A 56,240-nucleotide genomic window follows, 5' to 3' on the forward strand; every position below is an offset into this window, starting at 1 on the left:
CCATTGGCGAGGGTGAAGGCGAGCTGGCTGATCGGGTTCGCCCCGGCTTCGGCGATGTGATAGCCGCTGATCGAGACCGAGTAGAAGCCCTGGACCTGCTGCTCGATGAACCACTCCTGGATGTCGGCCATCATCCGCAGTGAGAACTCCGTGGAGAACAGGCAGGTGTTTTGGCCCTGGTCCTCCTTCAAGATGTCCGCCTGGACGGTGCCGCGCACGGTCGCGAGGGCGTTCGCGCGGACCTCATCGGCTTCGGCGCCGCTCGGTTCACGCCCTTCGCGCTCGCGGAAGGCGTCGAGGGCCTGGTCGATCGCGGTGTTGAGGAAGAAGGCGAGCACCGTCGGCGCAGGGCCGTTGATCGTCATGGACACGCTCGTCGTCGGCGCGAGCAGGTCAAAACCGTCGTAGAGCGCCTTCATGTCATCGAGCGTCGCGACCGAGACCCCGGAGGTGCCGACCTTGCCGTAGATGTCCGGGCGCTCGCCGGGGTCGCGGCCGTAAAGGGTGACCGAGTCGAAGGCGGTCGACAGGCGAGTGGCGGACTGCCCCTTCGAGAGCAGCCGGAAGCGCCGGTTGGTCCGGAAGGGGTCGCCCTCGCCGGCGAACATGCGCGCCGGGTCTTCGCCCTCGCGCTTGAAGGGGAAGACCCCAGCGGTGAAGGGGTAGAAGCCGGGCAGGTTCTCCCGCCGCCAGAAGGAGACGAGGTCTCCGTGGTCGCTGTAGCGGGGGAGCGCCACACGCGGAATCGCGTTGCCCGACAGCGACTCTCGCGTGAGGCGTGTGCGGATCTCCTTGCCGCGCACGGTGCTGATCTGCTCCTCACCGGAGTAGGCCTCGACGACCGAGGGCCAGGCCTCGATCTGCTCAGCGATCTCGGTGGGGAGGTCGGCGCGGGCGGCGTCGAGGAGTTGGTCGACACCGTGGTCGGTGTGTCCCGCCGCGGCGAGTTCGTCATCGACCAGGGTGAGCCGTTGGATCCGGCGAGCTGTCTCGGCGAGCTCCGCGGTCTGCGCGTGGTAACCGCGCACGGTCTCGGCGATTTCGGCGAGGTAGCGAACCCGAGCGGGCGGGACGACCTGGCTGATCCGGGTGGAGCGCTTGGTGTCGACGCGCGGGAGACTGCCCTCGACCACCGGGAGCCCGCGTTCGGCGAGCAGATCCCGCAGGTGCTGGTAGAGCGCCGTCACGCCGTCATCGGCGAAGGTCGCTGCTGAGGTCCCGAAGACCGGCATGTCCTCGGGCTTTTGGCCGAATGCCTCGCGATTGCGGACCAACTGCCGTCCGACATCGCGCATCGCGTCCGCGGCGCCGCGCCGCTCGAACTTGTTGATCGCGACGACCTCGGCGAAGTCGAGCATGTCGATCTTCTCGAGTTGGCTCGCGGCCCCGAAGTCTGGAGTCATCACGTACATCGGGATGTCCACGTAAGGCACGATCGCGGCGTCGCCCTGACCGATGCCGGGGGTCTCGACAATGACCAGGTCGTACCCGGCGGCCTTGACGAGATCGATGACTGTCGTGAGGGCAGCCGGCACTTCGTGGTTGCCGCGGGTCGCGAGCGAGCGGAAGTACACCGGGAGCGTGCCGTCGGCCTTCTCTTGCAGGGCGTTCATCCGGATACGGTCACCGAGGAGCGCGCCTCCCCCCTTCCGCCGAGTGGGGTCGACGGCGATCACCGCGATGCGAAGGGAGTCACCCTGGTCGACGCGGAAACGGCGCACGATCTCATCGGTCAGCGAGGATTTGCCGGACCCGCCGGTGCCGGTCAGACCGAGCACCGGGGCATGCGACCCGGCGGCGGCCGTCGCGATCCGCTCGCGGAAGTCATCGTCGAGATGTCCGAGTTCGGCACCGGTGATGGCCCGAGCGAGGGCGGTGCGATCGCCGCCGAGCACATCGTCGACGGTGACCGGGTGGGTGGCCCAGAGGTCGACGTCGCACTCGCGGATGAGGGAGTTGATCATGCCCGGAAGGCCGAGTCGCTGCCCGTCCTCGGGGGAGAAGATGTGCACGCCAGACTCACGCAGGCGCTCGATCTCGGCCGGGACGATCACGCCGCCGCCACCGCCGTAGACCTTGATATGCGAGGCCCCGCGCTCTTTCAGCAACTCCACGAGGTACTCGAAGTACTCGACGTGACCGCCCTGATACGAGCTCACCGCGATGCCCTGCGCGTCCTCATCAATCGCCGCGTCCACCACTTCGGAGACCGCGCGGTTGTGCCCCAGGTGGACCACTTCGGCACCCTGGCTCTGCAGGATGCGCCGCATGATGTTGATCGAGGCGTCATGGCCATCGAAGAGGGAGGACGCCGTCACGAAACGCACCGGGTGCTCCGCGCGATAGAGCTCCGGCCGACCGGTCGACTGCGGGGCCTTCGCCGGGCTCTCCGCGCTCGCGGGCTGGTCGCCGGCAGCGGCGGTCGTCGGGGCGGTCGAGGTCGAGGTCATGGGTGGGGTCCTCCTCTTGGCGGTGCCGCGAGATGCCAAGAAGGGGCCCCGCGACGCTGCGGTGGGTGCGCCTTGTGAGCGCGATCACACACCACTATGACGGATGAGGCGGCGCGAGGACCAACCGGCGACCGCCTTCCCCCTTCCGGCAGGTGAGCGACACCCTGGGGCCCTCCCCGATCCGCCGCTTTCGCAAATGCCCGGGCATTTGCCGCAAAAAATGCCCGGGCATTTGCGAAAGGAGGGGGAGGAAGGGGTGGGGGGCGTTCGTACGGCAGCGCGCCGTACCTCTTACCAGCGCTGGGCGACGTCCTCGGCCCAGCCGTAGAGGTCGTCGATTCGCTGGTCGCCTACTCGTCCGCTCCACGTGCCGAAGCACTGCGACGTGCGCGAGGCGAGGACACCGAGTTGGGTGCTCGCCTCGCGGAGGTGTTCGGGGCGGAAAGTCAGGTCGACGTCGCCCCCTTCGACTCGCCATGGTTCCTGCCAGTTGCCGAGGTCGTAGGTCCAGCGCACATCGTCGGAGATCTTGGTGAGCGAGCCATCAATCACCAGGGCGTTTTCGGTCGATCCGGTCCCGTCGGTCCACCGGCCGCCGATCTGGAGCCCGATGACCTGGCCGTCGATTCGGCCACTGCCCGCACCCCAGTTCCAGGCGATTCGGTACGGCCAGCGGCCGCGTCCGTGATCGAGAGTGGCCCAGGTCCTGCCTTCGCGAAGGGGGTATTGCGTGCCGTCCACCCAAAGCGTCCCGGTCGCGGGGCGGGCGACGTCTTTGATCGTGTATTGGAAGCGCGTCGGGCTCCAGGGGACGACGACCCCCAAGCGCTCATGGCCTGGCGGGAGGGGGACCTCGGCGTCGAGGCGCACGCGGGGCGACTGGGCGCGCAGGCGAGTGCCTTCGAGAGAATCGGTGGCCTCCAGAGACAGGTTCCGGCCGGTGAACCGTGCGTGACCTCCGCTGGATCCGGTGGGGAGGGTTACCCCGCGACCGAATGGGGTGATCGCTTCGGCGCTGATCTGCTCCCCGGTCCGCCGATCGAGGACGAAGAGCGCGTTGACCCCGGCGTAGTCGATGTCGGAGATCGTCAGCGCCACGACGTGGGTGTCCGTGGTGATTGCCCAGTACTCCCATCGTTTGGTCCGTCCCCAGCGAGGGGGCAGGTGCTCGAGCACCGCTCGTGGGTGCTGCCGCCAACCGGGCCTGGTGAGGGAGGTGGTGTCATGCAGCGGTCTGCGAGTCCACCCGATCGCGTCGGGGTTGAGACGTCCGTCCGCTGTGGTCAGCGCGATCGGCTGGGTGATCTCTCGCTCTCGCGGCATGAGCTCATCGTGCCGCACACCCTGGCGACGACGGGTGCGATGGTGGAGTGGTCAGCTCGATGGGTCGAACCGGGTTGGGGGCGCGGAAACGGTCATCGGACGAGGACATGTCCCCGTCCGATGACCGTTTCCGCGTCATGAATCGTGAAGGGGGTGTGCTCCCTTCACGATTCCCAGGTGCGTCAGGCGCCCTTTGCCTCTTCGAGACGGCGCGAGACGTCATTCCAGTTCACGAGATCCCAAAGCTTTTCGACGTAGTCCGGGCGCACGTTGCGGTACTGGAGGTAGTACGCGTGCTCCCACGCGTCGAACGCGAGCAGCGGGGTCATGCCGGTCGCGACGTTGCCGTGGTGGTCGTAGACCTGGGTCACGAGGAGGCGCTGACCGAGCGGCTCCCACGCGAGCACGCCCCAGCCGGAGCCCTGCACGCCCTGGGTCGCCGTGGTCAGCTGGGACCGGAAGGCGTCGAAGGAGCCGAAGTGCTCATCGAGAGCGGTGGCGAGGGCGCCGTCGGGGCGGTCGCCGCCGTCCGGGGAGAGGTTCTCCCAGAAGATCGAGTGCAGCACGTGACCGGAGACGTTGAAGGCGAGGGTCTTTTCGAGGCCGACGAGGCCACCGAGCTGCCCCTTGTCGCGGGCCTCGGCGAGCTGCTCGAGGGTGTCGTTCGCTCCCTTGACGTAGGCGGCGTGGTGCTTGTCGTGGTGCAGTTCGAGGATCTCGCCGCTCATCGCGGGCTCGAGCGCCCCGTAGTCGTACGGGAGGTCGGGCAGGGTGTACATGGAAGCTCCGTTCGTAGATGCGAACTCGTTGCAACAACGTATCGCGCCTGGTGAGCGGGGTGGGGGTGAGGGTTGCCTTCATGGCGGGGTTAGGGGCAGGGGGCGGGGTTATCACTGCGCCCGGTGACCGTTTCCCCGTCACCGGCAGGAAGGGGGCGGCCAGCCTCCGCTGTGTGGCGGGGATAGGGGCAGGGGGCGGGGTTATTACCGCGCCCGGTGACCGTTTCCCGTCACGGGCGGGAAGGGGGCGGCCAGCCGAGGCCATCGCGCTTAAGCCGCGAGGGCCCACCCGATGTAAACGGCCAATAGCGGAAGGGCGATGCTCATCCCCGTTATCCCCGCGACGGCACTCCACGCGCGGGCGCGAAGGGCGTTCGCCACCTCGAGCGCGAACGCCGAGAAGGTCGTGAAAGACCCGCAAAACCCGATCCCGAGGAACGGGAGCACCCAGCCCGGCGCGCCCCGACTCGCCCAGCCCGCAACGAGTCCGAGCATGAGGGAGCCGACGATGTTCACGGCGAGAGTTCCGCCCGCAGGGGTCGCCCCCTTCGCCCTCAGCTGGGTCGTTACGAGATAGCGAAGGGGCGCTCCGATCGCTGCGCCCATGGCCACGAGGACGAGGGTCATCAGGCGCGGTCCTTGGCGATGGCAGCCCGTCCCGAGAGGCGCTCACCGAGGACGAGCCCGGCGAGGCACGCTGCGACTCCAGCGATCAGGGTGGTGGCGAGGTAGGTGACCCCCGCGGGGGAGCCGAGGGTGTGGACGTCGAGCGCGAGCGCCGAGTAGGTAGTCCAGCCACCCAGCAGGCCCGTCATGGCGAAGGGGCGCACCCACCACGGCTCGACGTGAGCGGGATCGACCCGCGAAGCCGGGATCTCACGGTCGGCAAGCACGCCATCTTCATCGGCCTCCGAAGCCGCGTCTCCGTCGCTCAACCATCCGACGAGCAGGCCCATCGCAAGGGCGCCGGTGAGGTTGACCGCGAGCGTCCCCCACGCGAACCCCGATCCCGCGCCTGGGAGGCCCAACCCCACGAGCCAGCGTCCGAGCGAACCGATCACTCCGCCGAGTGCGACGACACCGAGCACAACCGACACCGGCTCCCCCTTCCCATGAGAGGGGGAGCGATGCGGTCTCCGGTCGGCAGCGGCGCCGAGCATCGGCGGGGTCCTAGGCGCGGCGGGTTTCGAGGAAGTCCGCGATCCGGCCGATCGCCTCGGTCAACACCTCGGTGTCGGGCAGGCACACCACGCGGAAGTGGTCCGGCTCAAACCAGTTAAAGCCGGTCCCGTGCGTCACCAGGATCTTCTTCGCGCGCAGCAGGTCGATCACGAAGGCTTCGTCGTCCTCGATCGGGTACACCTCCGGGTCCAGGCGCGGGAAGCAGTACAGGGCCCCCTTCGGCTCGACACAGCTGACGCCGGGGATCTCGTTCAGCAGCCGAGCGGCCAGCTTGGCTTGCTCGTAGAAGCGACCGCCGGGCGCGATCAGTTCGTCGACCGACTGGTATCCGCCGAGCGCGGTCTGGATCGCGTGTTGCGCCGGGACGTTCGCGCACATCCGCATGTTGGAGAGAAGGGTGAGTCCCTCTAGGAAGTCCTCGGCCCGGTCCTTCGGCCCCGAGACCATCACCCACCCCGCGCGGTAGCCGCAGACGCGGTAGGCCTTGGACAGGCCCGAGAAGGTCAAGCAGAAGACGTCGTCGCCGGCGTAGGTCGCCGCATGATGGTGCACCGCGCCGTCGAAGAGGATCTTTTCGTAGATCTCATCGGCCATCACCACGAGGTCGTGACGGCGAGCGATATCAATGAGGCCCTTGACGGTCTCCTCGCTATAGACCGCGCCCGTGGGGTTGTTGGGGTTGATGATGACGATCGCCTGGGTGTTATCGGTGATCTTGGCTTCGATATCCGCGAGGTCGGGATCCCAGCCGTTTTGCTCATCGCAGCGGTAGTGGATCGGGGTGCCGCCCGCGAGGCTCACCGCGCCGGTCCACAGGGGGTAGTCGGGCGCTGGGACGAGGATCTCGTTGCCGTCGTCGACGAAGGCCTGGAGGACCATGGAGATCAACTCGCTGACGCCATTGCCGATGTAGACATCCTCGACGGTGGTCTCTCGCAACCCCTTCGACTGGTAGTACTGCGCCACCGCAGTGCGCGCCGAGTAGATCCCCTTGGAGTCGACGTAGCCCTGCGCGTCGGGCAGGTGCCGGGTCATGTCCGCGACGATGGCTTCGGGTGCCTTGAAGCCGAAGGGGGCGGTGTTGCCGATGTTGAGCTTCAAGATCTTGTGGCCCTCGGCCTCGAGGCGCTGCGCCTCGACGAGGATCGGCCCGCGCACGTCGTAGCGGACGTCTTGCAGCTTGCGGCTCTGGGTGATTCGGCGCATGCGGCCAAGTCTCGCAGGCGGTGCCGTCGAGTTGTGTCCCGGATCGTTTCGAGGGCAAAGAGGATGATGAGGCTATGGCCCGACGCGATCTGGACACCCCGGACGCCTGGCGCCGGGCGGGCGCGAGCGACCCGATCGAACGGGCGGGTCGAGGCGCGGCGGCCCTCCACGCGGTTGAACGGCGGAATCAGGTGAAGACGTCGCCTCGGCGCATTGGGGTGGTTGTGGTCCTCGCGGGAGTGGTCGCGTTGAAAGCGACGGTGGGGACACCCTTCCAGCCGCAAGCGTCGCTGGCGGTCATCGTCACCGTGGTACTTATCGGTTTGTCGCTGATGTTCGTCATGGACCTTCGTTGGGAGACCCATGAACTCGGACGCTCAGCGCGCCTCCAGCGGAAGGTCGCCGGGCAACTCGCGAAGGCTCTGCCGGCCCGCGCGATCACGCTGCACGACCGCGGCACTCCGCGTGGGCGCGTGGCACACCATGTGGTTCTCCTGGACCGCACGTGTTATGTCATCGAGGACCTCCCGACCTTGCGCTGGATGCCATGGCGCTCCTTCCAGCCGCCGCCGCCTTCGGGTCGCCAGCGAATCTTGCATGCACTCGCCGAGCTATACGAGATCGCGGCCGAGGCGGGCAGTGCGGCCCCTTGGGAGATCGTCCCCGTTCTCGTCACTGCGGCAGCTGTCGACGGACCTAGGCCGAGCGGCCATGCGCTGATCCTCCCGTTCAGCGAGATAGAGGTGTGGGCCGAGTCGCTGGGCCGGTGACGACGCCGTTCGCTCTTGGTCGCTTCAGACATCGCGGCCAGGACGGACCTACTACGCTCGCCCGCATGAGTGCGATGCCGCAGCCCGCCGAAGTGGGGGCACCAAGGCTGCCCGCATGAGTGCAACCCTGGGTGAGGCGCTGCTCACGGCCGTCTTTGGTCGGATGAGCCGATGAGCGAGCTCCAGCAACCCTCCGGCGTGCCGCCCTTCGGGCCCTCAGCGCCCGTGCGTGCTGAGGGCCCGAACATCATCGTCCTCGCCCTCGTTGCGCTGATGATCGCCGGTGCTATGGCGCTTGTGGGTGCCCTGGTCGCGCTCTATGTGACCGCCGTGGCCACGAGGTGGATGGAGCCAGATGCCAACGCGATGTGTGAGCGCTTCGGCTGCGGACTGATGGCCGGAGTGTTCAACATCGCCACCGCCGTGGTGGCGCTATTGGTCGGCCTGGTCTTCGGCGGCATCGCCGCACCGTTCTACATCCGCAGAGCGCCGACCTGGCGGCGGGCGGTGATCGCCGGGATCATCTCCGGGGTCATGGTTGCGCTGTTGGTCATCGTGGTCACTGTGGCGGTCGTCCTCGGTGGCGCGTTCGGCGGCGTCGGCACCTTGAGGCCCTAAGGGTTCCGGTTGGTTTCACTGCAAGTCGGCTGGTCCGTCTAAGCGTTGATGTGGCTGGGAAGTGTCGGTGAGTGCAAGGTGGGGGGCCTTATCGCGGGGTTGGGGGCCGGGAAGTGTCGGTGAGTGCAAGGTCGGTGGCCTTACCGCGGGGTTGGGAGCTGGGAAGTGTCGGTGAGTGCAAGGTCGGTGGCCTTACCGCGGGGTTGGGGGCGGGGAAGTGTCGGTGAGTGCAAGGTCGGTGGCCTTACCGCGGGGTTGGGGGCGGGGAAGTGTCGGTAAGTGCAAGGTCGGTGGCCTTACCGCGGGGTTGGGGGCGGGGAAGTGTCGGTAAGTGCAAGGTCGGTGGCCTTACCGCGGGGTTGGGGGCGGGGAAGTGTCGGTGAGTGCAAGGTCGGTGGCCTTACCGCGGGGTTGGGGGCTGGGAAGTGTCGGTGAGTGCAAGGTGGGGGGCCTTATCGCGGGGTTGGGGGCTGGGAAGTGTCGGTGAGTGCAAGGTGGGGGGCCTTATCGCGGGGTTGGGGGCCGGGAAGTGTCGGTGAGTGCAAGGTCGGGTGCCTCGCCGACGTTTCGCGGACTCGCCGATCACAGCGGGCGACGCGGTGATTCGCCCTCATCGATAGCGGACCTTCGGTGAGTACCGTGGACTTCCTGCGAAGGTTCGTTCACCTCTTCGCGGCGGATCTGTAGCCGACAGATGGGGAGGGTGACGGTGGCTGGTGGTGACGGGAATCGGTCGCTGATACCGAAGGGCGATCCGGTCGTCTTGCTCCTGATGATCGCCGCGATCGTGCCGTCTGCGCTGCTCGGAGCGGCACTCGGTGCGGGCGGCGTCACCGTCGTCGGAGCGCTGGTCGCCCTTTTCGCGCTCATTGCCTTCCTCGGCGGACCCCTGCGCTCGGACATCCGTCTGGCCGCGGTGCTCGCCCCCTTCCTCCTTGCCGCAGGGGTGGTCCCCCGGCTACTGAGCGAGGTATCGCAGCCAGCAGGGATCGCGGCGGTCGTCGCGATTGTCTTCGTCGGTGCATTGCTGCCGATCCTCGGGCCGCGTTTCGACAGCGTGGCCCAGGGCATCGGGATGGTCACCCTTTTCGCCTACGGAGCCGCGGTGACGGGTTCCTTCGAACCACACCAACTCGTCCTCGCCGTCATCGCTGGGCTCATCGTTGCCTTCGCGCTCCGGGTCCTCTTCGGCCTTGGCGACCCTCGCAAGGAAACTCGTGCCGCGATCGCGGGCGTGCTCGATCGCCAGAGCCCCATGACGGCTGGAGCCTTCGATACCTGGGTGAACGACGGTGCGCCAGTCTGGCTCGGTGAGGCGCTGGAGGGCGCCGTGCGCTATCGCGTCGCGGCTCAAGAGGCAGCCTCAGTCGCTCGGGTGCGCGGTGATGCCGGTGCGCTTGCCACCCTCGACGTCCTGAGCGAACGAGCCGAGTCTCTCGCCGAGCAGATGCGGGCGAAGGGGGAGGCCGCGCGCGAAGGGGCGCCAGCGCCCGAGCTGGAGGCCGATACGCCCGCGTCGATCCGGTCGGCCGAAGCAGGACTGGATATGGTCGCGGCCGCCCTTGATCACCGCGACGGTCAGAGCGCGCACCTCACTCGCGCCCAGCGGGCCGCCATCAGGGTCGCGCGCCGACCTGCGGTTCGCCCCCGATCGATTCAGTTGCGGCACGCCGTCCGAACCGCGATCGGCATCCTCGTGATGCTGGTGCTCGCCGCGATGCTGCGGCCCGGGGACCCACTCGTCGCGACCGTGCTGCTCGCGGCGTTTGGGATCCTGCAGGCGAGTTGGAAGCAGTCGCTCGCCAAGGCGTGGCCCCGACTCGTCGGTGTTCTGGTGGGTGCGGCACTGGTCTACGTCGTCTTCCTCACCGTGCCACCGGGCTGGCTGCTTCCGCTCAGCCTGGTGGCCTTGGTGGTCGGCCTGTGGTACATGACTGCGGCGCCAGCGATCGGGTACGGCTGCATGGTCCTCGTGACCGTCGGCCTCAACGTCTCGACCCGGCATCTCGACCCGACGGGCACGCTGCTCGAGTACACCGCCTTGATGATGGCGGCGGTCCTGGTGGCGACCGTCGTGGGCTTCGCGGTCGTGCCGGCCCTTCGCCCCCTTCCCCTCACCGCGCGGGTCGAACGCGCCTGGGAGGCAACGGGCGCCGCCCTCGACGCGATGCGTGCAGGGGACGAGCCGATGGAGGCGACACCTGCGCGAGCGATCAGAGAGGCAGCAGCGGCCCGGGCCGAACTCGTCCTCGACGATGCCGACGAGCAGCCGGCCAAGAGCGCGGCGTTGGAGCAGTATCGGACCGCGCTCGCCGACCTGATGATCATCGGGATCCGATCAGCGACGAAGGAGCCGATCATGACGGTGCTCGCTCGCGACTTCCGCCAGGGCCCCTACCGCGCCTCGGAGGTCCGAAGCGACGTCCCCGCCCGAGACCACTCCGGAGAGCTCGACCCCGAATCGCTGGATCACCAAGCGCTCATCGCGGAGTTGCTGCGCGAAGCTCGCGAGGCAGCCTCCGCCCTTCGCTCGAATCAATAAGTTGGTGCCGGCGAACGGCGCGCGAAGTGGGAGAGGCGCTCCGAGCCGCCGTCCTTACGCGGATGCCTCATCGCGCCGACTTCGGTGCCATACAAAGAGCGCCGCTGAACTCAGCGCTAAAAGGGCAGACATGACGTAGGCCCCCGATGCGACGGGGGCCCGCGTCATCAGCAGGACGAAGCCTGCGAGACAAATGACGGAGCCGATGATGACGAACCCGCGGTTGCCGTACAAGTGCGTGAAGGGGAGGTAGTGCGCCCCCACCACGATCATTGCCAAGGGGAAGAAAGCAGACTCGATCCGCGGCGCCATGAGGCACAGGGGGAGAAGGATCAACGCCATCCCCATGGCCAGCTGCATCGCAAGTCCACGCATCGGGTGCCCGGGAGGCAGGTCGGACTGCCCGGACTGCACGCGGTTGATCAACAGGCCGATCGGGAAGATCAAGAATCCTCCGACGAAGAGGACGACAGCGGCCACACCGATCCCGACGCGCGCGGCTGACAGTCCCGATGCCAGCCACACCAGCGCCGAGACGGCTGGGCCGCCCCAGCCGCCGGAGTAGATAGCGCGGACATCGGCTTGCGCTCGATCGAGGTACATCACGAGATCCCTTTCAGTCTTCGGCTTCCTCGTGAGACCTGGGGAGCCACGTTGGGCGCCGAGATCGCTACAGCCCGGTCGTGCTGCGGGGGTAGGGGATCGAGGTGTCGGTCACGATATTGACGAGATAGGGAACCCCGGAGGCAAATGCTCGATCGAGGGCCGGACCGATCTCGGTGGGATCGGTGACGAGTTCGCCAGCACCGCCCAGGGCCGAAACCACCTCGTCGTAGCGGGTCTGCGGGGCGAGGTCCGCCGCGACGTCGTAGCCGTAAACCATCTGCATCGGCTGCTTCTCTAACCCCCAGGCGCTGTTGTTGCCCATCACCATCACGACCGGGAGACGGTGACGGACCAGCGTGTCGACATCCATCAGCGACATCCCCGCTGCACCGTCACCAAGGAGCAGGACCACTTGTGACGAAGGGCGGGCGATCCGGGCCGCGATCGCTGCCCCGAGACCGGCGCCGAGGCACCCGAAGGGCCCGGGGTCGAGCCAGCATCCGGGCTGAGCGGGTTCGACGAACTTGCCGGCCCATGAGACGAAGTCTCCGCCGTCCCCAATCACGACCGCGTCCTCGGCGAGGCGCGGCAGCAGCTCTCCATAGATCCGTGCCGGGTGGATCGGGTCGGCGGCGCTCGTCAGGAGTTCGGACGCGGATTCGCCCTTCGCGCGAGACTCCTCGGCCAGCGCGTTCGCCCAGTCCGCCCAGCCGCCAACCGAGCGCCGGAGGCTCTCTTCGAGCAGGTTGTCGCAGGCGAGGGTGAGGTCACCGTGGACACTCGCCGCAAGGTCGACATGCGAACTGATCTGCTCCGCGGAATCGGCGATGTGCACGACCTTGGCAGCGGGCTGGTCGTCGCGGCCACCAAAGGCGCCATACCCCAATCGGAAGTCCAGTCGCGTGCCGATGACGATCGCGAGGTCGCACCCGCCGAGCGCGGATCCGCGAGCCTTGGTGACCAGAAGGAGGTCGCCGCTCGGGATGATCCCGCGCCCCATGCCATTGGTGATCGTCGGAATGGCGAGTTCGCTCACGAGGCGACGGGCGGCCTCTTCGGCGCCATCGGCCCAGACATCGGTCCCGAGGATCACGACGGGCCGCTTGGCAGCGGCGATGAGATCTGCGATCCGCGCGATGGCGTCGCTGTCTGGCACCTCTTTGCTCCGCGGTCTGACCTCGAGGTGTGGTTCGGCCGCTGGGGTGAAGAGGTGGTCAATCGCCGCGTCGAAGAAGACCGGTCCACGGTGCGAGCCCCCCGCGACCGAGAAGGCAGCATCCATCTCGACCGCCACGGCGTCGGGCGAATCCGCGGTCGTCGACCGTTTGGCAACCGGGGCGAACAGTGGCGGGTGGTCGAGCTCTTGGAGCGCCCCCTTCCCCCAACTAAAGGACGGTGCTCGACCCCCGACGACCACGAGCGGGGAGCCGTTGAAGCACGCCTGGGCGACCGGGCTCATTCCGTTCGTGACCCCGGGTCCGGCAGTGAGCACGGCGAGTCCGGGGACGCGCGTGAGCTTGCCGGTGGCCTCGGCCGCGAAGACGGCGGTCTGCTCGTGGCGGACATCGACCAGACGCATCTTCGCCGGGCCCCTCGCCGCGCCGTCGAGGAGCGGGAAGACGTGCGCTCCAGAGAGCGTAAACATCGTCTCGGCCCCATGCGCCACGGCGATTTCGACCGCCCGTGCGCCAGCGCTGACATCCACCGAGGCCCCATCGTCCGACATGCGCCCGAGGTTACTGTGCGGTAAGGAACTTGGGGAGAGGTCGACAGGTATCTGACCGATCACGATTGGTGAGAGGTGCACCGAAGGATTGGCTCGACCGGTCACCGAATGGTCCTCGGCCACCCCGCGAGTGTCGTCGTCCTCGCCGATCTGCGCCGATAGGCTGGAGGGACTAAGGACCCTCGGGGTATCCACCGGCGTCAGATCGGCGGTGGGCCCCATCGACGTGGGGCGGCCTACGCCCCAATCCAGGTGGAGGCAAGAGATGACGAACGGGAACACGGTCGTACTGGTCATCGCGGTCGTGGCGGTCATCGTCCTCCTGCTGGTCATCGGGCTCATCGTGTGGGCGGTGCGTCGCGGCAAGGCCGAGCCCGCCGGTCAGCACGCGGCCGTTCCTCATGACCGAGGCTCTGCCGAAGGGGGAGCCGACCGGGTCGCTGCTGCCGCGGTCCCGGCTCCGCCCCACCTGCCGGACCGCGACGTCGCGCACGATGCGCCGGCGGAACTGATGCAGACCGAGAAGGTCGAGCCGGTCGCGGTCGACGATCCCGCCGATGAGATCCCCGGACCGCCGGCGCCGCCGCAGGTGCCCGAGGTCATCGATGCGGTCGACGCGCCGGTCGTCGAGTGGGTTGAGGCGCGTGGTGACGTGGTCGAGAACTCCCCCGAGGCCGAGGTTGTCGGCGAACCCGATACGGCTGAGGGGCCCGAGTCGGAGGTCGAAGAGGAGCTGGTGGCCACCGACGTCGAAGAGCCCCAGCCGGTGGTCGACGAGGAGCCGGTGGCTGCCGAGGTTGAGGTGCCCGAGTCGGAGGTCGTAGAGGAGCCGGTGCCTGCCGAGGTTGACGCGCCGGAGCCTGCCGAGGTCGAAGAGCCGGAGCCGGTGGTTGACGAGGAGCCGGTGCCTGCCGAGGTCGAAGAACCAGTGGCCGCTGAGGTCGAGGAGCCCGAGCCGAGCGACGACGCCATCGAGGCCGGGGCCGTGACCGAGGTCGTCGAAGCCGAGGCCATCGTGCCGATCGCCGAGCCGGAAGCTGCGGAAGACCCGAGCGAGGACGTTGCCGAGTCGGCAGCGGAGTCTCGCCCGGTCACCCCGGTCCCCGCGTGGTCTGCTGCCATCCCGCTCGGCGACCCCGAGCCGGTGGTGGTCGAGAGCGCCCGCGCCGCCCAAGAGCGTGATGACGAGACCGTGTGGGACGCCGAGGGCGCTGCGCGAGATGAGCTCGTCGAGCGCGATGACGACGGCGACGGCGTCCCCGATGTGCTCCAGGATGAGGACGACGCCGCGGCCGCCGAGCCCACGCCGGAGCAGGCGGAGCGGCCGCTGGTCGAACGTCACACCGCGCCGGCTTATCGACCTGCCTGGACGCCGACCACCCGTCCGCCCGAGCCGCCTACCGCGACGGACCTCGAAACGCCCGAGCCGCAGGACGCACCCGAGCCGCCTAGCGCGACGGACTTCGAAACGCCCGAGCCACAGGACGCACCCGAGCAGGAGGTCGACGCTGAGGCCGAAGAGGTCTCGGAGGAGCCTCAGATCGTGGACGAGGACCCGGCGCCCAACGCCCTTGAGGCGGCCGATGACGTTACGCCAGATACCGCAGAGGTGGCGGCCCCCGAGGCCGAAGAGCCTAGTGACGAGGACTCTGAGGAGTCGCCGGAGGTGCGCGATGGCGGTTACGGGTGGGGCTCGGCCGCACCCACGTCGGACGGACGCCAGCCCAAGGGGCACCCGGTCAAGGGTCATGAGGAGTGGAAGCAGTATCACGAGCCCGGCAGCCAGTGGTACGACCAAACGACCGTCGATGTGTGGTTCACCGACGCAGAGGCCGCAGAGCGAGCGGGCTTCCACCGCGCCTGATTCGCTGCGTGATCGTCCGGCGAATCCGTTGCGGCGGTAGCGGATTCACCCCCTTCGGCCACAGACGTCTCGGCGCGAGCCGAGATGCATGCGGCGGTTGTTGCGGTCACCACAAAGTGCACCGCAGCACCCGCGGAAGGACATAGGTTCGGCAGTAAGGGAGGCGTCGACGTCGTCTCGCCTGCCCGTTAGTCAAGGAGCGATGCTGATGAGACTCGGTGTGCCGAGGGAGTCGCGCGCGGGAGAAACCCGAGCGGCCGCCACCCCGAAGACCGTAGAACAGCTGATCAAGCTGGGCTACGACGTGGTGATCGAGAAGGGGGCCGGTGCGGCCTCTTCGTACACCGACGCCGCCTACGAAGCGGCCGGTGCTCAGGTTGCCGACGGGGATGAGGTGTGGTCGAGCGACATCGTCGCGAAGGTCAACGCCCCCGACGACGCCGAGGTCGCGCGGCTAAGGGAGGGGATGGTCCTCGCGAGCCTGATGTCCCCGGCGCTCAACCCCGACCTCGTCCAGCGGCTGGCCGAGCGCGGCGTCACCGCCCTCGCGATGGATGCGGTTCCGCGCATCTCTCGCGCGCAGTCCCTTGACGTGCTCTCCTCGATGGCCAATATCGCTGGCTACCGCGCGGTCATCGAAGCCGCTAACGAGTTCGGCAGCCTCTTCACCGGGCAGGTCACCGCGGCGGGCAAGGTCCCGCCCGCGAAGGTCCTCGTCTGTGGCGCTGGAGTCGCCGGGCTCGCCGCGATCGGGACCGCGGGCAGTCTCGGCGCGATCGTGCGCGCCTTCGACGTGCGTCCCGAGGTCGCCGAGCAGGTCGAATCGATGGGCGCCGAGTTCCTCACGATCGACATGGAGCTCGAGAAGTCCTCCGACGGTTACGCGAAGGAGGCCGGCGAGGAATTCAACCGCAAGTCGGCCGAGCTCTACGCCGAGCAGGCCAAGGACGTCGACATCATCATCACGACGGCGTTGATCCCGGGCCGTCCGGCACCGCGCCTGATCACCGAGGAGATGGTCGCCTCGATGAAGCCCGGCTCGGTGCTGGTCGACATGGCGGCCGCCAGCGGTGGCAATGTCGCCGGCTCCGTCCCCGACGCCATGGTCGTCACCGATAACGGCGTGAAGATCATCGGCTACACCGACCTCCCCGGCCGCCTGCCGACTCAGGCCAGTCAGCTCTACGGCACCAACATCGTCAACCTGATGAAGCTGCTCACCCCCGGCAAGGACGGCGAGCTCGTCCTCGACCTCGACGATGTCGTGCAGCGCGGGATGACCGTGACGAAGGGGGGAGAGACGCTCTGGCCCCCACCGCCGGTCCAAGTGAGCGCCGCGCCGGCCGCGGCCGCGCCCGAACCGGTCGAGCCCAAGCCGGCGAAGAAGCCCATGTCGAAGGAGGCCAAGCTCGCCCTCTTCGCGATCGCGGCCCTGTCCTTCCTCGGCCTCTCGGCGGTCTCGCCCGAGCCCTTCCTTGGCCACTTCATGGTCTTCATGCTGAGCGTCGTCATCGGCTTCTACGTGATCGGCAACGTGCACCACGCCCTTCACACGCCGCTGATGTCGGTCACCAACGCGATCAGCGGCATCATCCTCGTCGGCGCGCTCCTCCAAGTCGGCCGACCTGACACGAACGTGTGGATCTCGGTCCTCGCGTTCATCGGCATCCTCGTGGCGAGCATCAACGTCTTCGGTGGATTTACCGTCACCGGCCGCATGCTCCAGATGTTCAAGCGAGAGGACGCCACCCGATGATGCCGCTCACCCTGGTCCAAGGCTCGTACATCGTCGCTGGCCTGTTCTTCATCCTCGCCCTCGCGGGCCTGTCCAAGCACGAAAGTGCCCCCGCGGGGAACCGCTACGGCATCATCGGCATGACGATTGCCCTGGTCGTGACGATCCTCGCCGCCACCGGTGGCGTCCGCTTCACCGGCGGTGAGACGAAGGGGTCGGGCCTGATCGGTCTGCTCCTGATCGCCGCCGCGATGGCGATCGGCGCCGTCATCGGCATCGCCAAGGCGCGCAAGGTCGAGATGACCGGCATGCCCGAGCTCATCGCGATGCTGCACTCCTTCGTTGGTCTGGCCGCGGTGCTCGTCGGGTGGAACTCCTCCTACGAGGCGGCCCCCTTCGCCAAGGTCCACGACGTCGAGGTCTTCGTCGGTGTCTTCATCGGTGCGGTCACCTTCACCGGCTCGATCGTCGCGTACTTGAAACTCTCGGCGAAGATCAAGAGCGCCTCGATGATGTTGCCCGGGCGGCACTTCATCAATCTCGGGATCATCGTCGCGTTCTTCGTGATGACGGCGGTCTACACCGCGATCCCGCACGAGCAGCTCTTCGCGCGGCAACTGCTGCTCGGCATCATGACGGCGCTCGCCCTCTTCCTCGGGTGGCACCTCGTCGCCTCGATCGGTGGCGGCGACATGCCGGTCGTCGTCTCGATGCTCAACAGCTACTCCGGGTGGGCCGCGGCCGCGGCAGGCTTCCTGCTCAACAACGACCTGCTGATCATCACCGGTGCGCTCGTCGGTTCGTCCGGTGCCTTCCTCAGCTACATCATGTGCAAGGCGATGAACCGCTCCTTCATCTCGGTGATCGCCGGCGGATTCGGTTCCGACGGCGGGGTCGTCGGGGAGGCCAAGGATTACGGCGAGCACCGCGAGATCGACGCGGCCGGCGTCGCCGAGATGCTGAAGGGGGCGTCATCGGTGATCATCACGCCGGGTTACGGCATGGCCGTCGCCCAGGCGCAGTACCCGGTCGCCGAGCTCACCAAGCGGCTGCGCGAGCGCGGGGTCAACGTGCGCTTCGGCATCCACCCGGTCGCCGGGCGTCTGCCCGGGCACATGAACGTGCTGCTCGCCGAGGCCAAGGTGCCCTACGACATCGTGCTCGAACTCGATGAGATCAATGACGACTTCGCCGACACCGACGTCGTCCTCGTGATCGGCGCCAACGACACCGTCAACCCGTCTGCCGCCGAAGACCCGTCGAGCCCCATCGCGGGCATGCCGGTGCTCGAGGTGTGGAACGCCCACGACGTGATCGTCTTCAAGCGCTCCATGGCGACCGGGTACGCGGGTGTGCAGAACCCGCTCTTCTTCCGGGACAACAGCCAGATGCTCTTCGGCGACGCCAAGGAGCGCGTCGACGACATCATCGCCGCCCTCTGACGGTCCCGGACGGACTAGTCGTCCGGGTGCCAGGTGGGGTCGTAGGGCGGGAGTTCGCCGGTCGGGTAGTCGTCGTCGCTGCGATAGATCGACTCCGAAGGGGGGAGCGGCGGTGGCGTCGTGCGCTGCTGCGGGACCTCGGGGCGGGTGCCGCGGAGGCTGCGGTGTGGGTTTAACACGTGGGGCGCCGGGCTCTGCCTCGACGGCCACCACCGATCATCATCGGGATCCACGCGCTCACCGTCGTGCCAGCGCTCGGGCTCTTCCCATTCGTCGTAGCGCTGCTCCGGGCGGCGCCACCGGGAGAGCCAGCGGCCTCGCCCTTCGCGCTCCTCGGGCTCCTCGTCGCCGTCCTCGTCGGGGTCGCCGCCGGCATTGAAGATGGTGCTCACGATCGCGCGGTAGTTCGCGTCCGGGTCGGGGATGAAGTTGATATCGGACAGGGCCTGGTCCTGGCCCGCGCTTTCGAGGACGAAGCGCCCGTAGCGAAAGATCCGGCCCGGGATCGTGCGGTGATAACTCATGTCCGTCACCTTCTTCAGCGGCATCATCGCGACCTTGCGGATGATGAAGCCGTAGAAGAGCATGATCCGCTTATCGGTGACGATGAGTCGCTCGCGGCGCCACTCCAAGACCTTGTAGAGGGCCCAGGCCGCCACCGCCATCCAGCCGTACCAGAGGACGCGCATGAGGCCGTCGCTATCCGATCCGGCCCGGGCATCGATCCACAGGATCGAGGCGGTCACTGCCGCCAGGATCGCCAGGGGTTTGGCCAGCACGATCCAGTGCATGCGGATCTCGGCGACGACCTCTTCGCGCGCAACGAGGTACTTGCCCGCTTCCCGGAGCGGATACCGGCGAGCAGGCCGGGCCATGGGTTTAGCCGCGAATCAGGGAGTCGAAGAAGCGGAAGATGTTCTGCACGCCGTTTTCGATGATGTCCCAGGCGCTCCCGACCATGTTGGCGGCGGAGTCCGGGTTGGTGAAGATGGCGTAGAGCAAGAAGATCACGAGCAGCCACAAGACGATCTTCTTGATCGGCGGGGTCGACATGGCGGCTGGCTCCCAGGGGTGGACGAAGATGCTGAGCGCCTGACGGCACCCAAAGGTCGTGCCTAGTGTCACAGATGTGACGCGTGGTACTGCCGCGACGCGCCGAACCGAGCGCGGTTGAGGGCGGGTGCCGGTACGATCCAGCGCATGGTTACTGGCGAGTCACCACCGCTGTCTGGGGCGCCCGCAACGGCCCCCGAGGTCTTCGGATATGACGACGGGCGTCCGCAGAAGTCCTCCGGGTGGATTGCGCGGTTTGGCCTGCTCTACCTCGGGCAAAACGTCGCCTGGGCGGCCCCATCGCAATTGCTCGTCGCGAGTCAGATCGCGATCTGGCACCCGGCCAGCAAGGAGGACCACCTCGCCTGGATCATGGCGGCCGGAGGCATCGTCTCGCTGATCGCGACGCCACTCGCGGGCTATATCTCCGACCGGACCCGCTCGCGGTTCGGGCGCCGCCGTCCCTGGATCCTCATCGGCGCGATCCTCGGTGCGATGGCCCTGGTCGCTATGGGGTTCGCGACCGGATACGCGATGCTCGTCGCGGCCTGGATGGTGTTCCAGTTCGGCATTGCCCTCTCGATCAACTCGGCCCAATCCGTCCCGCCAGATCAGGTCTCGAGGGGCCAGTACGGGACGGTCTCGGGCGTCATGGGCCTGACGTACACGCTCGCCATCGTCGTCGGCACGGTGATCGCGGCCCTCTTCGGGATCCAGGTCGCGTACCTCATGACCGCGGCGGTCCTCGTGGCGTTGGTCCTGCAGTACGTCCTTACGACCGACGACCCCCTTCCGCCACCGCGCGAGGCGGCCGCAGCGGAAGGCGATCTCCTCCCGTCGGGGTTCCCGAGCTGGCGGTCGGCGCGCGACTACTGGTGGGTCTTCATCACTCGTCTGCTCGTCACCCTCGGGAACACGATCGCGCTCTTCTACCTCTTCTACTTCCTGCGTGACCGGATCGGGATGACCGGCGACGGGGAGGCGGACACGGGCGTGCTGATCCTGACCGCGATCTACGCCGTCACCGTTGTCCCCTCGGCGCTGATCTCCGGACGGCTTTCCGATCGATGGCGCCGGCGTAAGCCCTTCGTCGCAGCCGCGTCCTACGGGGTGGCGCTGGCGACTGGGCTGATGGCGATCGTGACCCAGTTCACCGGGATCATGCTCGGCGCGGCGATCCTCGGGGTGGCCTGGGGCGTCTACACCGCGGTCGACCAGGCCCTGATCAACGAGGTCCTCCCGAGCGCCGATGACCGCGGGCGCGACATGGGGATCATGAATATCGCCGTCGCCGTGCCCAACACCTGCGCCCCGGTCGTCGCCGCGCTCGCCCTGAAACTCCTCGGCGGTTACCCCGGCCTCTACCTCCTCGCGGCTCTGCTCGCCATCGTCGGCGGGGTTCTGCTGCGCCAGGTCAAGGCCTTCGACTAGCCGATGACCCTCGCCGAGCAACTCACCCCGGCTCTCGGGTGGAACTCCTGGAATGCCTTCCGCTGCTACGACCTCACCGAAGAGGCCATCCTCGGCGTCGCCGATGCTCTCGTCTCGAGTGGCCTGCGGGCGGCGGGGTACCGATATGTCGTGGTCGACGATTGCTGGCAGGCCGAAGGGCGCGAGCAAGGACGCCTTCGTGCTCACCCGACGCGCTTCCCCTCCGGCATGCGTGCCCTTGGTGAAGAGTTGCGTCGAAGGGGGTTGCGCCTCGGTCTTTACCTCGCCCCAGGCCCTCGGACCTGCGCGGAGATCTACGACCGCTACGGGCAGCGCCGGGGGCTTGGCAGTTACGGTCGTCTTGCGCAGGACCTCGACGACCTCGCGGACTGGGGCGTCGACTACGTCAAGCTCGACTGGTGCCGGGCCGGATGCGGGACCGACCTGACGCAGCGCCGGACCTTCTTGCGCGCCTCGTCACTGGTCGAGGCCCTCCCACGGCCGATGATCCTCAGCATCAGCGAGTACGGGCGCAGCCGACCATGGACGTGGGCGCCCGGCCGGATTCACTCGTGGCGCACGACGCCGGACATCGCACCGCGATGGAGTTCGGTGCTGCGGGTGGCGCGACGCACGGCACCGCTCGCCCCCTTCGCGCGTCCTGGCTCGGTCAACGACCCGGACATGCTCGAGGTCGGCAATCGCCAACTGGTCGATGCCGCCGGGTGGGCGCATCAGGCGATGTGGGCGTTCCTCGCGGCGCCACTCATGATCGGCACCGACCTGCGCCGAGCCTCGGACTCAACGATCGACACGCTTGGTGATCCCCACTTGCTCGCGATCAATCAGGATCCGCTCGTACGAGCCGGCCGGATCGTCGCGCAACGGCCGGGCTTCGATGTGTGGCAGCGCCATCTCGAAGGGGGGATCGCCCACCTCATCGTGCGCACCCGGCGCTCGAGCGGGCGAATCGACCTGGCCGAAGTCGCGGCGCTCCCTGGCCGCGCCCGGCAGGTCCCGAAGGGGGAGTCCGCCAGTGCCCTCGCGGCCCTAGCCGATGAGCGCAGCGTCTTGGTGACCGGCGACGGGGCGGGGAGTTGGCAGCGGCGGATCTCCCTTCCGGGGCGAAGCGCACTGCTGGTGCTGCCGCCCCCTGCTGTCGAGCCTGACAGGGGAGCGCGAGCGGACCTGCGTCAGACGACGCCGTAGAGGCGGTCTCCGGCGTCCCCGAGACCCGGGACGATGTAGCCGTGTTCATTGAGCCGCTCGTCAATTGCGCCGGTTACGAGCGTGATGGGGACATCGAGGGAGCCGAGTTCGGCTTGGAGCGCGTCGATGCCCTCGGGGGCGGCAAGCAGGGTGACGGCGGTGATGTCATCGGCGCCGCGCTCGACGAGGTACTGGATCGACATCGCGAGGGTCCCGCCCGTCGCGAGCATCGGGTCGAGGACATAGCACTGCCGACCCGACAGATCGTCGGGGAGGCGGTTGGCGTAGGTGACGGCTTCGAGCGTCTCCTCGTTGCGCAGCATGCCGAGGAAGCCGACCTCGGCGGTCGGAAGCAAGCGGACCATGCCTTCGAGCATCCCGAGACCCGCACGCAGGATCGGTACGACGAGCGGCTTGGGGGTCGAGAGCTTCACCCCGCAGGTCTGCGAGACCGGGGTCATGATGTCGAATGGCTCGGTGCGCACCTCGCGGGTCGCTTCGTACGCGAGCAGCGTCACGAGCTCATCGGCGAGCCGCCGGAAGGTCGGGCTATCGGTCTCCCGCTTGCGGAGGTACGTCAACTTGTGGGCGATGAGCGGGTGATCGGCTACGTGCACGCGCATAGTGATGAACCTACAGGGTCGAGGTGGGAGCGCCGTCGCGGGCGAAGCCCTTGAAGCGGGTCCCCTGGTGGGTGAGTTGTCCGCGATCGCCATCGGCGAGCATCGCGTAGTCGTGCGCGCGAAGGGGGAGCTCAATCCGAGATCCGTCGGCCATCTCGAAGGTCGCGAAGTAGAAGGTGGAAGCGCTCCTCGACATGGTGCTCGCGCTGGTGGTGCTCGACGAGGACATCCCCTGCTCCGTGCGCTTGGTGACCACGGTCGCGGGGACGGTTTCGAGCGGCGAGGCATTGTTGCGCGTCCACTGGGTCAGGCCTCGGATGATGACGTAGGCGAAGACGCACGCAACGAGCAACCCGATCACCACGAAGGCTCCGATCATCACCGTGGTCCCGGTGTCGGAGGCGAGGTCATCGAGCATGGAGGACTCCTGTCATACGGGGCATTGAAGGGGGCCCGCTCGCAACCTACTCCGGCCGCTCAGGGAGAGCACGGCGAAGGGCCTCGCGCTCGCCCGGGTCGAGGGGGCGAGCTGGACCGAGGGAAGCCGCGCGCTCGTCCGAGATGGGGTGCTTCGGCACGTCGCGAAAGAGGATGCGGCGCAGGAGCAGGACGGTCACGACCCCGGCAGCGATGACGAGCACCAAGCCGGCAAGGACGATGGCGATCATGACGCCCGTGATGGCAGTCGACAAGGGACGGCCCCCTTCGCGTTCTCGTTAACGGCGCTTTCTTGGGAGACTACCGGGGTGAGCCTGCCCCCTTCGCCCCCGCGCGCGAGCCGTGCGCAGGAAGAGGCCTGGATGCGCGAGGCGATGACGCTGGCGGCGCAAGCGGCCCGCGATGGTGATGTCCCCGTCGGTGCCCTCATCATCGACCCTGCGGGCGCGATCATCGGGACGGGGCGCAATGTCCGAGAGCGCGACGGCGACCCCGCGGGTCACGCCGAAGTGGTCGCGCTTCGCGACGCGGCCGCGAAACGTGGCACCTGGCGGCTCACGGACTGCACCCTGGTGGTCACCCTCGAGCCATGCCCGATGTGCGCCGGTGCACTGATGCTCGCGCGAATCGCCCGGGTGGTGCTCGGGGCGTGGGACGACAAACTCGGCGCGTGCGGCTCGGTCTGGGATCTGGTGCGTGATCGTCGGGCCACGCATCGGGCCGAGGTGATCGGGGGAGTGCTCGAAGACGAGTGCGCCGAGCAGTTGCGGGCCTTCTTTGCCCAGCACCGTCTGTCCTGAAGCCGAGGGGCGCTCTCCCTTCCGCTGCCGCGGAAAATCACCCCGGGCGCGGATATAACCGCGCCCCCCAACCGTTCCCCGTCACCAGGGGCGCGGCGGGCGCTAGAACGGGCGTTTTGGGACCGACCCCATCCGGGTAGTACCCTGCTCGGCGGTGGCGTGTCCGAGCGGCCTAAGGAGCACGCCTCGAAAGCGTGTGAGGGTTTACGCCCTCCGTGGGTTCAAATCCCACCGCCACCGCCAGATGTGCGAAGCCCCTGGGGACATCACGTTCCCGGGGGCTTCGCGCTTCGGTCAGGACGCCGCGATCAGCAGGTTGGGGTGACGCGGTCTTCCGGTTCGAGCGCGCGGAACTTCGGTCCCAGCACGACATCGACGGTGGCGTACTTGCGCTGATCGGTGACCGTTTTGGCGCCAGCGAAGTGGGAGCCGACCAGCTTGGCTCCCTTCGCTCCCTTCGTCCCATACCGGATCTGCCCGACGCCGGTGACCTCGGTCTTCTTCGGGTCGTTGGCGACGGTCTTGATCGTGAAGCCGCGTTGCTTGAGCTCCTTGCTGACGCGACCGGCGAGTCCGTCGCGGCTCGTCGCGTTGTAGACGTTGACCTGGACGCTCTTCGGCTGCAGCGTGCAGGTGCGGGTGACCGACGGGGCGGGCGCTGCGGAGCTATTCGTCGAGTCGCGGTAGTACGAGTACGCGTACCAGAAGGCACCGGCGAGGAAGAGCATGACGATGACGAAGGTGACCAGGGCGCGGCGTCGTCGTCGCTCCTCGGGGGTGTGCTCCGGGCGGGGGATATCCTCGGTCGTCTCGCTCATGTCGTATCCGGTGGGTGGGCGATCAGTCCGGCAGTGTCAGGACGCGGGCGTGGATGGTCGGACGCTGTTGTAGAGCGGCGCGAAGGGCGCGGTGGAGGCCATCTTCGAGGTAGAACTCGCCTTGCCACTCGACCACGTGGGGGAAGAGATCGCCATAGAAGGTGGAGTCTTCGGCAAGGAGCCCGTGCAGGTCCAGGGTGCTCTTGGTCGTGGTCAACAACTCGAGGCGGACCATCCGCGGAGGGATCGCAGCCCAATCACGCATGGTCTGCCCGTGGTCCGGGTACGGGCGGGTATCGCGCACGGCCTTGAAGATCACGCAGGCCAGACTAGGTCGGCAGGGGGAGATCACCCCAGTACGCTCACGTAACGTGACCGACTCTTCACTCCTTGACACCATCCGCGACGGCTACGCCTTCACCGGCGGCGCGCTTGAGCTCGGGGCCGCCGTGGTCGATGGTGAGGCGCACCCCGACGCCCCCGTCCGGATCCCGCTCAGTGCGCTCAACAAACACGGACTCGTTGCCGGAGCGACCGGGACGGGCAAGACAAAAACCCTCCAGATGATGGCCGAGCAGCTCTCGGCGCAGGGCGTCCCGGTCTTCCTCGCCGACATCAAGGGCGACCTCTCCGGGATGGCGAGCCCTGGAGTCGCGAACGAGCGCATCACCGAGCGGGCCACCGCCGTCGGACAGGAGTGGGTCGGCGCGGGCTGCCCGACCGAGTTCCTCTCCCTCGGTGGCATGGGCCACGGCATTCCCGTCCGGGCGACGGTGACCGCCTTCGGCCCGACCCTGCTGAGCAAGGTCCTCGATCTCAACGCCACCCAGGAGTCCAGCCTGGGCCTGGTCTTCCACTACGCCGACAAGAACGGTCTCGCCCTGCTAGACCTGAAGGATCTGCGCGAGGTCATCACCTACCTCGTCTCCGATGCCGGGAAGGGGGAGCTGAAGGCCCTCGGCGGCTTGTCCTCGGCGACGGCCGGGGTCATCTTGCGCAATCTCATCGCCTTCGAGGACCAGGGCGCCGACGTCTTCTTCGGCGAACCCGAACTCGACACCGCCGATCTGCTGCGCATCGCCCCGGACGGCCGGGGCATGGTCACCTGCCTTGAGTTGCCGGCCGTGCAGGACCGCCCGAAGCTCTTCTCCACCTTCTTGATGTGGATGCTCGCCGACCTCTTCCAGGACCTGCCCGAAGTCGGTGACCTCGATAAGCCGAAGTTGGTCTTCTTCTTCGACGAGGCCCACCTGCTCTTTAACGGGGCGAGCAAGCCCTTCCAGGAGGCCATCGAACAGACCGTCCGGCTCATTCGCTCGAAGGGGGTCGGCGTGTTCTTCGTGACCCAGTCGCCGAAGGACGTGCCGGGCGATGTCCTCGCCCAACTCGGTAACCGGGTGCAGCACGCCCTGCGCGCCTTCACGCCCGACGACGCCAAGGCGCTGAAGGCGGCGGTGTCGACCTACCCGAAGACCGACTACGACCTCGCCGAGCTCCTCACCCAACTCGGCACGGGCGAGGCAGTGGTGACCGTCCTCTCCGAGCGTGGTGCCCCGACCCCGGTGGCATGGACGATGATGCGTGCGCCGCAGTCCTTGATGGCGCCGAGCGAGCAGTCCGTGATCGATGGGGTGATCGCCGCGTCGCCGTTGGCGCCGAAGTATCAGGCCGCCATCGACCGGGAGTCCGCCTACGAGATCTTGAAGGCCCGCTTGGCACCTGCCCCGGCCCCCGCGCCCGAGGCGGAGAAGCCGGCTGCTCCGGCTCCCGCTCCCAAGCAGGCGCCGGCTCCGAAGCCGGCGAAGGAGGAGCCCGGCATCGTCGAGCAAGTGGTGCAATCGAGCGCCTTTAAGTCGGCGCTGCGCTCGGCCGGGACGGTTCTCGGTCGCGAGATCACCCGCTCGATCTTCGGGACCGCGCGCCGCCGCCGATGACCTAGGCCTTGCCCATCGCGGCAGCTTCCTCCCAGAGCTCATCGCGCACCTGAGGGTGGGCCGCCTGCTCGATCATGTTGCGGGCCTGCGTCTTTTCGTCGTTGCCCCACATCCACGCGAGCCCTTGTTCGGTCACCACCGCGGTGTGTTGGAAGGAGGTCACCGGCTCATCGATCAAGGGGACGATCGTCGACACGTCCGCCTTCGGGTGCCACGAGCGCAGAGCCATGAAGGCCTGTCCGCCCTGGGAGTGGCTCGCTCCGACGGTGAAGTCCGTCTGGCCACCGAAGCCGGAGTAGATCCGGTTGTTCATCCGTGAGGCATTGGCCTGGTCGTAGAGGTCGACCTGCAAGGCGGTGTTGATCGACGTCATCCGCGGCTGCTTGGCGATCTTGGACGGGGCATTGGTGACCTCGGTGCGCGTCATCCGCACCCGCGGGTTGTCATCGACCCAGTCGTAGAGCTCCTGGCTGCCGAAGATGAACGAGGTCACCATCTGCACGCCGCGGTCGGTCGCGCTCGCCCGCTCGAGCGCGAGGACTCCGTCGCTGAACATCTCGGTCCAGATCCGCAGATTGTGCCGATCGGTGAGTCCCGCGATCGTCGCATCGGGGACCTCGCCGATCCCGGCCTGGAGGGTCGCGCCGTTACGGATCTCGGAGGCGACGCGCGCACCGATCAGCTGGGCGTCATCGCCCGGGGGTGGCGCGCTGTGCGTCGTCATCGGGGCGTCGACCTCGACACCGTAGTCGACCTCATCGAGCATCAACTCGGAGTCGCCGAAGGTCCACGGCATCCGGGGGTTCAGTTGGGCGATGACCGGCGCACCGACCTGGCGGGCAGCCTCAATCGCGCCCGGGAGGATGTTGCATTCGAGGCCCATGGAGACCTTCCCGTGGCGCGGGACCGTGGTGTGGATGAGGACCGCGTCGGGGCGCAGGAAACCGTGGAAGAGGCGCGGCACCATCGAGAGTCGGCACGGGACGTAGGACAGGCGCGGGTGCTTGCGGTAAGCGGGGCCAACGAAGGTGGTCTCGGGAGTCACCCCGTCGTGGAGTGAGACCGACGGCTGGGCGTTGAGGGCATGCAACCGGACCGAAGGGAGTTCGGCGAGGACGGCCTCGGCCAACTCCACCGGCGCGGCGAAATTGCCGCTCATGACGATCCGCGGCTCGACGGCCCCGCGGTCACGGACGATACGGGCGACTTCTTCGAGCGAGACGATCTTCATGAGCCCCACTTTGCCACCCCGCACCCGCGCGGATGCTGGCGCGGGTGATGATGGATCGATGGATGTCGTGGTCATCGGAGCAGGGCTGGTCGGGCTTGCCATCGCTCGCCGAATCCAGCAGGTCCGGCCCGGTGCCAGCGTCCTGGTGGTCGATAAGGAAGACCATGTCGCCGCCCACCAGTCGGGGCACAACTCCGGGGTCGTCCACGCGGGGGTCTACTACCCCCCCGGGTCGTTAAAGGCCCAACTCGTCCGCCGCGGGGTGGGGCTCCTTCGCGAGTTCGCCGCCGAGCATGACGTCGCCTGGCAGGACCTGGGGAAGGTCGTCGTCGCGACGACCGGGATCGAGCAGCACCGACTGACTCAGATCGCCGAGCGCGCCGAGGCGAACGGTGTCCCGGGGGTCAACCTGCTTGGCCCCTCCGGTCTGCGCGATCTCGAACCGCACGTCGTCGGCGTCGCCGCGTTGCATTCCCCGACGACAGCGGTGATCGACTTCCCCGGGGTCGCGCGGGCACTGGCCGCGCAGATCGAGGCCGAAGGGGGTGAAGTGCGCCTGTCCTGCGAGGTCACTGGCCTCACCGAAGGGGCCGATGGCGTTTACCTCACGGCGCGTCGCGAGGTGAGCGGATCCCCCTTCGCCCACACCGAGATCCTCACCGCCCGCGAAGTGGTGATCTGCGCCGGACTCCACGCCGACCGGCTCGCGCAATTTGCAGGCGGTGCGCCAGATCCGGCCATCGTGCCCTTTCGCGGTGAGTACCACCTCCTGCGGCCGGAGCGCGCTCACCTCGTGAGCGGCCTCGTCTACCCGGTGCCCGATCCGCGCTACCCATTCCTCGGGGTCCACCTGACCCGCCGGGTCGACGGCAGCGTCGACGTGGGCCCCAATGCGGTGCTTGCGTTGGCACGGGAAGGGTATGGCCGGATGGATCTCAACTGGGCCGATGTGCGCGACTATGCGCGCTCGCCGGGGCTGCGTTCGATGGCTCGAGAACACTGGCCGACGGGCGTCCGCGAGGTCCTCGGATCGGTCTCGGGGCGGCGCTTCGTCGACGCGGCGAGGCGCTATGTCCCCGAGCTTCGGGCGGCGGACCTCACCCGGGGCCCGAGCGGGGTCCGGGCGCAGGCGCTCGATCGCGATGGATCGCTGGTCGACGACTTCGTCATCGAGCGTTCGGGTGCGGTGACCGCGGTCCGTAATGCCCCGTCTCCGGCCGCCACCTCATGCCTGGCGATCGCCGAGCACGTGGTCGATCGACTCGCATGGGCCTGACGATCGGGTCAAGCGCCTGAAGTTAACGCTCATTGACGTTGCTGGCGATCGGTGTTTGACTACCGGAGGCCACCGCTAAGGCTGCTCCGGGACCTATAGGGCGCGTTTCGTTTCATGCGAAGAGGTCACGAGGTGAACGGATGAGTACACCGGGTGGTTCGTCGCCGGTCCCCCCACCAGCTGGCCCGCTCGCCGGCGTCACTGTCCTTGAACTCGGTGGCATCGGTCCCGGCCCGTTCGCCGGGATGATGCTGGCCGATCTCGGCGCGCGGGTGATCCGCCTGGTGCGGGGGCCGGGGTGGGATCGCTACCCGATCCTGCATCGAGGGCGCACCGCCATCGACGTCGACTTAAAGGACCCCGCAGGCGCCGCCGCAGTGCGCACCATGGCGGCCGGCGCGGACGTCGTGATCGAAGGCTTTCGACCCGGGGTCGCCGAGCGGCTCGGTCTTGGTCCCGAGGACCTGCTTGCGGTAAATCCGGGACTGGTCTATGGCCGGATGACCGGTTGGGGCCAGGAGGGTCCGTGGGCTGACACTCCTGGGCATGACATCAACTACCTCGGCCTGACCGGGGCGCTCCATGCGATCGGCGAGAAGGGCCGTGACCCGGTCCCTCCGTTGAACCTGGTGGCAGATTTTGGTGGCGGCGGGATGCTCTTGGCCTATGGCATCGCCTGCGCCCTCTTGAGCACCCGAGCTACTGGCAAGGGGCAGGTGGTTGATGCCGCGATGGTCGATGGAGCCTCGTCGCTCATGGCGATGACCTACGGCTTCCTCTCGAGCGGGATGTGGATCGACGAGAGGGGGTCCAATCTCTTGGACGGCGCCGCTCCCTTCTATCGGACCTACCGGTGCGCGGACGAAGGACACATGGCGGTCGGGTGCATCGAGCCACCGTTCTACCGCGCCTTCTTAGAGGTACTGGACCTCTCCGACGACGAGCTCTTCTCCCAGCAGCTTGATCGCTCCCGGTGGGACGAGCAGGCCGAGCGCATCGCCGCGATCTTCGCGACGAAACCGAGGGCCGATTGGGAGGATGCGTTTGCGCGCACCGACGCCTGCACGACACCGGTGCTCTCGATGACCGAAGCCCCCCATCACCCTCACGTCGCGGCGCGGGCGACCTTCGTCGAAGTCGATGGCGTGATGCAACCGGTGCCAGCACCGAGGTTCTCGGCCACCCCCGCGCCGCTGCCCCCGCGGATGTCGGCTGACCGCGCGTCGATCGAGCGCGCGCTCGCTGATGTTGGGATCGGTGCCGAAGAGGCGGCCGGCCTGATCGATGCCGGTCTGGTGGCCGTGCCGCAACAGCAGATCTGAGGCGGACCCGGGGCGGGAGAGTCACCCCGCGAGCCGCTATTTGCTAGGAGAGGATGGAGCGGGCGAGACGGTAGAGCTCGTCGGCGAGATCGGGGCGGCGAGAGAGGGCCGAGGATCGGACACACTCGATCACCATCCCTTGGACCGCGACGGCTAGGGCACTCGCCTGCGAGCTCGTGAGGTCGGGGCGGGTTACGGCGAGACAATGAGCCCACTCCTCCACGACCAGCCGCGCCCGCATGCGTCGTCGCGCCTTCGCGTCGTCGGTCAGGTGATAGCGCTCCGTGACGGCGACCGCGACGAGATCACTGTTGTCAACGCAGATCTGCGCGTACGAGCGGAGCAGCCGATCGAGGGCGTCCTCGGCGCTCACCGCATGCCGCAGCGCCTCACTCACCCCAGCGACGACGCGGTCGCCAGCGCGGTCGATGGCGGTGGTGAGCAGTTCCTCCTTGTTGTCGAAGTGGCGGTACGAAGCCGATGCCGTGACGCCGACCGCCTCGGCGATGTCGGCCAGCGACACACCTCCATACCCGCGCTCTCGAAAGAGCGCGATTGAGGTCTCAAGGAGTCGCTCGCGTCGGGAGGAGCGGGTCCAGATCCCCGTGGGCTGTGGGTTCGGACGAGACGGGGGAGGCAAGCGGACGCTCAGGAGGCGTGCCATCGCGTCCGACAGGAGCGCGTTCGCCCGGTCATGGGGGAGGTCAGTTAACGCCCGTTCGCCGCCAATGAGCATGCCTGCGGAGGCGCGGATGGTGAGGCCCGCGTCCTCGACGCGAAGGTGCGGGTGGACCGCCCCGACGACGGGACCCCACATCGCCTGGAGCTCGGCCCAGCGTTGCGAGAGTGGCGCGGCGAGCCCCGCGTCCAGCCCCCACAGGTGGCGCACCGACACGGTCAAGGCCGCCGTGTGTTCGAGGCCGACGGCCACCGACCGTGACATCAGGTGATCGAGCGTAGGGCGAGATTCCCACCCTTCGGCGCGTGCTTGCGCGAGCACAGCGTGGGTCGCGGCGACCATGTCATCGAGCAGGCCCGTGCCGATCTCGGCTACCAACGCCTCCTTGCTCGCGATATGGCGATACACCGCCGGTCCGCTGATCCCGACCGCGGCACCGATGTCGTCGATCCCCACGCTGTTGTATCCCCGCTGCCGGAAGAGGTGGGCGGCCGCATCGACGATCTGGGCCCGACGCTGTCCGGCAGGAAGGCGCGTCCGGGTCTCCCGGCGGTGAGAGGGGGTGCCGGTCACGCACATCTCCTGCGTGGTGAACGGTCGTGCATGGCAAGGAGTCTACTGGGCGAGCGAGGACAGGGGTTGAGGATGCTTAAGTTAACGTGCATTGACTATGCCAGGGCTGGGTAGGTACGTTGCCCTCGACGAGCAGGCAACCAAGGAAGTGACCGAGATGTCGACGCGCACGGCGGGCCCTGTTGGTCAGGTGGCGGGCCTCTCCCTTGCATCAGGTGAGTTCCCCGCACACGAAATGGCCCTGCGCCAGGAGGTGCGCGATTTCTTGGCGGACCAGAGCTTCACCCCGATCGCTGACTCATGGGTCGGTGCCTACGACCCGGAGTTCAGCGCGGCCCTCGGCGAGCGGGGCTGGGTCGGCATGACGATTCCCGTCGAGTACGGCGGTGGTGGGCGCAGTCCGCTCGAGCGGTACATCGTGGTCGAGGAGTTGCTGGCGGCCGGTGCGCCGGTCTTCGCCCACTGGGTCGCTGACCGGCAGATGGCGCCGAGCCTGCTGGCGTACGGCAATGAATCCCTGAAGCAGCGGTGGCTGCCCGCGATCGCGAGCGGGCGGTCATACTTCGCGATCGGGCTGTCGGAGCCCGACGCTGGCTCAGATCTGGCATCGATTCGCACCCGCGCCGAGAAGGTGCCCGGCGGCTGGGAACTCACCGGCGCGAAGGTCTGGACCTCCATGGCGCCCCATGCTCACGCGATCGTGGTTCTGGCCCGGACCGAGCCCGCACGCCGAGATGACCGGCACGGCGGCCTCACCCAGTTCGTGGTGGCACTGCCGAGCGAAGGCGTGACAGTGCGGCCGATCGAAGGGATGAATGGCTCGGAGCACTTCGGCGAGGTGGTGTTCGACCGGGCCTTCGTGAGGGACGACGAGGTCCTCGGTGAGCCCGGACGAGGCTGGCAGCAGGCCAACGCCGAGCTGGCTTACGAGCGCAGCGGTCCCGAGCGGGTGCTCTCGACTGCGGTCCTCTTGCCCAGTGTGAAGGGGGCCGAGCGTGGCCGCCTCCTCGCGCGTTTGTGGGCCCTGCGTCAGGCGTCGATCGCCGTGAACGCGGCGATCGAGCGAGGGACGCCGCCGGAGGTTCAGGCCGTGATGGTCAAGGATCTAGGGACCCAGTTCGAAAATGAGGTCGTCGACGCCGCCCTGGCGAGCCAACGGATCGAGCCCGACCCAGGGTCAGCCGATGGTCTCGCAAGGCTCATCGCCACCGCACGACTCAACTCCCCGACCTTCACCCTGCGCGGCGGAACCACCGAGATTCTGCGCGGCATCATCGCTCGCGGTCTGGGGGTGCGCTGAGATGAGCTCAGAGCAGGACGAGATTGCGAGGATCCTTGAGCGAATGCTCGGTGACGGCGCGGATTTCGCTGCATTGGCGGACGGCGGCTTCGTCGGGATTGGCCTACCTGAGGTGCTCGGCGGCAGTGGCGGCACCGTGGCCGACGCCGCCGTCGTGCTGGACGCGGCAGCGTATGCCTTCCTCGACGGGCCGGTAGCGGAGACGGGGTGGCTTGCCGGATGGCTCCTCACGTCCTCGGGGGCGCACGCCCCGACGGGCCGGGCGAGCGCCATCGCTGGCGACATCGAGATCGACGGCGAGCGCGTCTCGGGTCACTTCCGCCGCGTCCCACAGGCCGATCGCGCCGAAGAGTTCGTCATCCTCGGTCGTGGATTCCTCGCGCGAGTGGCCCGAGACGCCGTTCAGGTGGAGCCAGGCCGGAATCTCGCCGGGGAGGACCGCTCCACCGTGACCTTGTCCCACGCCGCGGCCGAGATCCTGCCTACGACCATCACGGCGGAACAGTTCCGGCTGCGCGGTGCCCTGGCGCGAGCGATCCAGATCAGGGGCGCGGCGCGTCGAGCGCTGGAGCTCAGCGTCAGGTACGCGAGCGAGCGCGAGCAGTTTGGCCGCCCGATCGCCCGCTTTCAGGCGGTGCAGCATCTCCTCGCTCAGATGGCCTCGGAGACCTTCCTCATCGAGAGCAGCACTCGGGCGGCGGTCGCTTTGGTCGGGACAAGCGGTGAGGCTTTCGCGAGCGCCGCGGCGAAGCAGAACGCCTCCGAGGCCGCAGCTCGGATCGCTCGAGCCGCCCACCAAGTCCACGGAGCCATCGGGACGACCCGCGAGCACGACCTCCATCGGGCCACAACGCGCCTCTGGTCCTGGGCCGAGGAGTTTGGCGGCGCGGCGGAGTGGGCCGAGAAGATCAACGATTGGAGCACCGCCGAGGTGGACCTCTGGGCCGGCGGCGACCTCACCATGATCGACGGGATGGAGAACTCGCCCCTCGTCGGGCGCGCGACCTTGACCGAGCATGTCCATCGCGTCGCGCTCGCGATGGATGACCTGGATAAGCCGTCGATCGCTGCGGTCAATGGCGTCGCCGTGGGGGCGGGCATGGACATGGCGCTGATGTGCGACATCCGTTACATGGCGAGACGCGCGCGGATGAGTGAGGGTTATGTGACGCTCGGGCTCGTGCCGGGCGACGGCGGCGCCCATTACCTCCCGCGCATCGTCGGGGTAGCCAAGGCGCTCGAGTTGCTGCTGACCGGTGATGCGGTGGGGGCCGACGAGGCGTTGGCGATCGGGCTGGTGTCACGGGTCGTAGATGACGCCGACCTTCTGGCCGAGACTCAGGCGTTTGCTGCTCGGCTCGCCGCGGGACCGCCGGTCGCCACCCGGCTCATCACGCGCGCCGTTCACCTCAGTTTGCACAACGACCTACGGACCAACTTGGACCTCATCTCGTCGTACATGGGTCTGGCTGCCACCAGCGACCACGCTCGAGAGGCGCGGGATGCCTGGCGTGAGCGGCGCCCCCCGAAGTACCACAGAGGCTAGGGCGCTGACATGGTGATGAACCGCGCGGTAGTCGGTGCAAACCAAGAACCCGCCCTGTCCCGGTGGGACCACCGGGACGCGATCATCTATGCGCTCGGGGTAGGGGCCGGGCAGCAGGACCCGCTCGCCGAGTTGCAGTTCACGACCGAGAACTCGAGCGCAGTCATCCAGCAGGTGCTCCCCGCCTTTGGCGTCGTCGTGGGGATGACGCACGGCAACCGTCCGGACCTCGGCGACTTCCCGCGGTCGCAGGTCCTCCATGGCGACCAGGGCTTCGTCGTACACAAGCCTCTTCCCGTTGAGGGAAGTGCCCGGATCTCATCGGTGGTCACCGGCATGTACGACAAGGGCAGTGGGGCACTCGTCACGATCGAGACCACCTTGACCGACGCCGACGCGGGTGACCTCTTCATGACCAGCACGACGGGGCTGTTTGTCCGAGGCGAAGGGGGTTTCGGCGGCGACAAGCAACCAGGCTCGCAGGGGAAGATCCCCCTTCGCCGCCCCGATCACGAACTCACCGCGACCGTTCGAGAGGACCAGGCACTCCTCTACCGTCTCTCCGGCGACCGCAACCCCTTGCACTCCGATCCGGAGTACGCGCGTCAGGGCGGGTTTGAGCGCCCGATCCTCCATGGGATGTGTACGTATGGGATCACCTCGCGGCTCCTGATCAATGCGCTGTGCGAGGGCGATGCCACCCGTGTCTCCGGTATGTATGGACTGTTCAGCAAGCCAGTCATGCCGGGTGAGGCCCTCACGGTGACGGTCTGGACCGACGGCGGGCGGGCGATCTTCCAGACCCGAGACAGTTCCGGTGATGTCGTCCTCGACCGGGGCACCTTCGACTACCGAGCGCGGTGATGGTGGGCCGCGAGCCCCTAGCCGCGCAGGATCGGGCCCAGGGTGTCGAGGACCGAGGCGTCCTCGATGGTTCCGGGCACGTTCGGCGTCTTCCCATCGGCGATCTCGCGCATGGTCTTGCGCAGGATCTTCCCCGAGCGGGTCTTCGGCAGGCCGCCGACGATGTCGATCTGCTTGAGGGAAGCCACCGCGCCGACCTCGTCGCGCACGCGCTGGACGAGTTCCTGACGGATCCGATCCCCTTCGGCCTCGGCGTCAACGTTGCCCTTGAGCACCACCAGACCGCGGGGGATCTGCCCCTTGAAGTCGTCGGCAACGCCGATCACCGCGCACTCGGCGACGTCCGGGTGTCCCGCGAGCGCCGCCTCGATCGATCCCGTGGAGAGGCGGTGACCAGCAACGTTGAGCACGTCGTCGGTGCGGCCCATGACGAAGAGGTAGCCGTCCTCATCGATCATCCCGCCATCGCCGGTGAGGTAGTAGCCCTCGTAGGCGGTGAGGTAACCCGAGACATAGCGCTCATCGTCCTGCCACAAGGTCGGGAGGGTGCCGGGCGGCATCGGGAGCTTGATGCAGATCGCGCCCTCGTTGCCGGGCTCGCACTCGGCCCCGACCTCGTCCAGGACCTGCACGTCATAGCCAGGGACACGCACCGACGGGGATCCCGCCTTGATCGGCATGGGCTCGAGACCACGCAGGTTTGCCGCGATCGCCCAGCCAGTCTCGGTCTGCCACCAGTTGTCCACGACCGGGACGCCGAGGATCTTGCTCGCCCACTCGTAGGTGTCCGGGTCGAGTCGCTCGCCCGCGAGGAAGACATTGCGCAGGGCGCTCAGGTCGTACCCGGCCTTGAGCTCGGCCCCAGCGTCCTCGCGCTTGATCGCTCGGTAGGCCGTCGGTGCGGTAAACATCGCGACCGCGCCGTACTCGCCCATGATCCGCCAGAAGGCGCTCGCGTCAGGAGTCCCGACCGGCTTGCCCTCGTAGACGATCGTCGTCGCACCGGTGAGCAGCGGGGCGTAGACGATGTAGGAGTGGCCGACGACCCAGCCGACGTCGGACGCCGTGAACCAGACCTCGCCGGGGTGCACGTCGTAGATGTTTTCCATCGACCACCGCATGGCGACCGCATGCCCGCCGTTGTCGCGGACGATCCCCTTGGGGCGGCCCGTGGTCCCGGAGGTGTAAAGGATGTAGAGCGGGTCGGTCGCGGCGACCTCGACGCAGTCGACAGGCTCCGCGCCCTCCATCAACTCGCCCCAGTCCACATCGCGCTCGCCCATGTCGGCGACGGCCTGCTCGCGCTGGAGCATGACGACCTTGTCCGGCTTGTGCTCGCTGCGCTCGATCGCCGCATCGAGCATCGGCTTGTAGGCGATGACCCGATTCGGCTCGATGCCACACGACGCCGAAACGATGACCTTCGGGGTGGCGTCTTCGATCCGCGCCGCGAGCTCGGCCGGGGCGAACCCACCAAAGACCACCGAGTGGATCGCGCCGAGGCGCGCGCAGGCGAGCATCGCGATGACCGCCTCGGGGACCATCGGCATATAGACGACGACCCGATCGCCCTTCTCGACGCCGAGGGAGCGCAGGCCCCCGGCGAACCGAGAAACCTGGTCGAGCAACTCGTCGTAAGTGAGGCGCCTCTTGGTGCCCGTCACGGGCGAGTCATAGATGATCGCGTCCTGGCCGCCGCGGCCGTCGCGCACGTGACGGTCGACCGCGTTGAAGCAGGTGTTGAGCGTCCCGTCGCTGAACCAGCGGTAGAAGGGCGGGTTGCTGTCGTCGAGCACCGTCGACGGGGGAGTGATCCACTCGATGGCCGAAGCGGCCTCACCCCAGAAGGCGTTCGGGTCGGAGATGCTCTGCTCGTATGCCGATGCGTAGGCGCCATTGCTCATAGCCCCATCGTGGCGGGAGCGGCGATGGGTGACCACAGCGGGTCGCCCTTCGCCCGGCGAACGTGGCGCGAGACGCGCCGAGCGGCTGCCTGGATGCCGAAATCTCCTCGGCGACGGCACGGTGGGGGCGGGGCTGGGGCTAGCGGGCGCGTCGCCAGGCGACCGTAAGCGCGCCGAGCGCGATCGCCGCTGGCAGGGTCCACCAGGGGATCGCCCCCAACGAGTTCATCACCCATTGCTGCGCCCCAAGTTGGAGCGAGCTCAGGTCGATCCGGGTCAGGGTCTGCAGACTGGCCCCACCGTCGTAGACGAGGAAGAGGACACCGACGGCGATAAAGAGCGCGCCGGAGAGGACCGAGGTGGTGTGAAGGGGGATCCGCCACCGCCCAAGCGGGATCTCGATGACCCGTCCGCGGACGAACGACCGCGAACCGAGGTCGAGGCGCTCCCAGAGCAGCGCGAGGAGGAAGAGCGGGACGCTCATCCCGAGCGCGTAGAGGGCGAGCAGCACGCCCCCTTCGGCCGCGGTCCCGGTCGTCGCCGCAAGGGTGAGAATCGCACCGAGGGCTGGCCCAGCGCAGAACCCGGCGACACCGTAGACAGCCCCCAGTCCGGCCGTGGCGAACCAGCTCGCGAGCCCCCCGGCGCGAGCGGTCGTACCGAAATGAGCGGTCCGTTGTTGGATCGGGCGCGCCCACGGCAGGACACCGCGACCCAGAGCCGTGAGGACACCGAGGCCAATCAGCAGCCAGCCCGCCACCTGGATGACGATGCCTCGATGCTCGGTGACCGCACCGACGACGCTGCGCACCCCTAATCCGAGCGGGACGAGCACGGCCATGAGTCCGAGCGCGAAGACCGCCGTCCGCGCGATCAGGCGGCGCCGGGACGCGAAGGCGTAGGCGAAGAAGGAGGGCAAGAGGAGCGCGCTGCAGGGAGAGAGCAGCGACAAGGCGCCCGCCACCAGCGCGACCGCCCAGGAGACCTCGATCATCGGTACGGGTAGGCGCGGATCAGGACGTCCCCTTCAGCACCTTGTCGATGACGGCATCGAAGGCCTCGACCGGCTGGGCGCCTTGGACGGGCTGGCCGTTGATGAGGAAGGACGGGGTGCCGCTGATCCCGAGGTCCTGCGCCTCGCGGCCGTCGCGCTGGATGTCTTGAAGGAGTTTTTCGCTCGTGAGGTCTTTGGCGAAGGCGTCCTGATCGAGCTGTAACTGCGCGGCGATCTCGCGCATGCGGGTATCGGTCAGCGCCCCGGAGTTTGGGGGTGCCATATCGGAGTAGAGCGCATCGTGGAACTCCCAGAACTTGCCCTGCTCGGCTGCGGCTCGGGCGCCGCGGGCGGCGACCAGCGAATCCGGACCGAGGTAGGGGAAGTCGCGCCACTCGACGCGCACCGTCCCGTCCTTGATGTAGTGCTCGAGCTTCGGCGCGATATCCGTGGCGAAGAGGCCGCAGTAGTGGCACTGGAAGTCGCTCCAGTTGACGATGACGACGGGCGCGTCGACGCGGCCGAGCGCGAGCGGGTCACCCTCCGTGCGACGGGCGTGGTCAGGGAAGGGGGCATCGGATTGGCCCTGCGTGCTGGGGGTCGCCTGCGACGTCGTCGGCGATCCACTGCTCCCGGTCGCGGCCGCGGTCTGGTCGGAATCGGACGCGGACGAGCCACCGAGCGCCGGGATGAGGAAGAACCCCAGGGTGACCACGATCGCGACGGCCGCGACGACAAGGGGAGTGCGAGGCGATCGACCCGACGAGGGTGCCGGTGCGTCCTCGACCGCGCGTGCGTCGGCCTCCGGCATGGGGCGTTGGTCCGGGTCGGGCGGGGTGGGGGTGCTCATCGGGCGGCTTTCGGGGCGTGGTCGGTGGGCGACCTCCAGGATAGGCAAAGCGGCCGGAGACCTCCCTTCGGCCGGGCTCGGGAGGCGACGATTTCGGGGAGGGGCGCGCGCTCAGGTACCCTCCGCGGTGGAGGATTCGCATAGTGGCCTAGTGCGCACGATTGGAAATCGTGTTGGGGATGAAACCCCTCGCGGGTTCAAATCCCGCATCCTCCGCCAGCCGAAAGGGCCCCGCTCAAGCGGGGCCCTTTCGCATGCCATCGGACGTCGACAGCGCGCCGAGGTGGGATGGGTGATCAGCGGTCGCAGGAGCCGCGGCCGACGGTGAAGCATCCCTTGTCGTTGGTGCTCACCAAGTTCTGCGAGGTCGTCGACGTCAGCTCCAGACACACGGTGGTGTCCCTCTCGGCACCTACGCCGATGTCGTAGCCGAAGGTGATGTCCCAGCATGCGCCGCGGGCGAGTTCCGACGTCGTGGTGATGGTCGCCGTCCCCCAGCCGCGGGACCCCGAGTAAGTCCCCTGGTAGTTGAACGTGACGGTGCTGTTCGTCACGAGGCTTCCGGTGGCGGTGGGCCGCGAGTTGGCACCCGAGTAGGTCCACTTCAGTCGACTGCCAGCGGCCAAGGTGGTGTCCACCGCGCAGACGCGGTAGGTCAGCAGGTTGGTGCCGATCAGTGGGTCGAAGCAGGTGACGCGGGTCACCTGGATGTCGGGCTGCGAGGCAGCCAAGGCCGGGGCCGCTGCACCAATGACGATCGCGGGCGCCGCCCAGGCGGCGCCCTTAGCGATCGCGCGTCGGGAGGGCCCAGCAAGCAGGGCGGTGGGGGACATCGCGAAAAACTCCTCGAGGCGGGGTGGTCGCCCCTGAGGGCGACCCACGAGCCTATGCCGCCGTCGTGGTTACTCGCGATTCGGAAGGAGCGGCCACTGACGAGAAGGGGGCGGTCAGCGCGCCCAGGGGACGGGCGGGCCGATCCACAGCAGGATCGCCGTCGCGACCGCCACGACCGCGGCCCCAGCCACCAACGACAGGACCGGGTAGCGAAGGGCGGTATCCAGGCCACGTTCGGGCAGGCTGAGCGACTCCCCTTCGCGCGTCGCAACCGAGGTCCCGGGACCGACTCGCCACGGGCCCTCGACGAGCCCGTGCTTCTCGGCGTGCTTGTCGAACCACAGCGTCGCCCACGGCGGGATCGCCGCGGCGAGCGCGAAGAAGGCGGTCTTGGTCGACCAGCGCTGGTTGATCCACAGGGCGAGCGCGACGAGGACGTAGGCGAGGAAGACCACGCCGTGGATGAGGCCGAAGACGCGAACGCCCAACTCGGTCGTCTTGGTCACGTACTTCAAGACCATGCCGATGATGAGCAGGGTCCAGGTGATGGCTTCGGCGGTGGATGCGGTGCGAAAGAGGGTGCGAGGAGTCATGTCCTGATCGATAGTAGAGTGATCCCTCGGCACCCCGCGTGGTGGTACCTCTCCGAACTCCCCCAGGGCAGGAATGCAGCAAGGGTAGGAGAGCTCTTCCAGGTACGCGGGGTGTCCTTTATGCCCCGAAAAGCTGAGCATCGCCCCGGCGTCGCCCCACCCCGGCCACCTCGTGGACCAGGCAAGATGAGGGCGCATGAGGAGACTGACGGTCCGCAGCCGGGTGCTGCTCACCGTGCTCGCGCTGGTCGCGACCGGGCTGATCGTCGCCGGAGCCGTCTCCCACGTCGTCGCCTTGGGCAATCTGCGGGACGACGCCCAAGAGTCGCTGGAGCAAGAGGTGGCTGAGTTCCGGGCGCTCGCGACGAAGGGGGTCGACCCGCAGACCGGGCAGCCCTTCGCCGATGTCGAGCAACTGCTGCGGGTGGCGATGGAGCGCAACGTCCCGTCCTCGGATGAGACGATCGTCACCTATGTCGGGGGACGTCCCCAGCAGTACTCCGGAGGCGGAGATGCCGCGGTCGCGGGGGCCGAGGAACTTCGCGAAGCGGTCGAGAGCCTCCCGCCCACGGGGACCCGGGTCGTCTATCGAGATGTGCGGATCGACGGACGCGACTACCGGATCGCTGCAGTACCCGTGCGGATCGGGGATGGTCCGCGCGCCGGGTCCTATGTCGTCGTTTACGACGTCTCGGCAAACCTCTCGCGCCAGTACCGCCTCACCCAGACCTACGCCGCGGTGTCCCTCGTCTCGCTGGCCCTGATCGGGATCGCGGCGTGGTTCATCATCGGGCGGCTGCTCCGCCCCCTTCAAGATCTGCGCGATGCGGCGCTGCGAACGAGCGAAGAGGATCTCACTCAGCGGGTCCCGGTTCGCGGCGGCGACGACGTGTCTCAATTGGCGCAGGCCTTCAACACGATGGTCGGCCGGTTGGAAGAGGCCTTCGCCGAGCAACGCCGGCTGATCGACGATGCCGGGCACGAACTGCGGACTCCGGTCACGATCCTTCGTGGGCATCTAGAACTGCTCGACCCGAGCGATGTCGATGACGTGAGCGAAACGCGCGAGTTGTTGCTCGACGAGACCGACCGGATGGGACGCCTCGTCGAGGACCTCATCTTGCTGGCGAAGGCCGAGGGCGAGCAGTTCGTCGATCTCGTGCCCGTCGACCTGGCCGAACTCACCGAATCGATCCTCACCAAGGCTCGCGGGCTGGCCGACCGGGACTGGCGCCTTGATGGAGTCGCACCGGTGGTCGTGCGCGCCGACCCGCACCGGATCACGCAGGCAGTACTGCAACTCGCCCACAACGCGGTGAAGTTTGGCCCCGACGCCTGCGAGATCGCGATCGGGAGCGCCGCCGAAGGGGGGATCGCTCGCCTGTGGGTGCGCGATCAGGGTCCGGGGGTGGCCGAGGGCGATCGGGAGCGCATCTTCGAGCGCTTCGGGAGGGCCGAGACCGGGCGAGGTATCGAAGGATCCGGCCTCGGTCTCGCGATCGTCAGGGCCATCGCCGAGGCGCATGGCGGGAGCGTCGCCGTGACCGATGCCCCAGGCGGTGGTGCCATCTTCACCATCTCCCTTCCGCTAGAGACCGAGCCGTGACCGACCGAGCCCCCAAGGAGGGCCCATGAGCAGCATCTTGATTGCCGAGGACGAGCGGCGGATCTCCTCCTTCGTCGACAAGGGCCTGCGCGCCGCCGGGTACACCACCACGGTGGTCGCCGACGGAGACGCCGCCTTAGACCTTGCACTCACTGGCGAGTTCGATCTGTTGGTGCTCGATATCGGGCTCCCCGGCAAGGACGGTTTCGACGTCCTCGCGGCCCTGCGGGGAAGCGGTTCGAGCGTGCCGGTCATCATCTTGACCGCGCGCGATTCGGTGTCGGACACCGTGACCGGGCTCGAAGGGGGCGCCGATGACTACATGGCCAAACCCTTCCGCTTCGAGGAGCTGCTCGCCCGGGTCAAGCTGCGCCTGCGCGATGCCTCTGGCGGGGCGACCGGGCCCACCTCGGAGTTGCGCCACGGCGACCTCGTCCTCGATGTCCGAACCCGTCAGGCACGGGTCGCCGACCGAGTCATCGACCTCTCCTCGCGGGAGTACTCGCTCGCCGAGACCTTCATGGAGCACCCGGGGCAGGTCCTGTCTCGGGAGCAGTTGCTCTCGCGCGTCTGGGGGTACGACTTCGATCCCGAGTCCAATGTTGTCGACGTCTACGTGCGTTACCTGCGCCGCAAGCTCGGCGCTGAGCGGATCGAAACGGTCCGGGGGATGGGCTATCGGATGCCCTAGGCCTGCCTTCCGCGCCAAAGATGAGAGCCTTCTCATCTTTGCCTCCTGCGCCTCTCATCACCCATCACCAGGGTGGAGCCCATGACGATGACGCGGTGGGTGGTGCTGGCGGGGATGGGCGTCGTGAGCGTGGCGATCGGGGCAGTTGTCGCGGCGGTCATGATGGTCGGAGGAAGTGCCTCCGGCTCCGATGAGGGCATCCGCCTCGAGCAGACCGCGACCGCCGACGGTGATGCCGTGGTCGCTCCCGACTCCGATCGTGAGCACGCCGTGTTGGGACCCGATGGGGTGAGTGCCGTGCCGCGGCCGACCACAACGAGCCGCCCTCCCGCGCCAGCCCCGAGGGCGAGCCAAGCTCCGGCGGCTCCGCGTCCCGTCGCGCCTCCCGTTCGAACCTTCGTCGGCGATGACGACGATGACGATGATGATGACGACGACTAGGCGCCGGCGCTAACGGTTGTCAGCGAGCGCGGCTAGGGTCATCGCCGTGAGCACCGCCCTCTACCGCCGCTATCGGCCAGAGTCCTTCGCCGACGTCATCGGGCAGGAGCACGTCACAGAGCCGCTCATGCAGGCACTGCGGACGGGGCGGGTCAACCACGCCTACCTCTTCAGCGGGCCGCGCGGGTGTGGCAAGACGACCAGCGCCCGCATCCTCGCTCGCTGCCTCAACTGCGAGCAGGGCCCGACCCCGCAGCCCTGCGGTGTCTGCGACTCCTGCGTGGCGCTCTCGCGTGGGGGCGCTGGGACCGTCGATGTGATCGAGATCGACGCCGCCAGCCATGGTGGCGTCGATGACGCCCGCGACCTGCGCGAACGCGCGTCGTACGGCCCGGCGCAGAGCCGCTACAAGATTTACATCATCGACGAGGCGCACATGGTGACGCCGCAGGGCTTCAACGCACTGCTGAAGATCGTCGAGGAGCCACCCGAGCACGTGAAGTTTGTCTTCGCGACCACCGAACCCGAGAAGGTCATCGGGACGATCCGCTCGCGGACACACCACTACCCCTTCCGGCTGGTCCCGCCCGCTCGCCTCCACGACTACATGGAGCAGTTGTGTGAGGCCGAAGGGGTGGCCGTCGAGCCGGGCGTGCTGTCCTTCGTCGTGCGCGCGGGGGGTGGGTCCGTGCGGGACTCGCTGTCGGTTCTCGACCAGTTGATCGCCGGGAGTGGCTCAGAGGGTCTGACCTATGAGGGCGCGGCGTCGCTGTTGGGCTTTACCGATGGCGAGCTCCTTGACGCGACGGTCACCGCGCTCGCCGCGGGGGATGCCGCCGGGGTCTTCTCGCAGATCGACGCGGTCGTCGAGACCGGCCTGGACCCCCGCCGCTTCGTCGAAGACCTGCTCGAGCGGCTGCGCGACCTGATCATCATTGCCGCCTCGCCCGATGGTGCGGGAGCGATCCTGCGCGGCTACCCGGCCGATCAGGTGGACCGGATGCGTCAGCAGTCGGCAGCCTTTGGGCCGGCGTCGCTCTCGCGGGCTGCCGACCTCGTCAACGCGGGCCTCACCGAGATGACCGGCGCGACCTCCCCTCGGCTCCAGCTCGAGTTAATCGCCGCCAGGGTCCTGCTGCCTGGAGCCCACGGCGAAGGGGGCTACGCCAGTCGCCTCGACGTGATCGAGCGTCGGCTCGATATCGCTGGGGCCTCCAATGACCCGGCGCCGGCGCCCGCAGGTGCGGTGGCCCAGGGTCCGCGCCCGACCACCTCGTCTCAGCCGCCGCCGTCTGCGCCGCCAGCTCGCCCCAACCCGGTCGCCGCGCCGCAGCCGGTCCCCTCCAGGTCGGCGGAGCCCCCGGCGTCGGTCGAACCTCCGGCGTCGGTGGAACGCGCGCAGCCGCGTCAGGCGCCCGAGCATCCCGAGCCCAGTGCCCCGCCGACGCAGGAGACCCCGGTCGCCGCTCCCGAACCAGCCGCTCCAGCTGCGGCGATGCCATCGTGGGCCGGTGGGGGCTCAGCGGCGGCGAGCGCGCCCGAGGCGAAGTCCTCGGCTCCCGGATCCCTCGATCTCGAGGCGTTGCGCCGGTCCTGGCCCGATGTCGTCTCCCGGATCGCCCGCAAGCGGCGAGCGACCTGGGCCTTCGTCGATCAGCACGCTCAGGTCCAGGCCTACGACGGCCGGCGCCTCACCATCTCGATGACCACCGTTGGCCTGGCCAATGCCTTCCGCCAAGGCCAGCACGCCGAGGTCGTGCGCGAGGCACTGCGCGACGAGCTCGGTATTGACTGCATGGTCGAAGCGATCGCGAGCGACGGGCCACCACCATCGAGTGATGGTCCGGCCTGGGCCGGTGGCAGTGCCGCCGGAGCCGGTGACGCGGCGCCCGCTGGGGCCAGTGCCCGCCCTGCGGAGGTCGGCGGACCAAGGACTCCGCCTGCGAGTGACGCGGCCGAGAAGGCGAGCGGGGGTGATCGTGAGGGCGCACCGAGGGCGCGCGCCGCCAGCGACGAGCGTGCCACCCCCGACTGGTCCACCGCCCCATCCGACCCGTCGTCGACGCCTGCCTGGGCGAGTGCGGATCCGAGCGCAGCTCCCGACTGGGCGACGGGCGCCCCGAGCGCGCGCGGTGACGGTGCTCCTGCGCAGCCCGCCGGTGCTCCCGGTCCCGACGAACAGCCAGCCGAGACCACGAGTGAGGCGGCCTCGGGTCCGGATCCGAGCAGCGGCCCCGATTCGCCGCTCAGCCCCTTGGAGCGAGCCCGCCTCGCCGCGGCTTCGTTGCCGGATGAGGTCGAGCACGAGGTCGACGATTCCGCGGTGAGCGAGGACGACGAGGACATCATCGAGGCGGGGGAGGCCGGGCCGGCCGTGATCGAGCGGCTCCTCGGCGGGACTGTCATCCACGACGAACCCTCCTGATCGTCCGCGGCGACGGGCACCCCTTCGGCCCATAGCTTGAGGCGATCGGCGCGGCGCGGAGACCGACCATTGTCGGTGCGAAGGCGTATGGTCCTCTTCGTGTACGAAGGCGTGGTTCAAGACCTGATCGACGAACTCGGGCGGTTGCCCGGGATCGGGCCCAAGAGTGCCCAGCGCATCGCCTTCCATCTCCTCCAAGCCGATCCGCAGGATGTCCAGCGGCTCGCGAGCGCGCTCACCGAGGTCAAGGCGAAGGTCCGCTTCTGCACGATCTGTGGCAATGTCGCCGAGGCCGAGCAATGCCGGATCTGCTTGGACCCGCGCCGCGACCCCAGCTCGATCTGCGTGGTCGAGGAGGCCAAGGATGTCGTCGCGATCGAGCGGACGCGCGAGTTCCGTGGCCGCTACCACGTCCTCGGCGGCGCGATCAGTCCCCTCGACGGCATTGGCCCGGATGATCTGAGCTTCCGTGAACTCATGGCGCGCTTGGCCTCCGGCGAGGTCACCGAGTTGATCCTCGCGATGGACCCCAACCTCGAAGGGGAGGCCACCGCCGCCTATATCGGGCGGCTCCTGAAGGACTTCGATGTGCGCATCACCCGGCTCGCGTCGGGGCTGCCCGTCGGCGGCGACTTGGAGTATGCCGACGAGGTGACCCTCGGGCGGGCCTTCGAGGGAAGGAATCTGCTCAATGCCTGATCAGCCCGTGGACGATAACGCCCTGCTCGCGCAGGAGTGCGCCCTCGATGCCCGCGCCTATCTCACGACGGTGACCGAGGTGGCGAGTGGGGTCGCGCCCGACTCCGCGATCCCGTACTGCCTGCTCGCCCTCGCCCAGATCCAGTTGACCGGTGCCCGACTGGGCGCGATTGCCGATGTGGTGCCGGAGCAGCGCTTCGAAACCGACCCCGGGCCGGATGTCGAGCTCGACCCCCTTCGCGCCGGGATCGCGCAACTCTTCGAGGGGCTCGATGACTACGCCGATGTCGTCGACCCGGTGATGAGTGCCGAGCTCACGAGCGGCTCGCTCAGCAACGACCTCACGGTGATTGCTGGAGCCCTGACTCACGGCCTCGCGCACTACGACGCCGGGCGCAGTGACGAGGCCCTCTGGTGGTGGCAGTTCAGCTATCTCTCCGACTGGGGCGAGCGAGCCGCGATGGCGATCCGCGTCCTGCAGTCACTGCTCGCGCACCTGCGCCTTGACGCCGATGAGGACGTGGTGGCCGAGGCGGAGTTCGACGCCCTCAACCGCTGACCGCACGCCACCGACGAAGGGGGTGGACGACAACTCGTCGTCCACCCCCTTCGCGTGCCGCGGCCATCATCCCCGCTAGGCGACCCTCGTGCCGCTCGGGAGCTTCTTGATCGGCGTGCGCAGGCGACGGTGAGCGACCGCCGCCGAGCCGGCACCGAGGAGGATGTAGAAGATCAGACCGTACGGCCAGACCGCGCCCGTCTTGGCCACCTGCTCCATGGACTGAGGGTCGGCTTCTGGCTCCCCGTAGCCGTAGCACTCGTTGATGGGCTGGGGCGGAGGGCCGGACTTGGCCAATCGCACCCCGTAGGAGATGTAGCGCAGCGGCGTGAATGCTTCTTCGGGCTGCATCTTGCCGGACGTCGGCCGGGTCGGTGAGGCATCGGCGACCACGGTGAAGGGGTTGATGGCGAGCATCCACCACGTGCGCTCGGTGTGGATGACATCGCGCCGCTCGGTCTGCACGACGCAGTCCTTGATCGTCGGAGTCTTCTCCCCGGTCGGGTCATCCAGCCAGAAGGATTCCGGGATGCTGCGGACTTTCACGTCCTCCTTCGTCGTGACCAGGAAGAAGGACATGATGAAAACGATCGCGGTCAAGAAGACTAAGCCCGCCGTCGTGAGGTAGGTGAGGACCGCCGAGGCGACCGGACGGGCGACCAGCGAGGAAAACATCAGCCCGAGCGCGCACACCGCGCCGAGCACGATGGCGAGGACGATCACCGCCCGCACGGCACCCCAGAAGTCGACGCCGCGTTGCGCGTACCCAAAGAGGAGGAAGGGGACGGCGATGGCGAGGAAGGTCAAGGCGATCGCCCACGCGGCGACCAGCTTGCCGATCACGATGTCTCCGGCCGTCAATAAGGTCGTCTGCATCGTCGCGAGCACCCCGTGCTCGCGATCACCGTTGATCGACGTGGCCGTCAGCGCCGGCATGACGAGCATGCCGAGACCGAGCACGAAGAAGAGGACGACGTCGTAGGTGCTGCCGCCGTCGGGGAATTGCGACTGACGCTGAGCGAGGTAGGTCAGCACGGTGATCCCCGCGATGATCGCTCCCCAGAGGCCGAGGGCGACATACCACCGCGTGCCCCGGGCGCGCTGTTTGAGCTCGAGGCGGGCGATCGTGCGGATGCCGTTGATGCTCATGCTCGGTCCTCCGTCATCGCGAGGTAGGCGGCCTCGAGACTGCCTTGTGCCGGGGCGAAACTGGTGATGGGGATCTGCTGGGCGACGAGGCGGCGCAGGAGGTCGACGGCCGCGGTCTCGCTCGCCACTTCGACCTCGACGAAGGTCCCGGCGTGGACCGGCTGGAGCCCGTGGGTGGTGAGTGCCGCTCGCAGCGCCTCGGGTTCGGTTGCCGCGATCCGATACGTGATCGCGACCGGAGCGTGGCCGACCCTTTGGGCCTCCACGGTGCGCCCTCGGGCGACGATCACCGCTCGGTCGGCGACTTCTTGCAACTCGGTCAGGATGTGACTGCTCACGAGGACCGTGCGGCCCTGCGCCGCGAGTGAGCGCAAGATGTCGCGAAGTTCGATCCGGCTCCGAGGGTCGAGGCCCGAGGCGGGTTCGTCGAGGATGAGCACGCTCGGCTCGTTGACGAGCGCCCGGGCGAGCCCGAGCCGCTGCTTTTGTCCGCGTGAGAGCACCCGCGCGGGCCGATCGGCGAGATCGTCAAGGTGAAGGAGGGCGAGGAGGCGGGCGATCCGGTCCGCGGCTTCCCCCTTCGGCAGGTGGTAGGCCGAGGCGACGATCGAGAGGATCTCGCGCACGGTGAGCACATCCCAGGTCCCGAAGCCATCCGGCATCCAGCCGATCCGAGCGCGGACCGCTGCCGGGTCGGTGACCGGGTCATGGCCATCGATCCGAATCGTCCCGGCGTCGGGGACGAGCAGGCTCGCGAGCATCAGCATCAGGGTGGTCTTGCCCGAGCCGTTCGGTCCGATGAGGGCGGTCACTTCGCCGGGGTGAGCGACGAAGGAGATGTCATCGACCGCGAGGACGGGGCCGAAGCTGCGTCGTGCATGGTCGACGACGATGCCGGCGGCTGGCGCTGGAGGCCCGCCCGGCGTCGCTGAATACTCGGTATGTGTGCTCATGATGGTGACTGTAGACCCGGCCGCCACGGTGTCGGCGCAGGCACGGCGAACCGGCGGCTAATCCCCAGGCGCTTCTCAGTGAAGGGCGATGGCGGGCGGCCCCTCAGCGGCTCGCGGCCCTCGCGTACCCTTAGGCGCGGGGTCTATCCCCAGCGTGTCGAGATCGAAGCCACCCGGAAAGTCACTGCATTGAGCCTGGTTGTCCAAAAGTACGGCGGTTCCTCCCTCGCCGACGCCGAGAGCATCAAGCGGGTCGCGAGTCGGATCGTCGAAACCAAGAAGGCCGGGCACGACGTCGTCGTGGTGGTCTCGGCGATGGGAGATAGCACCGACGAGTTGCTCGATCTCGCCCACGAGGTGAGCCCGATGCCGCCGGCGCGCGAGGTCGACATGCTCCTCACGGCCGGTGAGCGGATCTCGATGTCCCTCGTCGCGATGGCGATCGCTCAACTCGGGCGGACCGTGCGCTCCTTCACCGGAAGCCAGGCCGGGGTGATCACCGATGCCGCGCATGGCAAGGCTCGGATCATCGACGTGACGCCGGGGCGCATCACTGAGGCGGTCGCCGAAGGGCACATCGTGATCGTCGCGGGCTTCCAGGGGGTGAGCGCAGAGGGTAAGGAGATCACCACCCTCGGGCGCGGCGGCTCAGACACCACCGCGGTGGCGCTCGCCGCGGCCCTGCACGCCGATGTCTGTGAGATCTACTCCGACGTCGATGGCGTCTTCACCGCCGACCCGCGCATCGTCCCGTCGGCTCGCAAGCTCGAGGCGATCTCCCACGAGGAGATGCTCGAGATGGCCGCCTCGGGCGCCAAGATCCTCCACCTGCGGTGCGTCGAATATGCGCGCCGCTTCGACATGCCGATTCACGTCCGGTCCTCCTTTTCCACCAAGGACGGCACCTGGGTGACGAGCGATGGCACGCACTGGACCGAAGGAGAAACCGTGGAAGACCCGATCATCGGCGGCGTCGCGCACGACCGCAGCGAGGCCAAGATCACCGTCGTCGGCGTTCCCGACAGCCCGGGTAAGGCGGGCGAGATCTTCCGGGCCGTCGCCGACGCCCAGATCAATATCGACATGATCGTCCAGAATGTCTCGGCGACCGATACGGGGCTGACGGACATCTCCTTCACCCTGCCGAAGGCCGATGGCCAGAGCGCGGTTCAGGCCCTCAGCCGGCTCCAGCCGACGGTGGGCTTCGCTCAGATCCAGTACGACGACCAGGTGGGCAAGCTCTCCCTGGTCGGCGCCGGAATGCGCACGCACCCGGGGGTCTCCGCCACCTTCTTCAGCGCGCTTGCCGACGCTGGTATCAACATCGAGATGATCTCGACCTCCGAGATCCGGATCTCGGTGATCACCCGCGCCGACCAACTCGATCGCGCCGTTCAGGCCCTACACACCGCCTTCGGGCTGGACTCCAGCGACGGCGAGGCCGTCGTCTACGGCGGCACCGGGCGGTGAGCCTGCTCGCGTCTCCTGAGACCACTGGCCGCCCGACGGTGGCCGTGGTGGGAGCCGTCGGACGCTTCGCCCAGGCCGTCTTGCACGCCATGGCAATGCGGACCGATTGCTGGGGCGAGATTCGGCTGCTCGCTCCGACGATGACCACCCGCACCCTGACGGTGCGCGGTCGCGAGCAACGGATCGAGTTGCTGACCGAGGAGTCGCTGCAGGGCGTCGACATCGCCTTGTTTAACCTGCCGGGCCCGCAGACCGCCGCCTGGAGCGAGCGCGCCGTCGCCGCCGGTGCGGTCGTCGTCGACGCCAGCCATGCACATCGCTTCGATGACGAGGTTCCGCTCGTGGTGCCGGGCATCAACGGCGACCGGGCACTCGATCGTCCGCGCGGGATCGTCTCCCTTCCGGGGCCGGTCACCTGGGCCCTCATCGATGCCGCGCATGTCCTGAACCAAGGGTGGGAACTCCAACTCCTCGTCGTCACCGGCCTCATTGCCGCCGCCTCTCACTCCGATCGGGGTATTGCGCGGCTCCGGGCCGAAAACGAGGCCGTGCTGTCGTACCCCACTGCGGGCCAGGCGCCCGGAGATGTGCGGGCGGCGACCTCAGACCTGCCGGACGATTCCCCCTTCCCGGCCCCCCTCGCGATGAATGTGATCCCCTGGGTGGGCCGCCCCGGAGAAGGGGGATGGACCTCCACCGAGTTGGGCCTGCGCCGAGAAATCGTCAAGATCCTCGAGATCCCTCACGTGCCCGTCGTCGCGACCCTCGTGCAGGTGCCCGTCGTCTCATCGCATTCGATGTCGATCCACGCACGGTGCGCTCGCTCCGTGCAACCCGAGAAGGTCCGCCGGGCGATCATCGAGGCGCCCTCGCTCGTGATCCTCGACGACGTGGCGACTGGAGAGGTGCCGACCCCCATCGACGTCGCCGGGATTGACCCGCGCTTCGTCGGCCGCGTGCGCCAGCCCGAGGGGCTCGGGCACACCATCGACCTCTTCTTATCGGCGGACACGATTCGTCGTGGCGCCGCGGCCATGGTCGAAACCGCCGAACTCATCGCGGTCGACCTCCACCGCTCCTAACGAGCGAACCGCCTCGCCCGCTCCGGCGTCATAGGGGCGAACAGCTGCCATCCAGGTCTCAGATCGGGCACGATCTCGTCGCTTTCTCATGTTACTGGTGTTACTCATGTGACTGATGTGACGACAATGGAGAGGGAGCAGAGCCACGGGGTGAGGAGAGGCCGATGAGTGACGGTGGCGGATCGGGGACGAGGGCGCCAGGTGAGCGCCCCGGACACCGCGAGTACGAAGTGGTGCCCGTCGCCGAGCTCAGTCCGGTCGAGGCGGAGCAGTATCGGCGCCGGTGGTGGGTCAGGGTTGCCCTCTTCGTCTCCCTGCCGGGTCTGATCCTTGGCACGCTCACCGTCGCGACGGCCTACGGCTCATCGGTGTTGCGTGGCGGCGAGACCTGTCAACCGATTGTCCTTAGTGCCCCGGCCCGCAGCGACGTGCGCGTGCGGGTGCTCAACGCCAACGACACCGACGGGGTCGCGTCCGCCGTGGCGAGAACCCTCAAAGAGCGCGGCTTCACGGTCACCGATGTCGATAACGCCGACGACCGGACCTATGTCCGGGGGGTTGCCACGATCTACTACGGCAGCGCCGGACTGGATCACGCTCTGCTGCTCCAACGTCAGGTGCCGGGTGCCCGGCTGTGGTCCGACGGTCGCGACGGCTCGAGCGTCACCCTCGTCCTTGGGTATGGCTACCGCCAGTTGGTGGACGAACCCGCGCCTCCGCCGCCCATGCCCGACAAGGTCAAGGTCAACGTCTACAACACGACCTTCCGCGAGGGCCTGGCCCAAAGCGCCAGTGACGACCTCGCCGACCGCGGCTTTCGGATCGGCGACGTGGGGAACGATCCGCAGGCCTTCCACCTGCCCGATGACGTCGGCGTGATCCGCTACGGGCCCGACGGCGAGGGCGCCGCTCAGCGCCTCACGAACTACCTCGACGGTGTGCGGTTGCAGAAGGTGAGGCGCGACGGGACCACCGTCGACCTCGTCCTCGGTAACGGATACGGTGGAATCAAGCCTGCATCGAAGGTGCCGGCCCCCACCCCCTTCGTCCGTGCTGCCGAAAACATCGAGAGGCCGTGTCACGCACCATGACCGTTAAGACCGTTGCCATGCTCACCGCCGGAGGCCTCGCGCCCTGCCTGTCCTCCGCCGTCGGGGGCCTCATCTCGCGCTACACCGAGGTCGCCCCTGATGTGCGCATCATCGGGTACCTGGACGGGTACGCCGGGCTTCTCACCGGCAACAGCGTTGAGATCACCGACGAGGTGCGCGAGCATGCCGACCGGTTGCAGGGTTTTGGTGGCAGCCCCCTTGGCAATAGCCGCGTCAAGCTGACCAATGCCGAGGATCTCGTGCGGCGCGGTCTGGTGCCCGAAGGGGGTAACCCCCTTCAGATCGCGGCGGAGCAGTTGCAGGCCGACGGGGTCGATGTCCTCCACACGATCGGCGGCGACGACACCAACACGACGGCTGCGGACCTCGCCGCCTACCTCGCCGAGCACGACTACGGCCTGCAGGTTGTCGGGCTGCCGAAGACGATCGATAACGACGTCATCCCGATCCGGCAGAGCCTCGGCGCCTGGACCGCGGCCGAGCAGGGCGCGATCTTCGCCAAGAACATCATCGCCGAGCACTCCTCGAACCCGCGGATGCTGATCATTCACGAGATCATGGGTCGAAACTGCGGCTGGCTCACCGGTGCGACCTCGGTCCGCTACCGCGAGTGGCTGACCCAGCGTGAGTTCGTCCCCGCGATCGGCAATGACGAGCGGCGCTGGGATATCCACGCCGTCTACGTCCCCGAGCGCCACATCGACATGGAGGCCGAGGCCGAGCGCCTGCGGGCCGTCATGGACGAGTTGGGGTGCGTCAACATCTTCCTCTCCGAAGGAGCGGGCGTCTCCGACATCGTCGAGGCCATGGAGGCCGCGGGGACCGAGGTGCCGCGCGACCCCTTCGGTCACGTCCAGCTCGACAAGGTCAACCCCGGCGCATGGTTCGGCAAGCAGTTCGCTGAGCTCATCGGCGCCGAGAAGGTCATGGTGCAAAAGAGTGGGTACTTCTCCCGCTCGGCGGCCTCGAATCGTGAGGACCTCGCGCTCATCCATCGCTGCACCGAGTACGCGGTGGACGCGGCCCTGCGCGGTGAGTCGGGGGTCGTCGGTCAGGACGAGGAGCGCGGCGATGAACTGCGCGCGATCGAGTTCGATCGGATCGCGGGCGGCAAGGAATTCGACGTCGAAGTGGACTGGTTCCAGCAGCTGCTGAAGGACATCGGCCAGCCGTGAGCTGGGTCGAAGGGGGCGCCGCGATCGGTTGGGTCGCGGCGCCCCCTTCGCGTGTGACGCCTTAGGGCAACGGGGGAAGAGGAGCCTCGTCGAGCCAGGCCGCGAAGAGAGCTCCGAGATCGCGATCGGCGACGTCCTCCGCCGTGGCGATGAAGTCCTCGGTGGTCACGGTCGTGTACTTGTACCGCTCGACCCAGGTCCGCAGGACCCGGAAGAAGGTGTCGGAGCCGATCGTGAGGCGCAGGGCGTGGAGTAAGAGCGCGCCGCGCTTGTACACGCGGTCGTCGAACATGTCCTGCGGGCCGGGGTCGCCAAGCACGAGGTCTTGCGGGAGACGGGAGAGCTTCGCCCAGTGGGTGCGCGCCTGCTCATCGGTCGTCGCCAGCCCGGCCTCGGGAGACCAGAGCCACTCCGCGTAGCAGGCAAAGCCTTCGTGCAGCCAAATGTCCTTCCAGGCCGCGGCAGTGACGGCATTGCCGAACCACTGGTGAGCGAGCTCATGCGCGATGAGCCGCTGCGAGGGCCAATCCCGCGTGCAGTAGTTCGAACCGAAGGTGGAGAGCGTCTGCGACTCCAGGGGGATGTCGAGCCGGTCCGCGGTCACGACGGCGGTGTACTCGGCGAAGGGGTAGGGCCCGAAGAGCTTGGTGTAGAGCTCGATCATCGCGCCTTGATCGGCGAAGGCCGAGGTCGCTGCGCGCCGGAGCATCGGGGGAGCGGCGAGGGTCCAGGGCACGGTGCGGGAGCCGGCCGGCAGGCGTCCGAGTGAGGCCTTGGCGGGCTCGTGCCGGGTGAGTTCGTACTGGCCGATCTGGACCGTCGCGAGGTAGGGCGACATCGGCTCGGCCAGCTCGTAGCGCCACGTGGTGCGCTGCCCGCTCGTGCGACGGGAGGCGAGCACGCCATTCGCGACCACCGAGTAGGCGGAATCGGTCGTCACGGTGATCGTGTAGGTCGCCTTGTTGGCGGCCCGGTCGTTGCAGGGATACCAGCTCGGTGCCCCATGCGGCTGCGACGCGACGATGACGCCGTCATCGAGCTCCTCCCAGCCGGCGAGCCCGTCGATCCCACGCATCGGGTGCGGGTTCCCCCGGTAGGCCATCGTCAGCGTCATCTCGGTCCCAGCCGCGACCGCGCTCGCGAAGCGGATCGTGGTCTTGGCTCGGCTCTGTGACCAGCGCGCGACCTTGGCCCCCTTCGCCGAGAACTTCGTGATGCGCAGGTCGTTAAGGTCCAGGTCGATCGAGCGCACCGCGACGCGGGTGCGAAGGGAGATCACGGCTCGCCCGTCGAGGTGGTTGCCGAGGATGCGGTAAGTGAGGTCCAGGTCGTAGTGCGTGACGTCGTAGCGCGCATCGCCGTGTCGCGGCACGTAGGGATCGGGCGAGTCGCCGGTGCCGGTCAGGGCGACCTGCGCTGTCGTCACCGCGCTCGCCACGGCGTCCTTGGCGCCGTCGACATCGGCCGTCAATGCGTGCGCCGCAGCGGATGCCGCGGCTCGGGCGGCCTTCTTCGCGGAGGTGGGGCGAGTACTCACTTAGCTCTTTTCTCCCTTCACGCCGGGGATGGTGATCCGGCTGCCGACGACCTCGTCGTCTTCGATCCAGGGTCCGATGGGGTTGCCGATCCAGCGAGTGCCGTCCGGGATGGATTCGCCGCGCATGACCAGCGAAGCCGGTCCGACGGTGGCATGGCGACCGATGGTGGCGGCCGGCAGAATCACGCCGTTCGGGCCGAGAGTGGCGCCCTCCTTCAGCACGACGGTGTCCATTTGCAGGACTCGATCGTGGAAGAGGTGGGTCTGCACGACGCACCCGAGGTTGACGGTCGCGCCATCGCGCAACTCGATGAGGTCGGCCTCGGGCAGCCAGTAGGTGTCGCACCAGACGCCGCGGCCGATCTTCGCGCCCATCGCTCGATACCACAGGGTGAGGACCGGGGTGCCGATCGCGGCGCGGGCAAACCACGGCGCTGCGAGGACCTCGACGAAGGTGTCGGCGAGCTCATTGCGCCAAACGAAGGAGCTCCACAGCGGGTGCTCTCCAACGTGCATGCGCCCGACGAGGAGCCACTTGGCGGCGGTCGAGATCGCGGCCGCGATCGCGCCGCCGAGGATAAAGACCGGCCCGCCGAGGAGGACGGCGACCCAGACCCCCTTCGTCATTAGCCAGATGAGGGCGATCACGACGAAGAGGGAGAGCGCCGCGTGCGCCCACATCGGGATCAGGCGGCAGGTCTCGACGATGGCGCGCGCGACCCGCAGGCGCATCGGTGGGGCGAAGGTGCGGCCCGAGTCGGTCGTGGCGGACTCGCGACGAAGGCGCTGGGGTGGGCTGCCGAGCCAGGACGTGCCGGACTTGGCC

At 68.1% G+C, this 56,240-nt stretch carries 51 protein-coding genes, 2 tRNA genes and 1 other RNA gene (2 of these 54 cut by a window edge); 28 read left to right on the forward strand and 26 right to left on the reverse strand.

The window, feature by feature from the left end:
* From icmF to AB8K43_RS02075, 6 genes are all read right to left on the reverse strand, one after another.
* Nucleotides 1-2,450 carry the 5' portion of a fused isobutyryl-CoA mutase/GTPase IcmF gene (gene icmF / locus AB8K43_RS02050; RefSeq protein ID WP_370890836.1) on the reverse strand. Its footprint begins 886 nt before the window's first position, so only the first 2,450 of its 3,336 coding nucleotides appear in the window; the start codon lies at nucleotides 2,448-2,450; its stop codon lies off the left edge, out of view.
* Nucleotides 2,451-2,741: 291 nt separating this feature from the next.
* The gene (locus tag AB8K43_RS02055) at nucleotides 2,742-3,773 is read right to left on the reverse strand and encodes a DUF2804 domain-containing protein (RefSeq protein ID WP_370890838.1); all 1,032 of its coding nucleotides are present in this window, start codon (nucleotides 3,771-3,773) and stop codon (nucleotides 2,742-2,744) included.
* 182 nt (nucleotides 3,774-3,955) lie between these two features.
* Nucleotides 3,956-4,552 carry a superoxide dismutase gene (locus AB8K43_RS02060; RefSeq protein ID WP_370890840.1) on the reverse strand — a complete coding sequence of 199 codons (597 nt, stop codon included), beginning with the start codon at nucleotides 4,550-4,552 and terminating at the stop codon, nucleotides 3,956-3,958.
* Nucleotides 4,553-4,822: 270 nt separating this feature from the next.
* A complete protein-coding gene (locus tag AB8K43_RS02065) occupies nucleotides 4,823-5,179 on the reverse strand; it encodes a CrcB family protein (protein WP_370890842.1) in 357 nt (118 codons plus the stop codon).
* Nucleotides 5,179-5,649 carry a CrcB family protein gene (locus tag AB8K43_RS02070; RefSeq protein WP_370890844.1) on the reverse strand — a complete coding sequence of 157 codons (471 nt, stop codon included), beginning with the start codon at nucleotides 5,647-5,649 and terminating at the stop codon, nucleotides 5,179-5,181. The genes AB8K43_RS02065 and AB8K43_RS02070 overlap by 1 nt, the downstream gene beginning before the upstream one ends.
* A gap of 73 nt (nucleotides 5,650-5,722) precedes the next feature.
* Complete coding sequence (locus AB8K43_RS02075) at nucleotides 5,723-6,940, reverse strand: pyridoxal phosphate-dependent aminotransferase (protein ID WP_370890846.1); 1,218 nt, start codon at nucleotides 6,938-6,940, stop codon at nucleotides 5,723-5,725.
* Between the two features lie 74 nt (nucleotides 6,941-7,014).
* Between AB8K43_RS02075 and AB8K43_RS02080 the strand changes: the two genes are divergently transcribed.
* The 3 genes from AB8K43_RS02080 (at nucleotide 7,015) to AB8K43_RS02090 (ending at nucleotide 10,870) form a co-directional block, all read left to right on the forward strand.
* Complete coding sequence (locus AB8K43_RS02080; protein ID WP_370890848.1) at nucleotides 7,015-7,710, forward strand: hypothetical protein; 696 nt, start codon at nucleotides 7,015-7,017, stop codon at nucleotides 7,708-7,710.
* A 171-nt stretch (nucleotides 7,711-7,881) separates the two neighbouring features.
* Nucleotides 7,882-8,328, forward strand: coding sequence for a hypothetical protein (locus AB8K43_RS02085; protein ID WP_370890850.1), 447 nt, complete (start codon nucleotides 7,882-7,884; stop codon nucleotides 8,326-8,328).
* 709 nt (nucleotides 8,329-9,037) lie between these two features.
* A complete protein-coding gene (locus tag AB8K43_RS02090) occupies nucleotides 9,038-10,870 on the forward strand; it encodes an aromatic acid exporter family protein (RefSeq protein WP_370890852.1) in 1,833 nt (610 codons plus the stop codon).
* Nucleotides 10,871-10,924: 54 nt separating this feature from the next.
* Here the strand turns inward: AB8K43_RS02090 and AB8K43_RS02095 are convergent, their stop codons facing one another.
* Nucleotides 10,925-11,473, reverse strand: a complete 549-nt coding sequence (locus AB8K43_RS02095; RefSeq protein ID WP_370890854.1) for a hypothetical protein — start codon at nucleotides 11,471-11,473, stop codon at nucleotides 10,925-10,927.
* Nucleotides 11,474-11,540: 67 nt separating this feature from the next.
* Nucleotides 11,541-13,202 (reverse strand): acetolactate synthase, encoded by a 1,662-nt coding sequence (locus AB8K43_RS02100; protein WP_370890856.1) that lies wholly within the window; start codon nucleotides 13,200-13,202, stop codon nucleotides 11,541-11,543.
* A 265-nt stretch (nucleotides 13,203-13,467) separates the two neighbouring features.
* Here AB8K43_RS02100 and AB8K43_RS02105 point away from each other — a divergent pair, with 265 nt between their 5' ends.
* From AB8K43_RS02105 to pntB, 3 genes are all read left to right on the forward strand, one after another.
* The gene (locus AB8K43_RS02105; protein ID WP_370890858.1) at nucleotides 13,468-15,066 is read left to right on the forward strand and encodes a hypothetical protein; all 1,599 of its coding nucleotides are present in this window, start codon (nucleotides 13,468-13,470) and stop codon (nucleotides 15,064-15,066) included.
* 208 nt (nucleotides 15,067-15,274) lie between these two features.
* Nucleotides 15,275-16,822: a Re/Si-specific NAD(P)(+) transhydrogenase subunit alpha gene (locus AB8K43_RS02110; RefSeq protein WP_370891204.1), complete on the forward strand. Its 1,548-nt coding sequence runs from the start codon at nucleotides 15,275-15,277 to the stop codon at nucleotides 16,820-16,822.
* The gene (pntB, locus tag AB8K43_RS02115; protein WP_370891206.1) at nucleotides 16,822-18,243 is read left to right on the forward strand and encodes a Re/Si-specific NAD(P)(+) transhydrogenase subunit beta; all 1,422 of its coding nucleotides are present in this window, start codon (nucleotides 16,822-16,824) and stop codon (nucleotides 18,241-18,243) included. The genes AB8K43_RS02110 and pntB overlap by 1 nt, the downstream gene beginning before the upstream one ends.
* A 14-nt stretch (nucleotides 18,244-18,257) precedes the next feature.
* Here pntB and AB8K43_RS02120 read toward each other — a convergent pair whose 3' ends face one another.
* A complete protein-coding gene (locus AB8K43_RS02120) occupies nucleotides 18,258-19,118 on the reverse strand; it encodes a PH domain-containing protein (RefSeq protein ID WP_370890860.1) in 861 nt (286 codons plus the stop codon).
* Between the two features lie 4 nt (nucleotides 19,119-19,122).
* On the reverse strand, nucleotides 19,123-19,296 hold the full coding sequence (locus tag AB8K43_RS02125) for a hypothetical protein (RefSeq protein ID WP_370890862.1): 174 nt from the start codon (nucleotides 19,294-19,296) through the stop codon (nucleotides 19,123-19,125).
* A gap of 147 nt (nucleotides 19,297-19,443) precedes the next feature.
* Here AB8K43_RS02125 and AB8K43_RS02130 point away from each other — a divergent pair, with 147 nt between their 5' ends.
* A complete protein-coding gene (locus AB8K43_RS02130; protein ID WP_370890864.1) occupies nucleotides 19,444-20,727 on the forward strand; it encodes an MFS transporter in 1,284 nt (427 codons plus the stop codon).
* Between the two features lie 3 nt (nucleotides 20,728-20,730).
* Entirely contained in the window at nucleotides 20,731-21,936 is a 1,206-nt protein-coding gene (locus AB8K43_RS02135) for a glycoside hydrolase family 27 protein (RefSeq protein WP_370890865.1), read from the forward strand.
* Here the strand turns inward: AB8K43_RS02135 and upp are convergent.
* From upp to AB8K43_RS02150, 3 genes are read right to left on the reverse strand one after another with little or no spacing between them, the layout of a single operon-like run.
* Nucleotides 21,921-22,559: a uracil phosphoribosyltransferase gene (gene upp / locus AB8K43_RS02140; RefSeq protein WP_370890867.1), complete on the reverse strand. Its 639-nt coding sequence runs from the start codon at nucleotides 22,557-22,559 to the stop codon at nucleotides 21,921-21,923. The genes AB8K43_RS02135 and upp overlap by 16 nt on opposite strands.
* A 10-nt stretch (nucleotides 22,560-22,569) precedes the next feature.
* Nucleotides 22,570-22,977, reverse strand: coding sequence for a DUF2500 domain-containing protein (locus AB8K43_RS02145; protein ID WP_370890868.1), 408 nt, complete (start codon nucleotides 22,975-22,977; stop codon nucleotides 22,570-22,572).
* Between the two features lie 46 nt (nucleotides 22,978-23,023).
* Entirely contained in the window at nucleotides 23,024-23,251 is a 228-nt protein-coding gene (locus tag AB8K43_RS02150) for a hypothetical protein (RefSeq protein ID WP_370890870.1), read from the reverse strand.
* A 54-nt stretch (nucleotides 23,252-23,305) separates the two neighbouring features.
* Here AB8K43_RS02150 and tadA point away from each other — a divergent pair, with 54 nt between their 5' ends.
* Nucleotides 23,306-23,797 (forward strand): tRNA adenosine(34) deaminase TadA, encoded by a 492-nt coding sequence (gene tadA / locus AB8K43_RS02155; protein WP_370890872.1) that lies wholly within the window; start codon nucleotides 23,306-23,308, stop codon nucleotides 23,795-23,797.
* 153 nt (nucleotides 23,798-23,950) lie between these two features.
* Nucleotides 23,951-24,040 (forward strand) — tRNA-Ser (locus AB8K43_RS02160).
* Nucleotides 24,041-24,105: 65 nt separating this feature from the next.
* Here AB8K43_RS02160 and AB8K43_RS02165 read toward each other — a convergent pair.
* Both AB8K43_RS02165 and AB8K43_RS02170 read right to left on the reverse strand, forming a co-directional pair.
* Nucleotides 24,106-24,615 (reverse strand): LytR C-terminal domain-containing protein, encoded by a 510-nt coding sequence (locus AB8K43_RS02165; protein ID WP_370890874.1) that lies wholly within the window; start codon nucleotides 24,613-24,615, stop codon nucleotides 24,106-24,108.
* A gap of 22 nt (nucleotides 24,616-24,637) precedes the next feature.
* Nucleotides 24,638-24,934, reverse strand: coding sequence for a type II toxin-antitoxin system VapB family antitoxin (locus AB8K43_RS02170; RefSeq protein ID WP_370890876.1), 297 nt, complete (start codon nucleotides 24,932-24,934; stop codon nucleotides 24,638-24,640).
* 52 nt (nucleotides 24,935-24,986) lie between these two features.
* Here AB8K43_RS02170 and AB8K43_RS02175 point away from each other — a divergent pair, with 52 nt between their 5' ends.
* Complete coding sequence (locus AB8K43_RS02175) at nucleotides 24,987-26,549, forward strand: helicase HerA-like domain-containing protein (protein WP_370890878.1); 1,563 nt, start codon at nucleotides 24,987-24,989, stop codon at nucleotides 26,547-26,549.
* A 1-nt stretch (nucleotide 26,550) separates the two neighbouring features.
* Here the strand turns inward: AB8K43_RS02175 and AB8K43_RS02180 are convergent, their stop codons facing one another.
* On the reverse strand, nucleotides 26,551-27,780 hold the full coding sequence (locus AB8K43_RS02180) for an acetyl-CoA hydrolase/transferase family protein (protein WP_370890880.1): 1,230 nt from the start codon (nucleotides 27,778-27,780) through the stop codon (nucleotides 26,551-26,553).
* Between the two features lie 58 nt (nucleotides 27,781-27,838).
* On the opposite strand from AB8K43_RS02180, the gene lhgO reads away from it, so the two are divergent.
* A complete protein-coding gene (gene lhgO, locus AB8K43_RS02185; protein WP_370890882.1) occupies nucleotides 27,839-29,056 on the forward strand; it encodes an L-2-hydroxyglutarate oxidase in 1,218 nt (405 codons plus the stop codon).
* Between the two features lie 140 nt (nucleotides 29,057-29,196).
* Nucleotides 29,197-30,378, forward strand: a complete 1,182-nt coding sequence (locus AB8K43_RS02190; RefSeq protein ID WP_370890884.1) for a CaiB/BaiF CoA transferase family protein — start codon at nucleotides 29,197-29,199, stop codon at nucleotides 30,376-30,378.
* Nucleotides 30,379-30,421: 43 nt separating this feature from the next.
* On the opposite strand, the gene AB8K43_RS02195 is transcribed toward AB8K43_RS02190, so the two are convergent.
* Nucleotides 30,422-31,630 (reverse strand): TetR/AcrR family transcriptional regulator, encoded by a 1,209-nt coding sequence (locus AB8K43_RS02195; RefSeq protein WP_370890886.1) that lies wholly within the window; start codon nucleotides 31,628-31,630, stop codon nucleotides 30,422-30,424.
* A gap of 157 nt (nucleotides 31,631-31,787) precedes the next feature.
* Here AB8K43_RS02195 and AB8K43_RS02200 point away from each other — a divergent pair, with 157 nt between their 5' ends.
* The 3 genes from AB8K43_RS02200 to AB8K43_RS02210 are packed head-to-tail and all read left to right on the forward strand — an operon-like array spanning nucleotide 31,788 to nucleotide 35,340.
* On the forward strand, nucleotides 31,788-32,930 hold the full coding sequence (locus tag AB8K43_RS02200) for an acyl-CoA dehydrogenase family protein (protein WP_370890888.1): 1,143 nt from the start codon (nucleotides 31,788-31,790) through the stop codon (nucleotides 32,928-32,930).
* Nucleotide 32,931: 1 nt separating this feature from the next.
* Entirely contained in the window at nucleotides 32,932-34,476 is a 1,545-nt protein-coding gene (locus tag AB8K43_RS02205; RefSeq protein ID WP_370890890.1) for an enoyl-CoA hydratase-related protein, read from the forward strand.
* Nucleotides 34,477-34,485: 9 nt separating this feature from the next.
* On the forward strand, nucleotides 34,486-35,340 hold the full coding sequence (locus AB8K43_RS02210; protein ID WP_370890892.1) for a MaoC/PaaZ C-terminal domain-containing protein: 855 nt from the start codon (nucleotides 34,486-34,488) through the stop codon (nucleotides 35,338-35,340).
* 17 nt (nucleotides 35,341-35,357) lie between these two features.
* Here AB8K43_RS02210 and AB8K43_RS02215 read toward each other — a convergent pair whose 3' ends face one another.
* The 3 genes from AB8K43_RS02215 to AB8K43_RS02225 all read right to left on the reverse strand — a co-directional run bounded on the left by AB8K43_RS02215 (nucleotide 35,358) and on the right by AB8K43_RS02225 (nucleotide 39,088).
* The gene (locus AB8K43_RS02215; RefSeq protein ID WP_370890894.1) at nucleotides 35,358-37,244 is read right to left on the reverse strand and encodes a propionyl-CoA synthetase; all 1,887 of its coding nucleotides are present in this window, start codon (nucleotides 37,242-37,244) and stop codon (nucleotides 35,358-35,360) included.
* A gap of 139 nt (nucleotides 37,245-37,383) precedes the next feature.
* Complete coding sequence (locus AB8K43_RS02220) at nucleotides 37,384-38,238, reverse strand: cytochrome c biogenesis CcdA family protein (RefSeq protein ID WP_370890896.1); 855 nt, start codon at nucleotides 38,236-38,238, stop codon at nucleotides 37,384-37,386.
* 19 nt (nucleotides 38,239-38,257) lie between these two features.
* Nucleotides 38,258-39,088, reverse strand: coding sequence for a DsbA family protein (locus tag AB8K43_RS02225; RefSeq protein WP_370890898.1), 831 nt, complete (start codon nucleotides 39,086-39,088; stop codon nucleotides 38,258-38,260).
* Nucleotides 39,089-39,217: 129 nt separating this feature from the next.
* Between AB8K43_RS02225 and AB8K43_RS02230 the strand changes: the two genes are divergently transcribed.
* Nucleotides 39,218-39,307 (forward strand) — tRNA-Ser (locus AB8K43_RS02230).
* Nucleotides 39,308-39,384: 77 nt separating this feature from the next.
* Here AB8K43_RS02230 and AB8K43_RS02235 read toward each other — a convergent pair.
* Nucleotides 39,385-39,921, reverse strand: coding sequence for a hypothetical protein (locus AB8K43_RS02235; RefSeq protein ID WP_370890900.1), 537 nt, complete (start codon nucleotides 39,919-39,921; stop codon nucleotides 39,385-39,387).
* A 114-nt stretch (nucleotides 39,922-40,035) separates the two neighbouring features.
* A complete protein-coding gene (locus AB8K43_RS02240) occupies nucleotides 40,036-40,515 on the reverse strand; it encodes a DUF3817 domain-containing protein (protein ID WP_370890902.1) in 480 nt (159 codons plus the stop codon).
* Nucleotides 40,516-40,540: 25 nt separating this feature from the next.
* On the opposite strand from AB8K43_RS02240, the gene ffs reads away from it, so the two are divergent.
* From ffs to AB8K43_RS02275, 7 genes are all read left to right on the forward strand, one after another.
* An RNA gene (ffs, locus tag AB8K43_RS02245) (signal recognition particle sRNA small type) lies at nucleotides 40,541-40,637 on the forward strand.
* Between the two features lie 74 nt (nucleotides 40,638-40,711).
* The gene (locus tag AB8K43_RS02250; RefSeq protein WP_370890903.1) at nucleotides 40,712-42,121 is read left to right on the forward strand and encodes an ATP-binding protein; all 1,410 of its coding nucleotides are present in this window, start codon (nucleotides 40,712-40,714) and stop codon (nucleotides 42,119-42,121) included.
* Nucleotides 42,122-42,146: 25 nt separating this feature from the next.
* Entirely contained in the window at nucleotides 42,147-42,812 is a 666-nt protein-coding gene (locus tag AB8K43_RS02255) for a response regulator transcription factor (RefSeq protein WP_370890904.1), read from the forward strand.
* A gap of 81 nt (nucleotides 42,813-42,893) precedes the next feature.
* Nucleotides 42,894-43,253 carry a hypothetical protein gene (locus AB8K43_RS02260; RefSeq protein ID WP_370890906.1) on the forward strand — a complete coding sequence of 120 codons (360 nt, stop codon included), beginning with the start codon at nucleotides 42,894-42,896 and terminating at the stop codon, nucleotides 43,251-43,253.
* 46 nt (nucleotides 43,254-43,299) lie between these two features.
* Nucleotides 43,300-45,678, forward strand: a complete 2,379-nt coding sequence (locus AB8K43_RS02265) for a DNA polymerase III subunit gamma and tau (protein ID WP_370890908.1) — start codon at nucleotides 43,300-43,302, stop codon at nucleotides 45,676-45,678.
* A gap of 99 nt (nucleotides 45,679-45,777) precedes the next feature.
* Entirely contained in the window at nucleotides 45,778-46,377 is a 600-nt protein-coding gene (recR, locus tag AB8K43_RS02270) for a recombination mediator RecR (protein WP_370890910.1), read from the forward strand.
* A complete protein-coding gene (locus tag AB8K43_RS02275) occupies nucleotides 46,370-46,936 on the forward strand; it encodes a DUF5063 domain-containing protein (protein WP_370890912.1) in 567 nt (188 codons plus the stop codon). The genes recR and AB8K43_RS02275 overlap by 8 nt, the downstream gene beginning before the upstream one ends.
* A 75-nt stretch (nucleotides 46,937-47,011) precedes the next feature.
* Here the strand turns inward: AB8K43_RS02275 and AB8K43_RS02280 are convergent, their stop codons facing one another.
* A complete protein-coding gene (locus tag AB8K43_RS02280) occupies nucleotides 47,012-48,085 on the reverse strand; it encodes an ABC transporter permease (RefSeq protein ID WP_370890914.1) in 1,074 nt (357 codons plus the stop codon).
* Nucleotides 48,082-49,038 (reverse strand): ABC transporter ATP-binding protein, encoded by a 957-nt coding sequence (locus tag AB8K43_RS02285; RefSeq protein ID WP_370890916.1) that lies wholly within the window; start codon nucleotides 49,036-49,038, stop codon nucleotides 48,082-48,084. The genes AB8K43_RS02280 and AB8K43_RS02285 overlap by 4 nt, the downstream gene beginning before the upstream one ends.
* Before the next feature lie 189 nt (nucleotides 49,039-49,227).
* On the opposite strand from AB8K43_RS02285, the gene AB8K43_RS02290 reads away from it, so the two are divergent.
* The 4 genes from AB8K43_RS02290 to AB8K43_RS02305 all read left to right on the forward strand — a co-directional run bounded on the left by AB8K43_RS02290 (nucleotide 49,228) and on the right by AB8K43_RS02305 (nucleotide 53,877).
* Nucleotides 49,228-50,508 (forward strand): aspartate kinase, encoded by a 1,281-nt coding sequence (locus AB8K43_RS02290; RefSeq protein WP_370890918.1) that lies wholly within the window; start codon nucleotides 49,228-49,230, stop codon nucleotides 50,506-50,508.
* Entirely contained in the window at nucleotides 50,505-51,590 is a 1,086-nt protein-coding gene (locus tag AB8K43_RS02295; protein WP_370890920.1) for an aspartate-semialdehyde dehydrogenase, read from the forward strand. Before AB8K43_RS02290 ends, AB8K43_RS02295 begins: the two co-directional genes overlap by 4 nt.
* 164 nt (nucleotides 51,591-51,754) lie before the next feature.
* Entirely contained in the window at nucleotides 51,755-52,681 is a 927-nt protein-coding gene (locus AB8K43_RS02300) for a LytR C-terminal domain-containing protein (protein ID WP_370890922.1), read from the forward strand.
* Nucleotides 52,678-53,877, forward strand: a complete 1,200-nt coding sequence (locus tag AB8K43_RS02305; RefSeq protein ID WP_370891208.1) for a pyrophosphate--fructose-6-phosphate 1-phosphotransferase — start codon at nucleotides 52,678-52,680, stop codon at nucleotides 53,875-53,877. Before AB8K43_RS02300 ends, AB8K43_RS02305 begins: the two co-directional genes overlap by 4 nt.
* A gap of 61 nt (nucleotides 53,878-53,938) precedes the next feature.
* Here AB8K43_RS02305 and AB8K43_RS02310 read toward each other — a convergent pair whose 3' ends face one another.
* Together AB8K43_RS02310 and AB8K43_RS02315 are read right to left on the reverse strand one after the other, a co-directional pair.
* Entirely contained in the window at nucleotides 53,939-55,414 is a 1,476-nt protein-coding gene (locus tag AB8K43_RS02310; protein WP_370890924.1) for a M1 family metallopeptidase, read from the reverse strand.
* Nucleotides 55,415-56,240: the end of a Pls/PosA family non-ribosomal peptide synthetase gene (locus AB8K43_RS02315; RefSeq protein WP_370890926.1), read on the reverse strand. Its footprint extends 3,155 nt past the window's final position; 826 of the gene's 3,981 nt are visible here — the last part of the coding sequence; its start codon lies off the right edge, out of view; the stop codon is at nucleotides 55,415-55,417. It lies immediately after the preceding gene.

The sequence above is a fragment of the Janibacter sp. GXQ6167 genome (assembly GCF_041365945.1).
Taxonomy (GTDB): Bacteria; Actinomycetota; Actinomycetes; order Actinomycetales; family Dermatophilaceae; genus JBGFSK01.

Bases quoted from the DNA above. Each gene is read 5' to 3' on its own strand.
- AB8K43_RS02145 (WP_370890868.1), bottom strand. From the start codon at position 22,977: ATGCTCGATGACCTCGCCTCCGACACCGGGACCACGGTGATGATCGGA.
- AB8K43_RS02250 (WP_370890903.1), top strand. From the start codon at position 40,712: ATGAGGAGACTGACGGTCCGCAGCCGGGTGCTGCTCACCGTGCTCGCG.
- AB8K43_RS02095 (WP_370890854.1), bottom strand. From the start codon at position 11,473: ATGTACCTCGATCGAGCGCAAGCCGATGTCCGCGCTATCTACTCCGGC.
- AB8K43_RS02255 (WP_370890904.1), top strand. From the start codon at position 42,147: ATGAGCAGCATCTTGATTGCCGAGGACGAGCGGCGGATCTCCTCCTTC.
- AB8K43_RS02280 (WP_370890914.1), bottom strand. From the start codon at position 48,085: ATGAGCATCAACGGCATCCGCACGATCGCCCGCCTCGAGCTCAAACAG.
- AB8K43_RS02240 (WP_370890902.1), bottom strand. From the start codon at position 40,515: ATGACTCCTCGCACCCTCTTTCGCACCGCATCCACCGCCGAAGCCATC.
- AB8K43_RS02060 (WP_370890840.1), bottom strand. From the start codon at position 4,552: ATGTACACCCTGCCCGACCTCCCGTACGACTACGGGGCGCTCGAGCCC.
- AB8K43_RS02075 (WP_370890846.1), bottom strand. From the start codon at position 6,940: ATGCGCCGAATCACCCAGAGCCGCAAGCTGCAAGACGTCCGCTACGAC.
- AB8K43_RS02125 (WP_370890862.1), bottom strand. From the start codon at position 19,296: ATGTCGACCCCGCCGATCAAGAAGATCGTCTTGTGGCTGCTCGTGATC.
- AB8K43_RS02130 (WP_370890864.1), top strand. From the start codon at position 19,444: ATGGTTACTGGCGAGTCACCACCGCTGTCTGGGGCGCCCGCAACGGCC.
- AB8K43_RS02220 (WP_370890896.1), bottom strand. From the start codon at position 38,238: ATGATCGAGGTCTCCTGGGCGGTCGCGCTGGTGGCGGGCGCCTTGTCG.
- AB8K43_RS02065 (WP_370890842.1), bottom strand. From the start codon at position 5,179: ATGACCCTCGTCCTCGTGGCCATGGGCGCAGCGATCGGAGCGCCCCTT.
- AB8K43_RS02180 (WP_370890880.1), bottom strand. From the start codon at position 27,780: ATGAAGATCGTCTCGCTCGAAGAAGTCGCCCGTATCGTCCGTGACCGC.
- AB8K43_RS02305 (WP_370891208.1), top strand. From the start codon at position 52,678: ATGACCGTTAAGACCGTTGCCATGCTCACCGCCGGAGGCCTCGCGCCC.
- AB8K43_RS02210 (WP_370890892.1), top strand. From the start codon at position 34,486: ATGGTGATGAACCGCGCGGTAGTCGGTGCAAACCAAGAACCCGCCCTG.
- AB8K43_RS02135 (WP_370890865.1), top strand. From the start codon at position 20,731: ATGACCCTCGCCGAGCAACTCACCCCGGCTCTCGGGTGGAACTCCTGG.
- AB8K43_RS02165 (WP_370890874.1), bottom strand. From the start codon at position 24,615: ATGAGCGAGACGACCGAGGATATCCCCCGCCCGGAGCACACCCCCGAG.
- AB8K43_RS02190 (WP_370890884.1), top strand. From the start codon at position 29,197: ATGAGTACACCGGGTGGTTCGTCGCCGGTCCCCCCACCAGCTGGCCCG.
- AB8K43_RS02205 (WP_370890890.1), top strand. From the start codon at position 32,932: ATGAGCTCAGAGCAGGACGAGATTGCGAGGATCCTTGAGCGAATGCTC.
- AB8K43_RS02225 (WP_370890898.1), bottom strand. From the start codon at position 39,088: ATGAGCACCCCCACCCCGCCCGACCCGGACCAACGCCCCATGCCGGAG.
- AB8K43_RS02260 (WP_370890906.1), top strand. From the start codon at position 42,894: ATGACGATGACGCGGTGGGTGGTGCTGGCGGGGATGGGCGTCGTGAGC.
- AB8K43_RS02105 (WP_370890858.1), top strand. From the start codon at position 13,468: ATGACGAACGGGAACACGGTCGTACTGGTCATCGCGGTCGTGGCGGTC.
- AB8K43_RS02100 (WP_370890856.1), bottom strand. From the start codon at position 13,202: ATGTCGGACGATGGGGCCTCGGTGGATGTCAGCGCTGGCGCACGGGCG.
- AB8K43_RS02215 (WP_370890894.1), bottom strand. From the start codon at position 37,244: ATGAGCAATGGCGCCTACGCATCGGCATACGAGCAGAGCATCTCCGAC.
- AB8K43_RS02275 (WP_370890912.1), top strand. From the start codon at position 46,370: ATGCCTGATCAGCCCGTGGACGATAACGCCCTGCTCGCGCAGGAGTGC.
- AB8K43_RS02285 (WP_370890916.1), bottom strand. From the start codon at position 49,038: ATGAGCACACATACCGAGTATTCAGCGACGCCGGGCGGGCCTCCAGCG.
- AB8K43_RS02120 (WP_370890860.1), bottom strand. From the start codon at position 19,118: ATGGCCCGGCCTGCTCGCCGGTATCCGCTCCGGGAAGCGGGCAAGTAC.
- AB8K43_RS02200 (WP_370890888.1), top strand. From the start codon at position 31,788: ATGTCGACGCGCACGGCGGGCCCTGTTGGTCAGGTGGCGGGCCTCTCC.
- AB8K43_RS02235 (WP_370890900.1), bottom strand. From the start codon at position 39,921: ATGTCCCCCACCGCCCTGCTTGCTGGGCCCTCCCGACGCGCGATCGCT.
- AB8K43_RS02085 (WP_370890850.1), top strand. From the start codon at position 7,882: ATGAGCGAGCTCCAGCAACCCTCCGGCGTGCCGCCCTTCGGGCCCTCA.
- AB8K43_RS02110 (WP_370891204.1), top strand. From the start codon at position 15,275: ATGAGACTCGGTGTGCCGAGGGAGTCGCGCGCGGGAGAAACCCGAGCG.
- pntB (WP_370891206.1), top strand. From the start codon at position 16,822: ATGCCGCTCACCCTGGTCCAAGGCTCGTACATCGTCGCTGGCCTGTTC.
- lhgO (WP_370890882.1), top strand. From the start codon at position 27,839: ATGGATGTCGTGGTCATCGGAGCAGGGCTGGTCGGGCTTGCCATCGCT.
- upp (WP_370890867.1), bottom strand. From the start codon at position 22,559: ATGCGCGTGCACGTAGCCGATCACCCGCTCATCGCCCACAAGTTGACG.
- AB8K43_RS02080 (WP_370890848.1), top strand. From the start codon at position 7,015: ATGGCCCGACGCGATCTGGACACCCCGGACGCCTGGCGCCGGGCGGGC.
- AB8K43_RS02300 (WP_370890922.1), top strand. From the start codon at position 51,755: ATGAGTGACGGTGGCGGATCGGGGACGAGGGCGCCAGGTGAGCGCCCC.
- AB8K43_RS02055 (WP_370890838.1), bottom strand. From the start codon at position 3,773: ATGCCGCGAGAGCGAGAGATCACCCAGCCGATCGCGCTGACCACAGCG.